The following is a 54,529-nucleotide window of genomic DNA, read 5'->3' as shown; positions in this document are numbered from 1 at the left end:
GTGTGGGAGAGTAGGACACCGCCGGACCACCATTCACGGAAGGGCCCGCCCACCAGGGCGGGCCCTTCCGCATGTCCGCGGCCGGGCCGCCCGCGCGGACCTGCAAGAATGATGCCCCAGGCTGCAGACGAGAGGACACCCGTGAACCAGGAACGCCCGGCCTCCGGCCCGCGCCCCGAGGGGCGCGAGCGACGCGACGACGGTCGCGGGCGCCGGGGAGAGCGGCGTGGTCGCGACGGCGGCGCCCGCGAGCAGCAGGGCCGGGGAGGTCCACGGGGCGGGCCCGGGGCCGGACGTCCGTCGCACGCGGACTCCGCGGACCGGTCGGACGTGCGCCGGCCGCCCAGGATCCCCGAGCCCCCGCTGCCTGAGGACGCCGACGCCGGTGGGCTGGACCGCTCGCTGCGCAGCGAGCTGCGGACGCTGAGCAAGGAGAATGCCGAGGGCGTGGGGGGCCACCTCGTGATGGTCGGGCGGCTGCTGGACGCCGAGGACTACGAGCTGGCCCTGGCCCACGCGGAGGCGGCCGCCCGTCGCGCCGGGCGCGTCGCCGGGGTCCGGGAGACCTTGGGGGTCGTCTACTACCGCCGCGGTGAGTGGGCCAAGGCCCTGGCCGAGTTCCGCACGGCTCGCCGGCTCAGCGGTTCCCAGCACCTCCTGCCCCTGATGGCCGATGTCGAGCGTGGTCTCGGACGCCCGGAGCGCGCTGTGGAGCTGGCGGCCTCGCCCGAGGCGGCCCGTCTCGCGGCGGCGGAGCAGGTCGAGCTGGCGATCGTCGTGACCGGCGCACGGGCCGATCTCGGGCAGCACGCCGCTGCCGTCCAGCACATCGAGCGGCTGGCCCGGGCGAGCACGGCGCGGCAACCGTGGGCGGCCCGCGTGCGGTATGCCTATGCGTCGGCGCTGGAGGGTGCGGGCCGGGTCGACGAGGCGCAGGAGTGGTACGCCTCGGCGGCGGAGGTGGACGTCAACGGCGAGACCGACGCCGCGGAGCGTCTCGGCACCAGTGACGAGGCCTGGGTGGTCGACCTCGGTGACGACGACCCGGTCGAGGGCACGGACCGGTCCGGTGCGGACGTGCCGTCCCGCCCGGCCGGCGAGGGGCGCGGCCGCCCGGAGGCCCGGTCGTGATCTCCGGCCTCCTCTGCGACCTGGACGGCGTGGTCTACCGGGGCGACCAGGTCTGCGAGGGAGCCGTCGACGGGCTGCAGAGCGCCAGGGACGCGGGCGTGGACGTGCTCTTCATGACCAACAACGCCTCGAGGACGCCCGAGATGGTGGCGCGTCACCTGACCGAGCTGGGGGTCCGCGCCGCGGAGGAGGAGATCCTCACTGCCTCTCAGGTGGCTGCGGAGGTGCTCGGGGAGGAGCACCCGGAGCTGCTGGGCTCCGCCCCGGTCCTCGCCGTGGGCGGGGAGGGCGTGGCTCGGGCGCTGCGCGACGCCGGCTTCGCAGTGATCTCCCCCGAGGAGGTGGCGGCGGCTGTCGAGCAGGACGCTGCGCCTGAGGTGGGCGCGGTGGTCCAGGGCTACGGACCCCGACTGGGGGTCACCGACCTCACCGAGGCCGCCTACGCGGTCCGCGCCGGCGTCCCGTGGATCGCCACCAACGACGACGCGACCCTGCCCACCGCGCGCGGCCTGGCGCCGGGCAACGGCTCGCTCGTGGCCGCGGTGGCCCACGCCACCGGTCGTCGCCCGAGGGTGGTGGGGAAGCCGCACCGTCCCGCCTACGTCGTGGGCCTGCGCCGGCTCGGCCATCCGCGCGAGCAGACCCTCATGGTGGGGGACCGGCTGGAGACCGACATCGCCGGAGCCCGGGCGGCCGGGCTGCCGAGCGCCCTGGTGCTGACCGGGGTCTCCGAGAGGGCCGAGGCGGAGGCGGCGCCCGACGACCAGCGTCCCGACCACGTCGCGAGCACCCTCCTCGACCTGGCCGGGCTGTGGGGTGCCACGTGAGCGGCGGACCAGGACCAGGTGCCCAGCCGCAGGAGGGGTCTGACGGGCCTAACGCCCCGACCGACCTCGAGGCGACCGGGGCTCCGCCCGCCACGGGTGACGACGAGGTCGACGCGACCCTGAGGACCCTGCGGCGTGGACTCGACGAGGGGGACCCGGCCTCGGTGGCCGACGCCCTCGCCACGGCCCACCGGTCGCTGCAGGCCCGGCTGACGAGCCCGGATACCGACCAGCCCGGCTCGGCAGGGGCCAGGCCGCGACCCCGGTGAGCGTCCGGCTGGACCGGGCGCTCGTCGCCCGGGGTCTGGCCTCGAGCCGCACGCAGGCACAGCTGCTGATCCGGGACGGCCTCGTGCAGGTGGGTGGACAGACGGTGCGGCGGGCCGCGCATCCGGTCGCTGCGGACGAGGACGTGAGGGTCGAGGGGTCGGGAGCCGGCACCGAGTCCGCCTGGGTGCGCCGCGGCTGGGTCGGGCGTGGCGCGGTCAAGCTCGCGCACGCGCTGGAGGCGTGGCCGGAGGTGGGCGAGCGGATCCCCGGCCGCGAGGCCCTGGACGTGGGGGCGTCCACCGGCGGCTTCACGCAGGTGCTGCTCGAGCGCGGGGCGGCTCGGGTGGTCGCTCTGGACGTGGGGCACGGACAGCTGTCCCCGGTGCTGCACGAGGACCCGCGGGTGGAGGACCGACCGGGGCTCTCGGTCAGGGACGCGACCCCCGCGTCCCTCGGAGGTCCCTTCGAGGTGGTGGTCGCCGACCTGTCCTTCATCTCGTTGTCGGTCGTGCTGGGGCACCTCGCCGAGCTCGCCGCTCCCGGCGCCGACCTCGTGCTGCTCGTCAAGCCGCAGTTCGAGGTCGGCGCGGGCGCCCTCGGGCGCGGCGGGGTCGTGCGGTCCCCGGCTCACCGCGAGCGCGTGCTCCAGGAGCTCGACGCCCAGGCCCGCGAGCACGGCCTGTCGCCGCAGGACCTGCTCCTCTCCCCGCTGCGCGGGGCCAGCGGCAACGTGGAGTACCTCTGGTGGCTGCGCCGGTGCGCCCACCCGGGCCCCTGCCGGGACGGGGAGGGCATGATGGGCTGTGCACCCGGGCGGACCGGTATGGCCGCCCTGATCAGGGCCCGAGCACAGGAGGACGGATGAGCCGGCGGATCATGCTCGTGACCCACCCGACGCGGTCCGACGTCCCGCACCTGGCGAGCGAGTTCGCCGAGCGGCTGGGGCAGCACGGTATCGAGGTCGAGGTCGTCCCCGAGGCGGACCCCACCCACCAGGTGGTCGGCGACAGCGAGGTGGTCGCCCTGAAGAGCCCGGTGCCCGGGCACGTCGACGCCTCGGGCTGCGAGCTGGTCGTCGTCTTCGGGGGCGACGGCACCATCCTGCGGGGGGCGGAGATCGCCCGACCGGCCGGGACGCCGCTGCTGGGGGTGAACCTCGGTCGGGTCGGCTTCCTGGCCGAGGCGGAGAAGGACGACATCGAGGTCATCGTCGCCCGCATCGTCGACCGGGACTACCACGTCGAGCGGCGGATGACGCTGGAGGTCGACGTCGTGCACGACGGCCGGGTGGTCTGCCACAACTGGGCCCTCAACGAGGCGAGCGTCGAGAAGTCCGCCCGGGAGCGCATGCTGGAGCTGGCGGTCGAGGTCGACGGACGACCGCTGTCCACCTGGGGCTGCGACGGCGTCGTCATGTCCACCCCCACGGGCTCGACCGCCTACGCGTTCTCCGGTGGCGGGCCGATCATCTGGCCCGACGTGGAGGCGCTGCTCGTCGTCCCCATCTCCGCGCACGCCCTCTTCGCGCGTCCCGTGGTCCTCGGGCCGGACGCGCACCTGGCCGTCGAGGTGGTCCCGCACAGCCACGTCACCGGCGTGATGTGGTGCGACGGCCGCCGCACCGTCGAGCTGCCGCCGGGCGCGCGCATCGAGGTGCGCCGGTCCACGACGCCGGTCCTGCTGGCGCGGCTCGGGACCGGTGCCTTCACCGACCGTCTCGTCGCCAAGTTCGCCCTCCCCGTCTCCGGGTGGCGCGGTCCCGCCGGCGGTCCGCCCGAGGTCACGGCGTGACGCTGCGGCGCATCCGGCTCCAGCAGCTCGGGGTCATCGAGGAGGCCGAGCTCGACCTGGCCCCCGGCCTCAACGTCATCACCGGCGAGACGGGGGCCGGCAAGACGATGGTGGTCAGCGGCCTGGGGCTGCTCCTGGGGGAGCGCGCCGACGCCGGCCTGGTGCGCGCGGGGGCCTCCCGGGCCGTGGTGGAGGGTGAGGTCGACGTGCCCCGCGAGCACCCCGCCGCCCGGCGGGTGGAGGAGGCCGGGGGCGACGCCACGGACGGGCTCATCCTGGTGCGCACGGTGGCCGCCGAGGGCCGGTCCCGCGCCAGCGTCGGGGGACGCAGCGCTCCCGTCTCGGTCCTGGGGGAGGTCGGCGAGCACCTCGTGGCGGTCCACGGCCAGGCGGACCAGTGGCGGCTACGGGACACCGAGCAGCACCGCGTCCTGCTGGACGCCGCCGGCGGTCCCGACCTCGCGGCGGCCGCCGAGGCGTATGCCGTGGCCTGGCAGGCCTGGCAGCAGGCCCAGGAGCGGTGGGCCGAGCTGACGAGGACGACCGCCGAGCGTTCGCTGCGGGTGTCCGCCCTGCGCACCGCCGTGGAGGAGATCGAGCAGGTCGACCCGGTGCCGGGGGAGGAGTCAGACCTGCGTGCGGAGGCGGACCGCCTGACGTACGCCGAGGAGCTGCGGCAGGCGGCGCACACCGCCCACGACGCGCTCGTGGGGGGCGACCCGGCCACCGGAGCGGCGGACGGCCCGTCGGTCTCCGGGCTGCTGGGAACCGCGGTCGCAGCCCTCGGGCCGGCGGCCGAGCACGACGAGGAGCTGGCCGGGCTGCAGCGCCGCGTGCAGGACCTGCTCTATCTCGCGAGCGACCTCGGGCCAGAGCTGGCGGGCTACGCCGCCGGGGTCGACGTCGACCCGGAGCGACTGGAGTCCGTCCACGCGCGGCGCTCCGAGATCGGTGCGCTCCTGCGGCGGTACGGCTCGAGCACCGAGGAGGTGCTGGCCTTCGCCCGACGGGCGGCGCAGGAGCTGCACGACATCGACGTCTCCGACGAGGACCTCGCCGCGCTGGCCTCGGAGGTGGCCCGGTTGCGGGACGAGACGGCGCGCTGCGGCGCCGAGCTCGGCGCGGTCCGCCGACGGACCGCCGAGCGGGTCGGGGCGACCGTCACCGAGGAGCTCGCGCACCTGGCCATGGGCTCGGCGACGGTGAGCATCGAGGTGGCCCACCGCCGGCCCGAGCGACCGGCGGGCGCGGACGGCCCGCAGGACGGCCCCGGGGAGCCGGTCGTGCGGCTGTCCGACGGGTCGCTGGTGCGGGCCGGACGCTCCGGCCTCGACACCGTCGAGATCCGCCTGGCCGCCAACCCGGGAGCCCCCGCGCGATCGGTCACCAGGGCGGCCTCCGGCGGTGAGCTGTCCCGGGTCATGCTCGCCCTGGAGCTGGTCTGCGGCGACGGGTCCGTCCCCACCTACGTCTTCGACGAGGTCGACGCCGGCGTCGGTGGCGCGGCGGCGCTGGACCTGGGGGCGCGCCTGGCGCGGCTGGCGACCACCTCGCAGGTCGTCGTCGTCACCCACCTGGGGCAGGTCGCCGCACACGCCGACCGCCACCTCGTGGTGCGCAAGAGCACCGACGGCCAGGTCACGAGCAGCGACGTGAGCGTCGTGGAGGGGGCCGAGCGCGAGGCGGAGCTGGCGCGCATGCTGGGTGGGGTCGCCGACTCCGACGCGGCGCTGGAACACGCACGGGAGCTGCTCTCCCGTCGTGCGACCATTGACGCCGGATGAGCACGAGGCGCCGAGCGAGCACCCGCCACGCCGGTCCCGTGGTGGGCCCGGCGCGGGTCGACGCGCGCACCAAACGGCTGACGGCACGGCTGCAGCCCGGGGACGTCGCGGTCATCGACCACGCCGACCTCGATCAGGTCAGCGCCGCCGCCCTCGTCGCCTGCGCACCGGTCGCGGTCGTCAACGCCGCGTCGTCCACGACCGGCGCCTACCCCAACATGGGTCCCCAGATCCTCATGGAGGCGGGCATACCGCTGATCGACGCCGCCGGGAGCGAGGTGATGGCCCTGCCCGAGGGGGTGACCGTGACCGTGACCGGCGAGCAGGTCCGGGTCGACGGGGCCGTCGTCGCCGAGGGGGTCCGGATGACGCCGGAGCTGGTGCGCCAGCAGCAGGAGGACGCCCGCGGCAACCTCTCCGAGCAGATCGAGGCGTTCTCCCACAACACCATGGAGTACGTCCGGGCGGAGCGCGAGCTGCTGCTGGACGGCATCGGGGTCCCGGAGCTGCGCACGAGCTTCGCCGGACGCTACGCCCTGGTGGTCGTGCGCGGCTACCACTACAAGGAGGACCTGCAGACCCTGCGTCCGTTCCTCCGCGAGGCCCGGCCCGTCCTCATCGGCGTCGACGGCGGGGCGGACGCGCTGCTGGAGATGGGGCACACCCCCGACCTCGTCGTCGGCGACATGGACTCGGTGTCCGACGCCGCCCTGACCAGCGGCGCCGAGCTGGTCGTGCACGCCTACCGCGACGGCCGCGCCCCCGGTCTGGAACGGGTGCAGGCCCTGGGGGTCACCGATGCCGTCGTGCTGCCGGCGCCGGGGACGAGCGAGGACATCGCCATGCTGCTGGCCGACGAGCTCGGGGCCGAGCTCATCGTGGCGGTCGGCACGCACGCGACCCTGGTGGAGTTCCTCGACAAAGGCAGGCAGGGGATGGCGAGCACCTTCCTCACCCGGCTGCGGGTCGGGAGCAAGCTGGTGGACGCCAAGGGGGTGAGCCTCCTGTACCGGTCTCGGATCCCCACCGTGTCGCTGGTCTGGCTGGTGCTGGCCGGGTTGCTGGCCCTGCTCGTTGCCCTGGCGGTCACCCCTGGTGGCAGGGCCCTGCTGGGCGTGCTGGCCGTACGATGGGACGACGTCTGGGCCTGGATGGAGGGGTTGTTCTCACCGTGATCGACTTCCGCTACCACCTCGTGTCGCTGGTCGCGGTCTTCATCGCCCTGGCGGTCGGGATCGTGCTCGGCGCCGGCCCGCTGCGCGAGGGCATCTCGGACACCATCGACGAGGAGGTCGGCCAGCTGCGGACGGAGCGGACCGAGCTGCGCAGCGAGCTGGACGTGCGGGCACGGCAGGCCGAGGCCAAGGACGAGGCCGTCGACCTGCTCAGCCCGCGCGGGGTGGCCGGCACCCTCAACGGCACCCGCGTGGCCCTGGTGGTCCTGCCCGGGGCCGACCGCAACCACGTGGCGCTGCTGGAGGACCGCCTCGGCGAGGCCGGCGGCGCGCTGGTGCTGGAGGTCGAGGTCGACGACTCCCTCGACGCCGGGCAGGTCGACGAGGGGGTGGTCGAGCGGCTCGCGAGCACGCTGGAGATCCCCGAGGCCAGGGGTCTGGAGGAGGCGGGCCCCGGTGCGCTGCTCGGGACCATCCTGGCGGGGGCGGACCCGGACGGCGACGTGGGAGCCTGGCTGGCGGCCGCCGAGCGGTTGGAGGAGGAGGGGCTGCTCGACCTGCGCTGGCAGGGGCAGGCTGCCCAGGTCACCGACCGTCGCCCCCCCGACGCCATGGTCATCGTCGGCGGCGGACTGCCGGAGGGGGACGACGACGCGGGCCCGGAGGCCGAGGACCGGCTGCGCACCCGGCTGGACCTCGTCCGCACGCTGGCCGCGCTGGAGCAGCCGCTGGTGGTTGGGGCGGCGGGCACCGAGACCGAGGCCCTGGCCGAGGGGGGCGGCGAGGACGCCCTCGTCCAGGCCATCCGTGACGAGGGCGGCCTCCGGGACGACGTCTCGACCGTCGACGACCTGGAGAGCGCCAGCGGCCGGGCGGCGGCGGTGCTCGGGCTGGCCTGGGAGCTGCAGGACGAGGCCGGGCACTACGGGCTCGGCCGCCAGGCGGAGGCGCCGGTGCCGGCGCCGCCGCCGCTGCGGCTCGGCGCCACGACCGGCGCCGACGGGCAGGCTCCGGCGAGCGAGCCGGTGCCCGACGACACCGAGACCACGTCGGCCCCGTGACGCAGGCCGGCCCCTCCGTCGGCCCCCTGGCGCAGGCCGGCCCCTCCGTCGGCCCCCTGGCGCCGGCCGGCCCCTCCGTCGGCCCCGTGACCCCGGCCGGCCCCTCCGTCGGTGCCGGCACGCCTGCCTTCCCGCGCCCCGTGGCTGTGACCGGCGCAGCCGTCGTGCTCACCTGGGGGGTGCGTCTGCTGGACCGACGAGACGCCCTGCCCGGTGGTGGCCGTCGCTGGGTCCGGGTGAACCACCGCGGCGACGAGGTGACGCTGGTGGAGGGGGTGGCCCTGGCGATCGGCACGGCGGCGCCGCTGGCCCTGGTCGAACCCGCCTCGGCCGCGGCGGTGCTGCTCGCCGCGGGCGGGGGTGCCGTCGACGACCTGGCGGGCGACACCGGCGTCAAGGGGCTGCGGGGGCACCTCGGCGCCCTGCGGCGGGGCCGGGTGACCACCGGCGCGCTCAAGGTCGCGGTGCTCGTGACGGCCGGCGCGCTGGCCGCGTTTGAGGCCGACCGCTGCCGGGGGCGGGGGGCCTCCACCCTGGCTGCCGCCGGCGTCGTCGCCGGTGCCGCGAACCTCGCCAACCTGCTGGACCTGCGCCCCGGGAGGACGCTCAAGGTCGGACTCCTCGTCGGCCTGCCGCTGGCGCGCACGCAGCCGGCGGCGGCGGCCTGCTCGGGCGCCGCTCTCGCTGCCCTGCCCGACGACCTGGGCAGCCGGAGCATGCTCGGGGACACCGGGGCCAACGCCGTGGGTGCGGCCCTCGGCGTGGCGGCCGTCCGCGAGCTGTCGCCACGGGCCCGCTGGACCTGCCTCGCCGCCCTGGCCGGCCTGACCCTGCTCAGCGAGCGGGTGAGCTTCTCCCGGGTCATCGACGCGACCCCCGTCCTGCGTCAGCTGGACCGCTGGGGCCGCCGATGAGCTCGTCGGGACCGGGAGCACGCCCGGGAACGGGGCCAGGGCCGGGACCGGGGCCGAGCCGCCGGATCGTCGGGCAGGGACTGCTCGCCGCGGCGGGCGTCGTCGCGGCCACCACCCTGCTCGCCCGGGTGGCCGGGGTCGCCCGCTGGGTGGTCTTCTCGGAGGCGGTGGGGACGACCTGTCTGGGGCAGGTCTACACCACCGTCAACCTCATCCCCAACGTCGTGTTCGAGATCGCGGCCGGCGGGGCGCTCGCCGCGGTGGCTGTCCCGCTGGTGGCACGTCACCTGCAGGACGGTGACGAGGACCGCGCGGACCGCACCGCCTCGGCGCTGCTGGGCTGGGCACTGCTCGTCCTCGTGCCGCTCGGGCTCCTGGCAGCGCTGCTCGCGGGGCCGATCACCTCCGCGCTGCTCGGCGCCGGCGACCCCGACGGCTGCGACCCGGCGGCGGCGCAGCAGGTCGGGCGCCTCATGCTCCTGCTCTTCGCGCCCCAGGTGGTGCTCTACGGCATCGGCATCGTGCTCACCGGGGTGCTGCAGGCCCACCGACGCTTCCTCGCCGCCGCGCTCGCCCCGCTGCTGTCCAGCCTCGTGGTCATCGCCGTCTACCTGCTCGTCGGCGCCACCGTCGACGCCGACGTCCCGCTGGGCGAGGTGCCGGACCGCGCCCTGCTCCTGCTGGCCGGTGGCACCACCGTCGGGGTGGCCGCCCTCAGCCTGCCGCTGCTGCTTCCCGTCGCCCGCGCCGGGGTGCGGTGGCGTCCCACCCTGCGCTTCCCGGCGGGCTCGGGACGCCTCGCGGGCGGGCTGGCGCTCGCCGGGCTGGTGACCGTGGGGACCCAGCAGGTCTTCACGGTGGTGGTGATCCTCGTGGCCAACAGCACCGGTGTCGGGGGGATCACGGTCTGGACGTACGCGCAGACCGTCTACCTGCTGCCCTACGCCGTGCTGGTGGTCCCGCTGGCCACGGCGGCCTTCCCCCGTCTCGTGGGCGACGCGGCGCGGACCCGCGCGGTGCTGCGTCGGACGGCGACCGCGGTGGTCGCGGCCTCGGTCGCCGGCGCCGCCGCCCTGGCCGCCGCCAGCGGGGAGGTGGGGGCGGCCTTCCTGGCCCTCGACGCCGGCGCCGGGGGAGCAGGGCGGGAGGCGCTGGGAGCCCTGCCCGCCGCGCTGGCCGTCCTCGCGCCGGGTCTCGTCGGCTTCGGCCTCGTCGCGCTGCTCACCCGCGCGCTCTACGTCGCCGACCGGCCCCGCGCGGCGGCGGCCGGAGCCGCCTCCGGCTGGCTCCTGGCGGCACTCGTGGGCCTCGTGGGGGCGGGGGCGGCCGCCGCGGACGGCGTGGCCGGGGTGCTGGTCCTGCTGGCCGGAGCCTCGTCGGTGGGGATGGTGGTCTCGGCCGGCGTCCTCGCCTGGTGGACCCGGGTGGCCTGGGGTCCGGGAGCGCTCACGGGGCTTCCCCGCGCGCTGGCGGTGTCCCTGGCCGGTGCGCTGGTGGGGGTGCTGGTCGCGGCCCAGCTGCCGGGTGCCTCCGACCCGTCGGGTGAACCGGCGACGCTGGCCGTGGCGGTGGCGCTGGGCCTCCTGCGTGGCGGGGTTGCCGCCGCGGTGGTGCTCGGCCTCGTCCTGCTGCTGGACCGGGAGGCGGCCGCCCCCCTCCGTGAACGGCTGCGGATGCGGGGTCGACGACGGGAGAGCGACCGGTGAGGGTGCTGCTGGTCGTCGGGCTCGTCGGCGGCGGCGTCGGTCGACACGTGCGCCAGCTCGCCGTGGACCTCGTGGGCGCCGGTCACGTCGTGGTGGTGGCCTGCCCGCGGACGGTGACGGACCGGTTCGACCTGCAGGCCACCGGGGCCCGGGTCGAGCCGGTGGAGGTCGGCGTGGGCTCACCGGGCGCCCTCGCGAGCACCCACGCCCGGCTGCGGCTCCTGGCCCGGGGCGCGCAGGTGGTGCACGCGCACGGCGTCCGCGCCGGTGCCGCCGCGGCCCTGGCCGTCGGCGGGGGGCGGTCCCGGCGGGTCCCCCTGGTCGTCACCAGCCACAACGGTCCTCCGGAGGGGCGTGCGGCGTCGTGGACGTATGCGTCGCTCGAGGCCCTCGTCTGCCGACGGGCGGACCTCGTGCTGGGGGTGTCGTCGGACCTGGTGGAGCGGGCCCGCCGGCGCGGTGCCCGCGGGGCGCGCCTCGCGGTGGTCCCCTCCTCGGCGGCCGTTCCGGCCACCTGCGCGCAGCGCGAGCAGGCCGCGCGGGAGCTGCGCGCCGAGCTGGGCGTCCCGGACGGAGCGGGGCTGGTCCTCACGGCGGGTCGGCTGGCCCGCCAGAAGCGGGTCGACCTGCTCCTGGACGCCTACCGCCGCCTGCGCGACGACGCCCGGTTCGGTTCCCCCCCGGTCCTGGCGGTGGTCGGTGAGGGACCCCTCGCCGGGGCCCTGCGCGAGCAGGCCGAGCGCGGTGGGGGAGACGTGCACTTCCTGGGCCACCGGCAGGACGTCCCGAGGCTGCTCGCCGGCGCGGACGTCGTCGTGTCGTCCGCGGACTGGGAGGGGCAGCCGCTGGTCCTGCAGGAGGCGCTCGCCGCCGGTGCCCCGGTCGTCGCCACCGACGTGGGGGGCACGTCGGACCTCCTCGGTGGTGCGGGGGTGCTCGTGCCCCCGGGCTCGTCCGCCGCGCTGGCCGACGCGGTCGCCGGTCTCCTGCTCGACCCCGGGGCCCGGGCCGACCTCGCCCGGCGGGCCCGCGACCGGGCGAGCCGTCTGCCGACCAGGCGGGACGCGCTCGAGGCGGTGCTCACGGCATACCGTGGAGTCCTGCCCGACCCGGCCGTCGATCCGACCCTGCGCGCCGCCGCGCTGAGGACGCCGCGCGTCAACCTCGAGAGCCGGGCCGCGCTCCTCCTGGCGCGGTCGGTGACCGCCCTCGTGCCCGGCCGACGGGTCGCGTCGGTCAGGCGCCACACGCTCCGGCACCAGGGCGTAAGGCTGCGGGTCTACATCCCTTCTAACCCCTCCGGCGCCGGGCTGTTGTGGATCCACGGCGGAGGACTGGTCCTGGGGTCGGCCGCCATGGACGACAGGCACTGCGGGCAGACGGCGCGCGACACCGGGGTCACGGTCGTCTCGGTGGACTACCGGCTGGCCCCGCGGCACCCCTTCCCGGCGGCGCTGGACGACTGCCTCACGGGGTGGCGGTGGCTACGCGCCCACGCCACGGACCTCGGCCTCGATCCCGAGCGTTTGGCGATCGGCGGGCAGAGCGCCGGGGGCGGGCTCGCCGCGAGCCTCGTCCACCGGGTCGTCGACGGGGGAGACCCCGTGGCGGCGCAGTGGCTCTTCTGCCCGATGCTCGACGACCGCACGGCCGCGGACCGCGACCGGGACGCCACCGGCCACCTCGTCTGGGACAACCGGGCGAACCTCGCCGGTTGGTCGGCCTACCTCGGCGGGGACGTCGGAGCCGAGACGCTGCCGCCGTACGCCGCTCCGGCCCGTCGGGAGGACCTGAGCGGGCTGCCCCCGACCTGGATCTCCACCTCCGACATCGAGCTGTTCTTCGCCGAGGACACCGACTACGCGGACCGTCTCCGCGCGGCGGGCGCCGACGTCACCCTGGAGGTGGTGGCCGGGGCGCCGCACGGCTTCGAGGCGTGGGCGCCCCGCCACCCGCTGGCGCTCCAGCTCCTGGCCACCGCCCGCTCCTGGCTCGCCGACCGTCTCGGGCCCGGGACTCCCTGACCGCGCACGGCGCCCCCGCGGGGAGCGCCTCGCGACGCGCCCGGTGACGACCCCTGTCCCGGACCGCGCGGACGTCCCGTAGGATGCAAGCCCGTGGCGGAGACGACGACGAAGCACATCTTTGTGACCGGAGGCGTCGCCTCCTCTCTCGGGAAGGGACTGACGGCCTCGAGCCTCGGGTTCCTGCTCCGGAGCAGGGGGCTGCGGGTGACGATGCAGAAGCTCGACCCCTACATCAATGTCGACCCCGGCACGATGAACCCCTTCCAGCACGGCGAGGTGTTCGTCACCGAGGACGGCGCCGAGTGCGACCTCGACATCGGGCACTACGAGCGCTTCCTCAACACCGACCTGTGGGGCCGGTCCAACGTCACCACCGGGCAGATCTACAACGACGTGATCGCCAAGGAGCGGCGCGGCGACTACCTCGGCGACACCGTCCAGGTCATCCCGCATATCACCAACGAGATCAAGGCGCGCATGCGGGCGGCCGCGGACCGGCCGCCGGGGGAGCGACCGGACATCATCATCACCGAGGTCGGGGGGACGGTCGGCGACATCGAGTCGCTGCCCTTCCTCGAGGCGGCCCGCCAGGTGCGCCACGACATCGGGCGTGCCCACTCCTTCTTCCTGCACGTGTCCCTGGTGCCCTACCTCGCGCCCAGCGGGGAGCTCAAGACCAAGCCGACGCAGCACTCGGTGGCGGCGCTGCGGCAGGTGGGCATCACCCCCGACGCCCTGGTGCTGCGCGCCGACCGGGAGATCCCCGAGGGCATCAAGCGCAAGATCTCGATGATGTGCGACGTCGACTCCGACGCGGTGGCCGCGGCCGTGGACGCCCCCTCGATCTACGACATCCCCAAGGTCCTGCACACCGAGATGCTGGACGCGTATGTCGTGCGGCACCTCGGGATGCCGTTCCGGGACGTCGACTGGTCGGCCTGGGACGCGCTGCTCGAGCGGGTGCACGAGCCCGAGCACCGCGTCGAGATCGCCCTGGTCGGCAAGTACGTCGACCTGCCGGACGCCTACCTGTCGGTGACCGAGGCCATGCGCGCCGGTGGGTTCAAGCACGACGCGAAGGTCGACATCCGCTGGGTGGCCTCCGACGAGTGCCGCACCGAGGCGGGGGCGGCCCGGGCGCTCGGCGGGGTCGACGCCATCCTCGTGCCCGGCGGGTTCGGCGTGCGCGGCATCGAGGGGAAGATCGGGGCGCTGCGCTGGGCGCGGGAGCGCCAGGTGCCGACGTTGGGGATCTGCCTGGGACTGCAGGCGATGGTCATCGAGCACGCGCGTCACGTCGCCGGTATCGAGGGCGCGAGCTCCACGGAGTTCGACCCGGACACCCCCGCGCCGGTCATCGCCACGATGGAGGAGCAGAAGTCCTTCGTGGAGGGTGCCGGTGACCTCGGCGGCACCATGCGGCTGGGGTCCTACCCGGCCGTGCTCACCGAGGGGTCGGTCGTGGCCGCCGCCTACGGGACGACCGAGGTGACCGAGCGGCACCGGCACCGCTACGAGGTCAACAACGGGTTCCGCGACCAGCTGGGTGCCTCCGGGCTCGTGGTGAGCGGTCAGTCCCCGGACGGGGGGCTCGTCGAGTTCGTCGAGCTGCCGCGCGAGGTGCATCCCTACTACGTCGCGACCCAGGCCCACCCCGAGTTCAAGTCCCGGCCCGACCACGCCCATCCGCTGTTCGCCGGACTGGTGGCGGCGGCGCTGGACGCCCAGCGCAGCCAGCGGCTCGTCGAGGTGGAGCGTCAGCATCACCACGAGCTGCCCGACTGATGACCCTCTCCGCGCCCCGGCTGGGGCTGCCCGAGCTCGTCGACCTGCCCGGGTCCCGCCCCGTGCGCAGCACCGAGGTGGCGATGCGGGGTGCCGTCTGGGACGTGCACCGCGACGAGGTCGAGCTGGACGACGGCCCGGCCAGCAGGGAGTACGTGCACCACACCGGCGCGGTCGCCGTCCTCGCGGTGCGCGAGGACCGGGGCGAGCCGGAGATCTTCGTCATCCGGCAGTACCGCCACCCCATCGGCGCCGAGGACTGGGAGATCCCGGCGGGGCTGCTCGACGTCGAGGGGGAGCCGCCGGTGGAGGCCGCGCGCCGCGAGCTGGCCGAGGAGGCCGACCTGCGGGCCGAGCACTGGGAGCCCCTGGTGTCGTTCACGCCCTCCCCGGGCGGGCTCGACGAGACCATCCACGTCTTCGTCGCCACCGGTCTCGCGGACGTCCCCGAGGCGCAGCGGCACGCCCGGGAGGGTGAGGAGGCCGGTATGCCCTCCGGCTGGGTCGGCGTGCGCGACGCGGTGGCCGCCGTGCTGGGTGGGCAGGTGCACAACGGCCCGCTCATGCTGGCGGTGCTGGCGCTGCACACCCGGGCAGGCTTCCGCGGCTGACCCCGCCCCCGGCGCGCCCCGTGTGCCCGCCGCCGCGGCGTGTGTCAGGGTGACGTGGCGTCATACCGGGTGACGCTCGTCGTCGGCAAAGGAGCGGACATGCAGCCACTGGTGCTACGAAGTGCCATCATCGCGGCCCTGGGGGGTCTGCTCTTCGGGTTCGACACGGCGGTGATCTCGGGGACCACCTCGGACCTGACGGAGGTGTTCGGGCTGTCCGGGTTCGCGCTCGGCTTCACCGTCGCCACCGCGCTCATCGGCACCGTCGTCGGCGCCGCCTACGCCGGGCTCGGCAAGCCTGCCGACCGGTTCGGGCGCAAGCCGGTGCTCATCGTCATCGGAGTCCTCTACGTCGTCTCCGCGCTCGGGAGCGCCCTGGCGACCGACTGGGTCGTCTTCATGATCTTCCGCTTCGTCGGCGGTCTCGGGGTCGGTGCCGCCACCTCGGTGGCACCGATCTACAACGCCGAGGTCGCGCCGCCGCGGCACCGCGGTCGGTTGGTCGGGCTGTTCCAGTTCAACATCACGGTCGGCATCCTGCTGGCCTACCTCTCCAACTTCGCCATCCTGAGCCTCTTCCCGGAGGACACCGCCTGGCGCTGGATGTTCGGCGTCGAGGCGATCCCGGCCTTGGCCTTCGCGCTGCTGGTGCTGCTCGTGCCGGAGAGCCCCCGCTGGCTGATGGCCGTCGGCCGGCACGAGGAGGCCCGGGAGGTCATCGACCGGCTCACCGGGGACGCCGAGGAGGCGCGGGTGCAGCGCGAGGAGATCCAGGAGGCGCTGGAGGTGGAAGGGGACAGCGCCAAGGTGCCGTTCTTCACCCAGGGCCACCGCAAGGTCATCCTGCTCGCCTTCGCGATCGCGGCCTTCAACCAGCTGGGCGGCATCAACGCGGTGCTGTACTACGCCCCCACCATCTTCGAGAGCGCCGGGCTGGGCGAGAGCGCCGCCTTCCTCAACAGCGCCGGCGTGGGGCTCGTCAACCTGCTCGCGACGATCCTCGCCCTGACGCTCATCGACCGGGTGGGCCGGCGCTTCCTCATGCTCGTCTGCTCGGCCGGGTACGTCCTCACCCTCGGCCTGCTCACCGTGCTGTTCTTCGTCTACGAGGGCAACTTCACCGGGGTCACCAGCGGCCTCGTCGTCGCCAGCATCATGCTCTTCGTGGGGGTGCACGCCTTCGGGCAGGGAGCCGTCATCTGGGTCTTCATCGCCGAGATCTTCCCCAACGCCATCCGGGCCCGGGGCCAGTCCTTCGGGGCGCTGACCCACTGGACCTTCGCGGCGGCGATCTCCTGGTCGTTCCCCGCGATCGCCGGGAACCTGGGCGGCGGTGTCGCCTTCCTCATCTTCCTCCTCGGTGGGGTGGCCATGACGTTCTGGACGATCAAGGTCATGCCGGAGACCAAGGGCATCCCGCTGGAGGAGATGGAGGAGACCCTCGACCTGGCCGGCAGCGCCGCGATGAAGGCGCGGTAGGGAGCAGCTCGCCGGGGCGTCGGCGCGGGTGGGCCCCTGCTGGCCCGGACGACGCCGCGGTGGGCTCCTGCTCAGAGGGGGATGACGGTGACCCCGAGCAGCCAGGTGAGCAGCTGGCTGCCGGCCGTGAGGACGAACGACCCGAGCAGCAGGATGGCGAAGCCGTAGCCACCCGAGGACCGCTGCTGCGGTGCCGGCGCGCGGTGGTCGCGCCACCCGCCCTCCTCCCAGATCGCGTAGGCCAGCACCCCCAGGCCCGCGGGCAGGCCGATGAGCCAGAACCAGAACCACCGGGTGCCGTGCACCGGCGCGCGCCCGAACACGACGTGCACCAGCATGCTGACGGCCAGCACCAGGCCGAGCAGACCGTGCGCCTGCCCGACCCGTCCCGGGACCACCGAGGCGACCGTGGACGGCAGCCCGCTGGTCACGAGATCCTCCTGGATCCAGTCCACCTCGGCCTCCGTCCAGGACCCCCAGCTGTTCGTGCTCGGGACGATGCGGTCCGGCACCACCAGGCGCGGGCGCGAGCCGGCCACGGTGTAGACCACGGCGGGCGTGCCGGTCTGGAGCTCGTCGACGGAGGCCGGTCGGAGGTCCTGCCCCGTCCACCACCAGGTCGACGAGCTCGCTTGCCCGGGTCGCTCCTCCACCAGCGCGTAGCTGGTCATCCTCCCGGACGACAGGTCCTCCACGGCCTGGCTGTGGTTGACCATCTGGAGGCCACCCACGAGCGAGAGCAGCGCGTGGGCCGCCCACAGCACGATGACCACGACGCCGGCGACCCGGCGGGCCCACCGCGCGAACCGCGCGTCACGGCCGACAGGGTCTGTCTGACCACCCGGCTTCACCGGGGAGTCGACGAGCGGGGCACGGCCCCGTGCCTGCCCGTCCTCGTCCGGACCGCGTCGCACGTCTCGCTCCCACCCCATGCCTCAGGGTGGCACGGCGTCCCGCCCGCAGCAGGTCGACGCGGCCCCGCTCGCGTGTCGGGCGCCTGGCCGGGACCCGTAGACTGATGTCGTTCCCGGGGCGGAGTGACGACCCGCCGGGGTGGACGAGGACCGAGGCTCAGGCATACCTCGTGACCGTGACACCCGCCCGGGGCCGCGCGTCCGGCGACACCGACGAGAGGCCGAGGTCCCCTCGGCGAAGGTGTGGTGGCACCGCGACCTGGCCCCCGCCCACACCTCCCGGGCTGCCTTGGCGGGCCCGGGTCGTCGCATCGACAGACCCTCCGGCGCGCCGCACCGAGAGGAGAGATCATGCTTCGCACCCACGAGTCGGGCACCCTGCGGCCTGAGCACGTCGGCCAGACCGTCACCCTCACCGGCTGGGTGGCCCGACGCCGCGACCACGGCGGCGTCGCCTTCATCGACCTGCGGGACGCCAGCGGCGTCGTCCAGGTCGTCGCCCGTGACGAGGTGCTCACCGGCACCGCGCACGACCTGCGCAGCGAGTACTGCGTCAAGGTCGTCGGCGAGGTCACCGCCCGCGCGGAGAAGGACGTCAACCCCGAGCTCCCGACCGGCGGTATCGACGTCGTCGCCACCGAGATCGAGGTGCTCAGCGCCTCGGCCCCGCTGCCGTTCCAGATCGACGAGCGGGTCAGCGTCGGCGAGGAGGCGCGCCTGCGCCACCGCTACCTGGACCTGCGACGTCCCGGAGCCGGCGCGGCGGGGCAGAACCTGCGGCTGCGCTCGCGGGTCAACGCGGCCGCCCGCACCGTGCTCGCCGAGCGCGACTTCGTCGAGGTCGAGACCCCGACCCTCACGCGGTCGACCCCGGAGGGCGCCCGCGACTTCCTCGTGCCGGCCCGCCTGCAGCCGGGCAGCTGGTACGCCCTGCCGCAGAGCCCGCAGCTGTTCAAGCAGCTGCTCATGGTCGCCGGGATGGAGCGCTACTACCAGATCGCCCGCTGCTACCGCGACGAGGACTTCCGCGCCGACCGGCAGCCGGAGTTCACCCAGCTCGACATCGAGATGAGCTTCGTGGAGCAGGACGACGTCATCGAGCTCGGCGAGGCGGTCGCGGCGGAGGTGTGGCGCACCATCGGCGTCGAGCTCACCACGCCGTTCCCGCGGATGACGTATGCCGAGGCGATGCGGAGGTACGGCTCGGACAAGCCGGACCTCCGCTTCGGCGTGGAGCTGGTCGAGTGCACCGACTACTTCGCGGACACCCCCTTCCGGGTGTTCCAGGCGGAGTACGTCGGGGCGGTGGTGATGCCCGGCGGCGGCAGCCAGCCTCGTCGTCAGTTCGACGCCTGGCAGGAGTGGGCCAAGCAGCGGGGGGCCAAGGGTCTGGCCTACGTCACCGTCACTGACGACGGGACGTTGGGTGGACCGGTGGCCAAGAACCTCTCGGACGCGGAGCGCGAGGGACTCGCGGCGCACGTGGGTGCCGAGCCGGGTGACTGCGTCTTCTTCGCGGCCGGTGCGACCAGGCCCTCGCGTGCCCTGCTGGGCGCGGCCCGGCAGGAGATCGCCGAACGCGTGGGTCTGGTGGACGAGGACGCCTGGAGCTTCCTGTGGGTCGTCGACGCGCCGCTGTTCGAGCCGGCCGGTGACGCCGTCGCGGCGGGGGACGTGGCGGTGGGTGCCGGGGCCTGGACCGCCGTGCACCACGCCTTCACCTCACCCAAGGCGGAGTTCCTGGACTCCCTCGAGGAGGACCCGGGCGCGGCGCTGGCGTACGCCTACGACCTGGTGTGCAACGGCAACGAGATCGGGGGTGGGTCCATCCGTATCCACCGGCGCGACGTCCAGGAGCGGGTCTTCGCGATCATGGGCCTGTCTCCGGAGGAGGCGCAGGAGAAGTTCGGCTTCCTGCTCGAGGCGTTCAAGTTCGGGGCACCGCCGCACGGCGGGATCGCCTTCGGATGGGACCGCATCGTCGCCCTCCTGGCCGGCACCGACTCGATCCGCGACGTCATCGCCTTCCCGAAGTCCGGTGGCGGCTTCGACCCGCTGACCGCTGCTCCGGCTCCCATCACGCCCGAGCAGCGCAGGGAGGCGGGAGTGGACGCCGAGCCCGAGGCGGAGGAGAGCGCCACGGCCTGAGGACTGAGCGGCACTGCTCGGCGACCGCCCGGCGACTGCTCGGCGACTGCCCGGCGACTGCTCGGCGACTGCCCGGTCGGCCGGTCGCGTCGCGGCCGGACGCGGGCACGCGCGTGGAGCAGGTCAGGGAGGCGCTGGACCTCGGGTCCGGGCTGCCGGCCTCGGGTGCCGGCCCTTGGTGGTGGCTGTCGGCCGGCGGCCCTCGGCGGCGGCTGTGGGGAGGCGGCCCTCGGCGGCTGTCGGGTGCCGGCCCTCGGCGGCGGCCGGTGAGGTCCTCGGCAGCACCGCACCCGGGCGGAGATAGAGAGTCGGCGGCACGGCGGCCTGCCGCGGTCGCTCCCGTCCCTGGTTGCACCGCTGGCACAGCCCCTGGCCGTTGTGGATGGACGTCGAACCGCCGTCGCGGTGCCGCACCCGGTGGTCGATGTGCCGGATGGGCGCCCCGCACCACGGCGTCCGGCAGTAGCGGTCCCGGCTGACGATCAGCGCCCGTTGGGCCTCGCTGAAGAGTCGGCGCCGGGTGTCCCGGGCGAAGACCTCCCCGGTCAACGGGTCGGCGTAGAGCCGGCGGACGAAGACCCGCGCCGCAGCCACGTCGGCGGCGTCGGGGCCGGCAGGCGGGTGCACGCCCAGGTCGGCGCCCCGTGCAGTCGGCGAGGCACCTCTGTCCGGCGACGCGCCTTCCGAGCCCGTGGCGCCGTGGGGCAGCGGGCACGACCAGGCGGGGCAGCGCGACCCCTCCGGGCAGACGTCGCCGCCAGCCTGGCGGTGGGTCGTCGGCTCCGGCGCGCCAGCGGTGTCGGCAGGCGCCGTCGCAGGCGGCGGGTCGGCGGCCCGCCCCGGCGAGGGGGTCAGCAGGTCGCGTGCCGTCTGCGCGGGGAGCGGGCCGTAGCCGTCGAGATGGGCCGCCACGGTGTCCCCCGCCATGAGCGAGGCGTCGGTCATGACGAGGCTGAGGTCGATGTCCGGCAGTGCCACGGGGTCACGCCCGGTGACGTTGGCATAGAGCGTGTCGGCCATGATCCTGCCCTGGGTGCGCTCGTCCCCCGAGGCGCGGACCAGCTCGGCGTGGCGCTTGAGCGCGGCGTAGACCGCCACCCCCTGGGCCGCCGGCAGCATCGCGGAGATGACGCACATGACGTCCGGTGCGGGGCGCACCGACACGTAGGCGTCCTCGGCCGCCCTGGCTGCCCGCCGCACGTGGGCCTGGGGGTCCAGCTCGTAGACGAGCGCGGTCACCGTGGCGCGCAGCTGTCTCGTGGACAGGCCGGCGAGCTGACCGACGAGCTGCTCGTCGACGAGCCGACGGTCCGCAGGCGACAGGCAGGTCGTGGCCCGGGTGACGACCTCGGCCTGATGGGCGTCGATCACGCCCTCCGCCAGGGCGGCCAGGGTGCGGGGCATCTCCCGGGCCAGGGCCCGGGAGCAGGCCAGGCGGTTCGAGGACCGGGCAGGGGAGACCTTGCCCGCCAGGGCGAGGTCGTCCGCGACTCCCGATCCGACGTTGGCGGCAGCGACCCCGTCGGCCTCCTGTTGCTGCCGCTGGGACCGGTCGAACTCGTCCGAGAGCACCGCGTGCGCGGCGGCGGACGCGCGGTTGAGGTCCTCCAGCGCGCGGATGAGCTCGAGGCGCTCGGCGTCCGACGCGTCCGGGCGAGGGAGCGCGAGGCGACCCGCCAGTGCGCGGATCTCGGCACGACCCGCCGGCCCGTCTCCCTCCACCGGCCGCTTCGTCGATGTTACCGATGTCGCCATGTCCCCCACCCCCTCGATGGTTGCTTCGTCCATCATATCGAACATCTGTTCGATTGTCAAGCCCCGCGGAGAAGCAAGGGCTGTGATGTCTCAGGACATCGGTGACAGTTCTGCATCAGGACTTGGGTGACGGTTGGTGTGTCAGCAGGACATCACACGGAGAAGCAGGGGCAGGTGCCGAAAGGTCACGAGGGGGCTGGGAGGCGCGGGCTCGGCGGGCACGGCTGGCCGGCACGGTGGGCAGCGCAGCGCGCGCGACCTCGGCGCCGCGGGTCGGCATCCGGGAGGGTCGGACGTATGCGACCTGGGCGCCTCAGACCAACATCCGGGAGTGCCAGGCGCGGGCGGTGCCGAAGCCGAGGCGCGCATACACCCTCCGAGCCGCGGTGTTGTCGCTGAACATGCCGAGGGTGCAGGCCCCGTGGCCGGCCAGCGCCCACCGGGTCAGCGCCGCGCTGACGACCGTGGCGAGCCCGGCGCCACGGTGCGGAGCGGCGGTGACGATGCCGGCCAGGTGCGGCACCCCCGTCGCCTCCCGCTCGGCCCCGCCGACCGCGACCAGGCCTCCGTCGGGGCCCCGGACGCCGACCCAGTGGTGCACGCGGCCGGTGCCGATCTCGGTCCACACGCGTGGGTTGTGCTCCCGGGTGAAGTGCTCGAGCTCGGCGGCGTCGCGCCGGTCGTCCAGAGGTATGACGTCACGCTCGCGCGCGTCGACGGCCGGCTGCGAGGTGGTCCACATCCAGTCCCAGTCGCCTCCGTCGCCCAGGTCCAGGACGGCGTGCGCGACCTCGGCGTGCTCCTGGGGGACGGACACCGCCCGGGCCCCGAGCCGCTGCAGGTGACCGCCCTGCCGCAGCTGGGTCAGCGCCGTGCGCACCCGCCCTGACTCCGTGGTCGTGCCCCGTCCTCGCAGCGGCGCCACCCAGAACCCCGGCCGAGGACCGAGCCGCTGCACGAGCGCCACCCCGTCGTGCACCCATACCTCGCCCTGCAACGGGTCGGGGAGCGCCCACCGCACCCAGGGGTCGTCCCCGGACAGCGACAGCAGCTCGGCGTGCGAGGTGAGTCGGTCCACGGCGTTAGCCTGACATGCGTGTCCGACCTCTTCACCTCCGCCGCGGACCCCGCCGTCGGTGCGGCCGGCGGCGCGGGCGACGCCAGCGGTGCGCTGCTGGCCCCGCTCGCGCTCCGCATGCGCCCGCGCTCGCTGGAGGAGGTCGTCGGCCAGCGCGAGGCGCTGCGCCCCGGCTCACCGCTGCGGCGGCTCATCGAGGGGTCCGGTGGCGCCGCCGGACCGCTGTCGGCGATCCTCTGGGGTCCGCCGGGCACCGGCAAGACGACGCTGGCGCACCTGGTCGCCCAGGCTGCCGAGCGCACCTTCGTGGAGCTCTCCGCCGTCACCGCCGGCGTCAAGGACGTCCGGGCGGTGATGGACCGCGCGGTGCAGGAGCGCTCCCTGCACGGCCGGCAGACGGTGCTCTTCCTCGACGAGATCCACCGCTTCACCAAGGCGCAGCAGGACGCCCTCCTCCCGGGCGTGGAGAACCGCACCGTCATCCTCGTGGCCGCGACCACCGAGAACCCGTCCTTCTCCATCATCGCCCCGCTGCTCTCGCGATCGGTCCTGGTCACGCTGACCTCGCTCGACGACGCGGACGTGCGCGGGGTCCTCGCCCGCGCGCTCGTCGACGAGCGCGGGCTGGGCGGGGCGTTCACCCTGGGGGACGAGGCCACCGAGCACGTCGTCCGGATGGCCGGGGGAGACGCCCGCCGGGCGCTCACGACCCTGGAGGCGGCTGCCGGGGTGGCCGCCGACGACCGCCCGGCGGGCCGCGAGGACGACGTCGTCGAGATCGCCCTCGCGCAGGTCGAGCAGGCGATGGCCCAGGCGGCCGTGCGCTACGACCGCGCGGGTGACCAGCACTACGACGTCGCCAGCGCCTTCATCAAGTCCATGCGCGGCTCCGACGTCGACGCGGCCCTGCACTACCTCGCGCGGCAGCTGGAGGCGGGGGAGGACCCACGCTTCATCGCCCGGCGCATCGTCATCGCGGCCAGCGAGGACGTCGGTCTGGGCGACCCGACGGCGCTGCAGACCGCGGTGGCGGCGATGCACGCCGTGGCGCAGATCGGGATGCCCGAGGCGCGGATCATCCTCGCCCAGGCCGTGGTGCACAACGCGTTGGCGCCCAAGTCCAACGCGGCCTACGCGGCCGTCAACGCCGCGATCGCCGACGTGCGGGCCGGCAGGGGCGGCCCGGTCCCGCCGCACCTGCGGGGCACCGGGTATGCCGGTGCCACCCGCCTCGGTCACGGCGAGGGTTACCGCTACACCCACGACGAGCCCGCCGGGGTGGGCGAGCAGCAGTTCCTCCCGGAGGACCTGGCCGACGCCGACTACTACCAGCCCAGCACGCGCGGCTGGGAGGAACGCCTCGGCCCTCGCTGGCGCGAGCTGCGGCGGATCATCCGCGGGGGCTGAGGCGGCCGTGGCCGGTGGGGCCGGAGTTCGGCCCGTGCCGGTGGGGTCGTCTAGAGTGGATGAGCCCATCGCACCGCCGGCGCCCCCTGTCGCCGGGCCTACGAGGAGATCATGGAAACCGCCGAGATCCGCCGCCGCTGGCTGTCCTTCTTCCAGGACAAGGGCCATGCCGTGGTGCCGAGCGCCTCCCTGGTCAGCCAGGACCCGACGCTGCTGTTCACCGTCGCCGGCATGGTGCCCTTCATCCCCTACCTCACCGGCCAGCAGACCCCTCCCTGGAAGCGGGCCACGAGCGTGCAGAAGTGCGTGCGGACCCTCGACATCGAGGAGGTCGGCAAGACCACCCGGCACGGCACCTTCTTCCAGATGAACGGCAACTTCTCCTTCGGTGACTACTTCAAGGAAGAGGCCATCGCCTACGCCTGGGAGTTCGTCACCGGCTCGCAGGACCAGGGTTGCCTGGGCTTCGACCCGGAGAGCATCTGGGTGACCGTCCTCAAGGGGGACGACGAGGCCGCCGAGATCTGGGGACGGGTCGCCGGGCTCACCCCGGAGCGCATCCAGGAACGCGGCCTGGAGGACAACTACTGGCACACCGGTGTGCCCGGACCGGGCGGCCCCTGCAGCGAGATCTACGTCGACCGCGGCCCGGAGTTCGGCCCGGACGGCGGGCCCGTCGTCGACGAGGACCGCTTCCTGGAGATCTGGAACCTGGTCTTCATGCAGGAGGAGCTCACCGAGGTCCGGTCCAAGATCGACTTCGACGTGGCCGGGGAGCTGCCCAGCAAGAACATCGACACCGGGATGGGCCTGGAGCGGGTGGCCTACCTCCTCCAGGGCGTGGACAACCTGTACGAGATCGACGAGGTCTATCCCGTCATCGAGCGTGCCGAGGAGCTCAGCGGGCGCGCCTACGGCGCCGACGACGAGGACGACGTCCGCTTCCGGGTCGTCGCCGACCACGTCCGGTCCGGCCTCATGCTGCTGGGCGACGGCGTGGTGCCCGGCAACGAGGGGCGTGGCTACGTCCTGCGGCGGCTGCTGCGGCGCGCGGTGCGCTCGATGCGGCTGCTGGGGGTGGAGCAGCCCTCGCTCACCGAGCTGCTCACGGTGAGCAAGGACGTCATGAAGACCTCCTATCCCGAGCTGCAGGAGCAGTGGGAGCGGATCAGCGAGGTCGCCGCGGCCGAGGAGGAGGCGTTCCGGCGCACCTTGGCCAGCGGGACGAGCATCCTCGACGACGCCGTCGCCCGGGCCCGGTCCGCCGGAGCGACCCGGCTCGGCGGCGCCGAGGCCTTCGCGCTGCACGACACCTACGGCTTCCCCATCGACCTGACCCTCGAGATGGCCTCCGAGCAGGGGCTGTCCGTCGACGAGGACGGCTTCCGCGCGCTCATGAGCGAGCAGCGCGAGCGGGCCCAGGCCGACGCCAGGGCCAAGAAGACCGGGCGTGGCGGCGCCGGGGCCTACCGCGGCCTGGCCGACCGGCTGGGGACCCAGACGGCCTTCACCGGCTACGAGCAGATGAGCGGGCAGGACCGTGTGGTCGGCCTGCTGTCCGAGGGGCGCGAGGTCGACCGCTACCGGCGCGACGGAGGTGCCGGTGAGGGCGCCGACGGGGAGCTCGAGCTGGTGCTCGCCAGCACCCCGTTCTACGCCGAAGCGGGCGGCCAGCTCGCCGACCACGGCACCATCCGGCTCGGCAGCGGCGGACTCTTCGAGGTGACCGACGTGCAGCGTCCGGTGCCCGGGCTCGTCGTCCATCGCGGCCGCCTGGTCGAGGGCGAGGTGGCGGTCGGCGAGGACGCCCACAGCGAGGTCGACGTCGCCCGTCGCGCGTCGGTGTCCCGCGCGCACACCGCGACCCACATCGTGCACAAGGTCCTGCGGGAGACGCTCGGGGAGAGCGCCACGCAGGCCGGGTCCGAGAACGCCCCCGGGCGGCTGCGCTTCGACTTCCGCGCGACCCGCGGTCTCGACGCCGCCGAGCTCGCCGCGGTCGAGACCCGCATCAACGAGCGCCTCATGGCCGACCTGCAGGTCAGCGCCGCCGAGATGACCTTCGAGCAGGCCCGGGAGATGGGGGCCATGGCCCTCTTCGGTGAGCGCTACCCGGATGTCGTCCGGGTCGTCTCGGTGGGTGGTCCGTGGAGCCTGGAGCTGTGCGGTGGCACCCACGTGCTCAACAGCGCCCAGCTCTCGCTGGTCAAGATCATGGGCGAGTCCTCGATCGGGTCGGGCGTGCGCCGGGTCGAGGCTCTGGTGGGGGCGGACGCCTACGCCCACCTGGCGCGCGAGAACGTCATCGTCAACCAGCTCACCGACACCCTCCGGGTGCGCCCGGACGAGCTGTCCGACCGGGTGGCCCAGCTCGTCGCCCGGCTCAGGGACGCCGAGAAGGAGATCGCGCAGGCCAAGGCGACCCAGGTGCTGTCCGCGGCCTCCGGGCTCGTGGACCAGGCGAGGGACGTCGCCGGCACGACCTACCTCGGACACGACCTGGGCGAGGGCGCGGGAGGGGACGACCTGCGCCGGCTCGTCACCGACCTGCGGGGCCGGCTGGGCAACGAGCGGCCTGTCGTCGTGGCGCTGACGGGGACCGCCGGTGGGCGCCCGTCCGTCGTCGTCGCCACCAACGAGGCGGCGCGCGAGCGCGGCACCCGGGCCGGGGCCCTGGTCCGGGTCGCGGCCCAGGCCCTCGGCGGGGGAGGCGGCGGCAAGGACGACCTGGCCCAGGGCGGTGGGCAGGACCCGGGCGCCACGGGCGCCGCTCTCACCGCGGTCGAGGAGGCCCTGCGGGCATGAGCTCGGTGGCGGAGGACCGACCGGGCGTCGCGCCCGGCGTGCTGCTCGGCGTCGACGTCGGCGAGGTCCGCGTCGGCCTCGCCGCCTCCGACCCCCTCGGTATGCTCGCCCACCCGGTCGCCACCCTGCGCCGGGACCACGAGGGGTCCGCAGACCTGGAGGAGATCGCCGACGAGGCGCGACGTCGCGGCGCCGTCCTCGTGGTCGTGGGGATGCCGCGCTCGCTCGACGGGACCGAGCGAGTGGCGGCACAGCGTGCTCGCCGGTACGCTGAGCGGCTGCAACGGTGCCTGGAGGTGCCGGTACGGCTCTGGGACGAGCGCATGTCCACGGTCGACGCCCACCGGGCGCTGCACGGCAGCGGTGTCCCGGGGCGCGAGCAGCGTGGCGTCGTGGACCAGGTCGCCGCCGTGCTCATCCTCCAGGCCGCCCTGGACTCACGCCGAGCCGGCCGTCCCGCCGGCGCCCCCCTGACGGCGCGCAAGAAGCCCCGGGCACGACGGTCTCGCGACCCTGACGCGAAGGACGCCACATGAGCCAGCCGCCCGAGGAAGACTGGGACGAGCACGACGCCCGAGGTGTCGGTGCCCGCTTCGACGACGACGTGCTCAGGTTGCGCGGTGACCGGCACCACGACGAGTCGTTGGCCGACCACGTGCTCGACCCGGGCGAGCCCGAGCCCCACGAGTACCACGACGACCACCACCACGACCACCCGCGTCGCCGGCACCGGCGCAACCCCTGGCTCGTGATTCTCGCCCTGGGCCTGGCCGGCGTGGTCGTCCTCGTGGCCGCGGTCTACTCCTTCGGCTCGGTGCGCTCGCTGGTGCCCGACCTCGCGGCCGGCGACGACGTCTCCACCGCCGACTACGAGGGCGAGGGCAGCGGTGAGGTCCTGGTGGAGATCCCCCGTGGTGCGGCCGGTGCCGACATCGCCCAGATCCTCGTCGAGGAGGACGTCGTCGGGTCGGTCTCGGCCTTCTCCGCGGCCCTGCAGGCCGACCCGGACTCGGCGGCCATCCAGCCGGGCACCTACCGCATGGCCAACCAGATGAGCTCGGAGGCGGCCCTGGGGCGCCTGCTGGACCCGGAGTACCGGGAGTTCAGCGGGGTCACGGTGCGCGAGGGACTCTGGGTCGACGAGACCTTCACCGTGCTGGCCGAGGGCACCGGCCACGAGGTCGCCGACTACGAGGCGGTCGACCCCGCCGACCTGGAGCTGCCGGCCGCGGCCGAGGGTGAGCTCGAGGGGTTCCTCTACCCCAGCACCTACGACTTCGCCCCGGACAGCACCCCCGCCGAGCAGCTGCAGGCCATGGTCGACCAGGGCGTCCGGGTCTACGACGAGCTCGGCATCCCCGACGAGGACCTGCGCGAGGTGGTCATCAAGGCCAGCATCGTGCAGGGCGAGGGTCAGTTCGCCGAGGACCTGCCCCGGATCGCGCGGGTCATGGAGAACCGCATCGAGGGCAACTCGGAGACCAACGGCTTCATGCAGATGGATTCCACCGTCCACTTCATCTACCAGGAGCGAGGTCGCGCGGGGACCACCGAGGAGCAACGCTCCAACGACAGCCCCTACAACACCTACGTCCACCCCGGGCTCCCCCCCGGCCCGATCAACAGCCCCGGCGAGGACGCCCTGCGGGCCGCGCTGGAGCCCGAGCCCGGGGACTGGGTCTACTTCGTCACCGTCGACCCCTCCACCGGGGAGACGAAGTTCGCCGAGACCTACGAGGAGCACCTCGTCAACCAGGAGGAGTTCCTCCAGTGGTGCGAGGACAACCCGGACCAGTGCTGACCCGCGCGGGCGTCGTCGGCTCGCCCGTGGCCCACTCGTTGTCGCCGGTCCTGCACCACGCGGCCTACGCCGCGCTCGGTCTGGGCGACTGGTCCTACGACCGGACCGAGGTCCCCGCCGGGGGGCTGGGCCGGTTCGTGGAGAGCCTCGGCCCGGAGTGGGTGGGTCTCTCGGTCACCATGCCCGGCAAGGAGGAGGCGCTGGCGCTGGCGCAGGCGGCCGGCGGCTCGGCCACCGCCGTGGGTGCCGCCAACACCCTCGTCCGCCGGCCCGAGGGGTGGTATGCCGACAACACCGACGTCGACGGTCTGCGCGCCGCCCTCCTCGAGGCGGGTCTGGAGGATGCGCGCCGGGCGGTCGTGCTCGGCGGGGGAGCCACCGCCCGCTCGGCCTTCGTGGCGCTGCAGGGGCTCGGCGTGCGCGTCGTGGAGGTGCTCGTCCGCGACCGGCTGCGGCCGCAGACCGCGCAGCTGCTGGAGTCCCTCGGGCTGGACACCCACGTGCGGCGCCTGGCCGACGGCATACCCCTCGACGCGGCCGAGGTGGTCCTCAGCACGCTGCCCGGCGGCACGCCGGCACCACCCGTCCGCGACGGCGGCGCGCACCGGCCGGTCGCCATGGACGTCGGCTACGCGCCCTGGCCGAGCCCCTTCGCCGACGCGGTGGCCGAGGCCACGCAGGGTAGGGTCCGGGTCGTGAGGGGAACGCGGATGCTGCTGCACCAGGCGGCCCGGCAGGTGGAGCTGATGACCGGGCGGGAGGCCCCCACGCCGGCGATGGACCTGGCCCTGCGGCGCGCGCTCGAGGGGCGGGCGCCGCGGTGAGCCACCTCGTCCTGCCGGCGCTGGTCGCGGTCGTCGTGGCGCTCCTCGGCATCCCCGTCGCCCGGTGGCTGGAGCAGACGACCTACCGCAAGCCGGACGAGGTTGACGAGCCCTACCCGGGACGGCGGTGGTGGGTTCCGGTGGCCCTGGCGCTGTCGGCGGCGGCCGTGATGCACCGCGTGTGGCAGGTCCCCGATGACGCGGTGCCCGGGTGGCCGGTCGCGGCCGTCCTCACCCCGACCCTGCTCCTCGTCACGCTGGCGTGCGTCTGCCTCGCGGCCATGGACCTCGACGTGCATCGGCTGCCGGACCGCATCATGTGGCCGACCATGGGCACCCTCCTGGTGGGGCTGCCGATCGCGGCGCTGGTCGGCGGGGGTCTCGAGCCGCTCCTGCGGGCGCTCCTGGCCGGGCTGGCCGCCGGGGGTTTCTACCTGCTCATCGCGCTGCTCTCGCTGGCCCGCGGCTCGCTCGCGCTCGGCCTCGGCGACGTCAAGCTGGCGGCCGTCCTGGGCACCGGGCTCGGGTGGTTCGGCTGGGCCGAGATGATGCTCGGGATCTACGCCGGCTTCATCGTCGGTGGCCTCTTCGCCGTCGGCCTGCTGCTCACCCGCCGGGTGAGCTGGAAGGGGGACTTCGCCTACGGCCCGGCGATGATGGTCGGGGCCCTGGTCGGACTGCTGCTGGGGGGTCCCGCGCTGGCCGGGCTGGCCTGAGCCGGTCCCGTCCGGGGCGTGCCGGGTGGTCCCGGCCCGCGTGGGAAGATGGCGGCCATGCTGCGTTGGTTGACCGCCGGTGAGTCGCACGGCCCCGCCCTGACCGCCGTCCTGGAGGGGCTGCCCGCCGGGGTGCGGGTCGCCCGGGCCGACGTCGAGGGGGCGCTGGCCCGCCGCCGCCTGGGCTACGGACGCGGGGCGCGCATGAGCTTCGAGGCCGACCGGCTGCACTTCCTCGGCGGGCTGCGGCACGGCGTCTCGCTCGGCTCGCCGCTCGCGCTGCAGATCGAGAACTCGGAGTGGCACAAGTGGCAGGCGGTCATGGGGCCCGAGCCGGTGGAGGACACGGACCTGCAGGGCGCCGACGACGTCGGGGCGCCGCAGGAGCTCGCCCGCAACCGTCCGCTGACCCGCCCCCGGCCGGGGCACGCCGACCTCGTCGGGATGACGAAGTACGGGTTCGAGGAGGCCCGGCCGGTGCTGGAGCGGGCCTCGGCCCGCGAGACGGCGGCACGGGTCGCGCTCGGGGCCGTGGCGGCCGCCTTCCTCGACCAGACCGTGGGCGTCCGCCTGGTCTCCCACACCGTCAGCATCGGTCGGGCCGGGGTGCCCGGCATCGACGACGACGCGCCGGACCCGGGGTCGCTGCCCCGCCCGGAGGACGTGGAGCGGGTCGACGCCGACCCGGTGCGCACCCTCGACGCCCAGCGCTCCGCTGCGATGGTCGCCGAGGTGGACGCCGCGAGGAAGGCCGGTGACACGCTGGGCGGGGTGGTCGAGGTGCTGGCCTACGGCCTGCCCCCCGGCCTGGGCTCGCACGTGCACTGGGACCGCCGGCTCGACGCCCGCCTGGCCGCGGCGCTCCTGGGCATCCAGGCGATCAAGGGGATGGAGGTGGGGGAGGGCTTCCGCACCGCGGCCCGCCGCGGGAGCGAGGCCCACGACGAGATCGACCGGGACGACGCGGGCCTCATCCGCCGGGCCACCCTGCGCAGCGGCGGCACCGAGGGCGGCATGAGCACCGGCGAGGTGCTGCGGGTGCGCGCCGCGATGAAGCCGATCTCCACCGTCCCCCGGGCCCTGCGGACGGTCGACACGGCCACCGGGGAGGCCGGGACCGCCATCCACCAGCGCTCGGACGTGTGCGCCGTCCCCGCCGCCGGCGTGGTGGCCGAGGCCATGGTCGCGCTCGTCCTCGCCGACGCGGTGCTGGAGAAGTTCGGCGGCGACTCGGTGCCGGAGGTGGCCCGCAACCACGCGGCCTACCTGGCTTCCGTGGCCGAGCACCAGCGCACCCCGGCCACGGAGCAGGGCCGGTGAGCGGGCCGCGCGTGGTCCTCGTCGGTCCCCCCGGGTCCGGCAAGTCGACCGTCGGGGCGGTGCTGGCCGAGCGGCTCGGGGTCCCGCTGCACGACACGGACGCGGCGGTCGAGGCCGCGCAGGGGCGCTCGATCAGCGACATCTTCGTGGAGGAGGGCGAGGCCGCCTTCCGCACCCTGGAGCGCGAGGAGGTGCTCCGCGCCCTGCGCGAGGAGACGGGGGTGGTCGCGCTCGGCGGCGGCGCCGTGATGCAGGAGCCGGTGGCGCAGGCGCTCGCCGACGGGCACCGGGTCGTCTTCCTGGACGTCACCATCGCCGCCGCCGCCACCCGGGTCGGCTTCGACGCCTCGCGACCGCTGCTGCTGGTCAACCCCCGCGCCTCGTGGACCCGGCTCATGAACACCCGGCGGCCGACCTACGAGGCCGTGAGCGGGACGCGCGTGGACACCGCTGGCCGCACGCCCGAGCAGGTCGCCGACGAGGTGGTCTCGTGGCTGACGGACTGAGCCGCACGATCCAGGTCGGGGGAGCGGCGCCGTATGCCGTGCACCTCGGCCCGGACGCGCTGGCGCGGCTGGGTCGGCACGCGGCGCCGGGGCGGCGGGTGCTCGTCGTGCACCAGACCGGGCGCGAGGCGCTGGCGCGGGACGCCGCGGACGTCCTGGCGCAGGCGGGGGCCGCCCCCGTGCTCGCGCCCGTCCCGGACGCCGAGTCCGCGAAGACGGTGCCGGTCCTGGCCGGGCTGTGGACCCTCCTGGGGCAGCAGGGCTTCACCCGCTCCGACCTCGTGGTCGGCATCGGCGGTGGGGCCACGACCGACCTCGCCGGGTTCGCCGCGGCGAGCTGGCTGCGCGGGGTGGAGGTCGTCCAGCTGCCCACCTCCCTCCTGGGTGTGGTGGACGCCGCGGTCGGCGGCAAGACCGGCATCAACACCGCGGAGGGCAAGAACCTCGTCGGCGCGTTCCACCCCCCGGTCGAGGTCCTCTGCGACCCCGGCTGGACGGCCACGCAGCCGCGCGCGGACTACGTGTCCGGCCTGGCCGAGGTCATCAAGTGCGGGTTCGTGGCCGACCCCACCATCCTCGAGCTCGTCGAGCACGACCCCGCTGCCGCCACCGACCCGCGCCGCGACCCGGAGCTCGCCCTCGACCTCGTCGCCCGTGCGGTGCAGGTGAAGGCCGACGTCGTGGCGGCCGACCTCACCGAGTCCTCGCTGCGGGAGATCCTCAACTACGGGCACACCTTCGCGCACGCGGTCGAGCAGGTCGAGGGCTACACCTGGCGGCACGGTGACGCGGTGGCGGTGGGTCTGGTCTACGTCGCCGAGCTCGCCCACCGGGCCGGCCTGGTGGACGCCGCCCTGAGGGACCGGCACCGACAGGTGCTGGACGCGGTCAGCCTCCCGACGGCATACCGGCCCGGACGCTGGGAGGAGCTGCGCACCGCCATGGGCCGGGACAAGAAGACCCGGGGGTCGACCCTGCGCTTCGTCGTGCTGGAGGGCCTGGCCCGGCCGGCCCGGCTGGAGGGGCCCTCGGAGGAGGACCTGCGGGCGGCCTACGCCGCCGTGGCACCCGGGTAGACTGGTCCGTCGATCCCCTGAACGCGCCGACCGGCATACCGAAGGAAGACACGCGACGTGGCAAGCACGAACGACCTGAAGAACGGCATGGTCCTCGACATGGACAACGGGCTGTGGCAGGTGCTGGAGTTCCAGCACGTCAAGCCCGGCAAGGGACCGGCCTTCGTCCGCACCAAGCTGAAGAACGTCCTGACCAACAAGATCGTGGACAAGACCTTCAACGCCGGTACCAAGGTGGAGACGGCCACGGTCGATCGCTCCGACTACCAGTACCTCTACAACGACGGCACCGACTACATCTTCATGGACGAGAAGACCTACGAGCAGGTGCCGGTCACCGCCGAGGCCATGGGGGACACCGCGAAGTACCTCCTGGAGAACAACCGGGCGATGATCGCCCAGCACGAGGGCCGGGTCCTCTACGTCGAGCTGCCCCCGTCGGTCGTCCTGGAGATCACCCACACCGACCCCGGCCTGCAGGGGGACCGCTCCACCGGCGGCACCAAGCCGGCCACCCTCGAGACCGGCGCGGAGATCCAGGTGCCGCTGTTCCTCGAGACCGGCACCAAGGTCAAGGTGGACACCCGCGACGGGTCCTACCTCGGCCGCGTGAACTGACCCGTGGCCGCACGCACCCGGGCCCGCAAGCGGGCCCTGGAGCTGCTCTTCGAGGCCGAGCAGCGCGGGATCAACGTCGGGGAGCTGCTGGAGTCGCGCATCGAGACCCCGACCACGCAGCACGCGCTGCCGGACTACGCCGTCGAGATCGTCCGCGGGGTCATCGCGCACTGGGGGCAGATCGAGGAGATCCTCGCCACCTGGTCGCAGGGGTGGAGCCTGGAGCGCATGGCGGCCGTCGACCGGGCGGCGCTGCGCGTGGGGGCCTGGGAGATCCTCTGGAACGACGAGGTGCCGGACATGGTCGCCGTCGCGGAGGCGGTCGAGCTGGTCGGACGCATGAGCACCGACGAGTCCCCGGGCTTCGTCAACGGGCTGCTGGCCCGCATCGCCGAGGTCAAGCACACCCTCGTCTGAGCGCGCCCGCGGAGCGGGTAGGCTGGGCGCCGCACCATCACGTCCTTTAACCACCGTCCAGTGAGGCGGGGAAGGAGAGTGGGCCCATGAGCCCTGCCCGTGAGCGAGAGGTCGCCCCCCCGACGGGCCCTGCTCGACCCCCCGGAGGACGTGAGGTCCTCACCGGTGACGAGATCCAGCGGGCGCTCAAGCGCATCGCGCACGAGATCCTCGAGGGCAACAAGGGGCCCCACGACCTCGTGCTGCTGGGGATCCCCACCCGTGGCGTGCCGCTGGCGCACCGGCTCGCCGCCGCCGTCGCCGGTGTCGAGGGCGCCGAGGTGCCCACCGGCTCGCTGGACATCACGATGTACCGCGACGACCTGCGCAGCCAGCCGACCCGGGCCCCGGAGCCCATGAAGGTCCCCGCGGGCGGCGTCGACGGCAAGGTCGTCGTGCTCGTCGACGACGTGCTCTACTCCGGCCGCACCGTGCGTGCCGCGCTGGACAGCCTCGCCGACCTGGGGCGGCCGGCCAGCGTCCGGCTGGCGGTGCTCGTCGACCGGGGCCACCGCGAGCTGCCGATCCGCGCCGACTACGTCGGCAAGAACCTCCCCACCTCCCGCACCGAGCGGGTCATGGTGCGGCTGCACGAGGCGGACGGTGCCGAGGGGGTGTGGATCGCGTGAAGCACCTGCTCTCGATCGCTGACCTCAGCGCCGAGGAGATCACCCAGATCCTCGACACCGCCGTGTCCATGCACGAGGTGCAGGACCGCCAGGTCAAGAAGCTGCCCACCCTGCGCGGCCGGACCATCATCAACTTCTTCTTCGAGGACTCCACCCGCACGCGTGCGTCCTTCGAGATCGCCGGCAAGTGGATGAGCGCCGACACCATCAACCTCACCGGCAAGGGCACCTCGGTCTCCAAGGGCGAGTCGCTGCGCGACACGGTCCTGACGATCGACGCCATGGGTGTGGACATGATGATCATCCGGCACCCGGCCAGCGGTGCCCCGGCGCAGATCGCGGACTGGACGGACTGCTCCATCGTCAACGCCGGGGACGGCACCCACGAGCACCCCAGCCAGGCGCTGCTCGACGCCTACACCCTGCGCCGCGCGCTCGGCGACCTGCGCGGACGCCACGTGGCGATCGTCGGCGACCTCACCCACTCGCGGGTGCTGCGCTCCAACCTGCTGTGCCTGCGGGCGCTGGGGGCGCAGGTGACCCTGGTGGCGCCCCCGACGCTCATGCCGAGCGGGGTGGCCGCGTGGTCCGCCGCCGACGGCTTCGAGACGTCCTACGACCTCGACGCCGTCCTGCCGACCGTCGACGCGGTGATGATGCTGCGGGTGCAGCGCGAGCGGATGAGCGGGGGCTACTTCCCGACCGCCCGCGAGTATGCCGTGACCTACGGCCTCACCGCCCGTCGTCTCGGCCTGCTGCAGGACCACGCCGTCATCGCCCACCCCGGGCCGATGAACCGCGGCCTGGAGATCTCCGCGGACGCCGCGGACGCGGCCCGGTCGCTGGTGCTGGACCAGGTGAGCGCCGGTGTCGCGGTCCGGATGTCCATCCTCTACCACCTCCTCGCCGGGGAAGGAGACGCACAGTGAGCCGCACGCCCGCCCTGCTCGTCCGGGGTGCCGACCTCGCGGGGGGTGGCGCCGGCGACGTGCTCGTCGTGGACGGCACCATCCGCGCGGTCGGGACCGACGCCGCCGCCGACGCGCCCGAGGGGGTGCAGCGCCTGGACGCCGACGGGCTGGTGCTGCTGCCGGGCCTCGTCGACCTGCACACCCACCTGCGCGAGCCCGGGCGGGAGGACGCCGAGACCATCGAGACCGGCTCGCAGGCGGCCGCGGTCGGTGGCTTCACGGCCGTCCTGGCCATGGCCAACACCACCCCGGTCACCGACTCCGCCGAGGTCGCCGAGACCGTGCTCGACCTCGGGCGCCGAGCGGGCTACGTCGACGTCCACCCGGTCGGCGCCGTCACCAAGGGTCTGGCCGGCCAGGAGCTGGCCGAGCTCGGGCTGATGGCCCGCTCCCGGGCCCGGGTCCGGGTCTTCTCCGACGACGGCCGGTGCGTCGACGACGCCCGCCTCATGCGCCGGGCGCTGGAGTACGTCAAGGGCTTCGGCGGCGTGGTGTCGCAGCACGCGCAGGACCCGCGCCTGGCCGACGGCACGGCGTGCTGCCACGAGGGAGAGCTCTCCGGGCGCCTCGGGCTGCCCGGGTGGCCGGCCGTCGCCGAGGAGACGATCGTGGCGCGGGACGTCATGCTGGCCCGGCACACCGGCTCCCGCGTCCACGTCGCGCACGTCTCGACGGCCGGGAGCGTCGAGGTGCTCCGGTGGGCCAAGGCGCAGGGGATCGCGGTGACCGCCGAGGTCACCCCGCACCACCTCATGCTCACCGAGGGCGAGCTCGCCGGCTACGACCCGACCTTCAAGGTCAACCCGCCGCTGCGGCCGGCTGAGGACACCCGGGCCCTCCGGGAGGCGCTCGCCGACGGCACCATCGACGCGGTCGCCACCGACCACGCTCCGCACGTGCGCCAGGACAAGGAGCACGCCTTCGCCGACGCGGCCTTCGGCATGCTCGGTCTGGAGACCGCGCTCCCCGTCGTCTCGACGGTCATGGTGGCCGAGGGTCTCATGACGTGGGCCGACGTGGCGCGCACCATGTCGAGCGCTCCCGCCCGGATCGCCGGGCTGAGCGACCAGGGCCGCGGCCTCACCACCGGCGCGCCGGCCAACCTCACCCTGGTCGACCCCACCCGCAGCCACACCGTGGACCGGGCGCTGTCGCGCTCCCTGTCCCGCAACAACCCCTGGCACGGCCGCCGGCTCACCGGCGCCGTGCACCTGACGATGCTCCGAGGCCAGGTCACCGCCCGCGAGGGCCTGGTGTGGGGAGCCACCGCATGACCGACCCGACGAAAGAGGCACCGGTGACCCCAGCCCAGCCCGAGCCGGCCCTCCTCGTGCTCGAGGACGGCCGCACCTTCCGCGGAGAGGCCTACGGTGCGCGGGGGCGCACCGTCGGCGAGGCGGTCTTCTGCACCGGGATGACCGGCTACCAGGAGACGCTCACCGACCCGTCCTACCACCGCCAGGTGGTCGTCATGACGGCGCCGCACATCGGCAACACCGGCGTCAACACGACGGACATGGAGAGCCGGCGCATCTGGGTCGCCGGCTTCGTGGTGCGCGACCCCGCGATCCGGCCCTCGAGCTGGCGCTCGCAGGGCGACCTCGGCCAGGCTCTGGCGCAGGCCGGCGTCGTCGGTATCAGCGGCATCGACACCCGCGCGCTGACCCGGCACCTGCGGGACCGCGGCGCCATGCGGGTCGGGGTCTTCTCCGGTGAGGCGGCCGCCGCCGCCCCGCAGGAGCTGCTGCGCCAGGTCACCGACGCACCGCTCATGGCCGGGTCCGCCCTGGCGGCGGAGGTCTCGACCCCCGAGCCCTACGTCGTGTCCCCGCCGGAGGGCGTGCCGACCCGCTTCCGCGTCGCCGCCCTCGACCTCGGCATCAAGGGGATGACCCCGGCGCAGCTGGCGCGGCGGGGGATCGAGGTCCACGTCCTGCCCAGCCGGACCAGCGCGGAGGAGCTCCTGGGGCTGGACCCCGACGGCGTCTTCTTCTCCAACGGGCCGGGCGACCCGGCGACCGCGGAGCACGAGGTCGCGCTGCTGCGGGAGGTCCTCGACCGGCGCATCCCGTTCTTCGGGATCTGCTTCGGCAACCAGCTGCTCGGTCGGGCGCTCGGGCTGGGCACCTACAAGCTGGCCTTCGGGCACCGCGGGATCAACCAGCCCGTGCTCGACCGCACCACCGGCAAGGTGGAGGTGACCAGCCACAACCACGGCTTCGCCATCGCCTGGCCGGACGGCATACCGACCGACCAGCCGGCGGACACCCCCTACGGCCCGGTCCGCTGCGACCACGTAGCCCTCAACGACGACGTCGTGGAGGGGCTCTCCTGCGTGGACGTGCCGGCCTTCAGCGTGCAGTACCACCCGGAGGCCGCGGCCGGCCCGCACGACGCGGAGTACCTCTTCGACCGCTTCGTGGACCTGCTCGAGCGGCGCCCCTCCACCACCTCCCCGACCTCCCAGGAGTCCTGAGCGTGCCCAAGCGTGACGACATCAGCAGCGTGCTGGTGATCGGGTCCGGCCCGATCGTCATCGGCCAGGCGGCCGAGTTCGACTACTCCGGCACCCAGGCCTGCCGGGTGCTGCGCGAGGAGGGGGTGCGGGTCGTCCTGGTGAACTCCAACCCGGCGACCATCATGACCGACCCGGGCGTGGCCGACGCGACCTACGTCGAGCCCATCACGCCGGAGATCGTGGAGTCCATCATCGAGCGGGAGCGCCCGGACGCCGTGCTGGCCACCCTCGGCGGGCAGACGGCGCTCAACACCGCCATCGCCCTGCACGAGTCCGGCGCGCTGGAGCGCCTGGGTGCCCCGCTCATCGGTGCCAACGTCGAGGCGATCCAGCTGGGGGAGGACCGCCAGGCGTTCAAGGGGGTCGTCGAGCGCTGCGGCGCCGAGTCGGCCCGGTCGGCGATCTGCCACACCATGGACGAGGTGATCGCCGCGGCGGAGGACCTGGGCTACCCCGTCGTGGTGCGTCCCTCCTTCACCATGGGCGGCCTGGGCTCGGGCTTCGCCTACGACGAACCGAGCCTGCGGCGCATCGCCGGGGCTGGCCTGCAGGACAGCCCCACCACCGAGGTGCTGCTCGAGGAGTCCATCCTGGGCTGGAAGGAGTACGAGCTCGAGGTCATGCGCGACCGCGCCGACAACGTCGTCGTCGTCTGCTCCATCGAGAACCTCGACCCCATGGGCGTGCACACCGGCGACTCGATCACGGTGGCCCCGGCGATGACCCTGACCGACCGGGAGTACCAGCGGCTGCGCGACATCGGCATCGCGGTGATCCGGGAGGTCGGCGTCGACACCGGCGGGTGCAACATCCAGTTCGCCGTCAACCCGCAGGACGGGCGCATCATCGTCATCGAGATGAACCCGCGCGTGTCCCGCTCCTCGGCGCTCGCCTCCAAGGCCACCGGCTTCCCCATCGCCAAGATCGCGGCGAAGATGGCGCTGGGCTACACCCTGGACGAGGTCCCCAACGACATCACTCAGAAGACCCCGGCGAGCTTCGAGCCCAGCCTCGACTACGTCGTCGTCAAGGTGCCGCGGTTCGCGTTCGAGAAGTTCCCGCTGGCCGACCCCACGCTCACGACGACGATGAAGTCGGTCGGCGAGGCGATGGCCCTGGGTCGCAGCTTCACCGAGGCGCTGCAGAAGGCGCTGCGCTCCACCGAGGCCCGGCACACCAGCTTCCACTGGCGCGAGGACGAGACGCCCACCCGGGAGATGGCGCTGGCGCTGCTGCGGCAGGCGGCCACCCCGACGGACGGCCGGCTCGTGCTGGTGCAGCAGGCGCTGCGCGGCGGCGCCACCGTCGAGGAGGCGCACGAGGCGACCCGCATCGACCCCTGGTTCCTCGACCAGATCGCGGCCATCAACGACATCGCCGAGCGCGTCCGGACGCAGGCGCGGTCGGCCTCCGGGGGGCAGCTGACCCCGGAGCTGCTGCGGCTGGCCAAGCGGCACGGGTTCTCCGACGCCCAGCTCGCCCAGCTGGCCGGGCTGCGCGAGGACGTGGTGCGCGGGGTGCGTCAGGCCCTGGGGGTGCGGCCGGTCTACAAGACCGTGGACACGTGCGCCGGGGAGTTCGAGGCGACCACGCCCTACCACTACTCCTCCTACGACGAGGAGACCGAGGTCGCGCCGCGCGAGCGGCCGGCGGTCATCATCCTCGGCTCGGGACCGAACCGCATCGGGCAGGGCATCGAGTTCGACTACTCCTGCGTGCACGCCTCGCTCACCCTCCAGGAGCACGGCTTCGACACGGTCATGGTCAACTGCAACCCCGAGACGGTGTCGACGGACTACGACACCTCCAGCCGGCTCTACTTCGAGCCGCTCACCCTCGAGGACGTCCTCGAGGTCGTCCATGCGGAGCGGCAGGCGGGCCCCGTGGCCGGCGTCGTGGTGCAGCTGGGCGGCCAGACCCCCCTGGGGCTGGCCGCCGCCCTCAAGGCCGAGGGGGTGCCCATCGTCGGCACCTCGCCGGAGGCGATCCACCTCGCCGAGGACCGCGGCGCCTTCGGCCGGGTGCTCGCGCAGACCGGGCTGACCGCGCCGCGCCACGGCACGGCATACTCCGTCGACGACGCGCTGGAGGTCGCCCGGGAGATCGGTTTCCCGGTGCTCGTGCGCCCCTCCTACGTCCTCGGTGGTCGGGGTATGCAGATCGTCTACGACGAGGAGTCGCTCGCCGGCTACGTCGCCCGGGCCACGGCGGTCACCGGCGAGGAGGTGGCCCACCCCGTGCTCATCGACCGTTTCCTCGACACCGCCGTCGAGATCGACGTGGACGCGCTCTACGACGGGGTCGACCTCTACGTCGGCGGGATCATGGAGCACATCGAGGAGGCCGGCATCCACTCCGGCGACTCCGCCTGCGTGCTGCCGCCGTTCACCCTCGGTCGTTCCGAGCTGGAGGCCGTCCGGGTCGCCACCCGGGCGCTGGCCGAGGCGATCGGCGTGCGCGGCCTCATCAACGTGCAGTTCGCGCTCAGCCAGGACGTCCTCTACGTGCTGGAGGCCAACCCCCGGGCCAGCCGCACGGTGCCCTTCGTCGCCAAGGCCACGGGGGTGCCGCTCGCCCAGGCCGCGGCCCGGGTCATGCTGGGGACGACGATCGAGGAGCTGCGGACCGAGGGGGTGCTGCCGACCGGGGTCGACGGCGGGTCGCTGCCGGGGCACGCGCCGTTCTCGGTCAAGGAGGCGATCCTGCCCTTCCGCCGCTTCCGCACCCAGACGGGGGAGGCCATCGACTCCATCCTCGGCCCGGAGATGCGCTCCACCGGGGAGGTGATGGGCATCGACGCGTCCTTCGGCTCGGCGTTCGCCAAGAGCCAGCTGCGGGCCGGCTCGAGCCTGCCCACCGGCGGCACGGTCTTCGTCTCGGTCGCCGACCGGGACAAGCGCTCGATGATCTTCCCGGTGAAGCGTCTGGTCGACCTCGGCTTCTCGGTGCTGGCCACGGAGGGGACGGCCGACGTGCTGCGGCGCAACGGCATACCGGCAGAGGTCGTGCACAAGCACAGCGAGGCGCGCCAGGACGGCTCGGTGCGCACCATCGTGGACCGGATCGGCGCCGGCGAGGTGGACATGGTCATCAACACGCCGTCGGGGCGGGATGCGCGTGCGGACGGGTATGCCATCCGCGCCGCCACCACCTCGCTGGACAAGCCGATCATCACCACCGTCCAGCAGCTCGCTGTCGCGGTGCTCGGCATCGAGGCGATGCGGGCCGGGCCGCTGTCGGTGGCGCCGCTGCAGGAGCACGCGGCGCAGCTGGACCTCTTCGGCCCCGCGGCGAAGCGGTGAGCGGGCGCCGATGATCGGCGGTGCGCCCGCCGGTCCGGTCCGCACGGGTGTGGTCACCCTGGCCCGGCCGGCGGGGGCCTTCGACGTCCTGAGCCTGGCGGTCCCCGCCGGGCCGGACTGGGCGGCGGCGCGGCCGGGGCAGTTCCTCGTGGTGCCCGGGAACCCCGGCCGCGGGGACGCGCTGCCCGGCCTGCACTGGCTGGCCGACGTCTCGGTCGATCCCGTCCACGGGACCGCGGTCGAGGTCGCGGTGCCAGCGGGTGGCGGCTGGGACGTCGGCCACCACCTGCGCCTCATCGGTCCGCTCGGCCGGGGGTTCGGCGTGCCGACCGACGCCGTCACGGCGCTGGTCGTGGGGCACGGAGGGTCGACGGTGCCGCTGCGCTGGCTGGTGGCACGGCTGCGGGCCAGGGGGTGCGCGGTGCACGTCGTGCTGTCCGCGGACGACCCGGACGACCACTTCGAGGTGGCCTCGCTGCGCCGGCAGGCCGCCACCGTCCGGCTGACCGCGGAGCCCGACCTCGGGCGGGTGGCGACGCAGGTGATGGAGCAGGAGCCGGGGATCGGCGTGGTCTACGCCGCCGGGCCGCGCACCACGGTCCGGCGGGTGGCGCAGGCCGCGGTGGCTGCCGGCCGACCCGTGCGGGTGAGCGCGCTCGACCTCGCCGAGCCGCTGCTGTGCGGCACCGGGCTGTGCGGCCAGTGCGACCTCGAGACCTCCGGCAGCGCCGGGGGACGGTCGCTGCGACCGTGCCTGGAGGGACCCGTGGTGCCGGGGGAGCAGGTGCTCGATGCGCCGCGGTGACCGGCTGCCCGGCGTGTGGATCGCGCCGGGAGCGGTGGACGACCCCCGGGGGCTGCTGCGCTTCGGGCCTCTCGGCGGAGTGGCCGTGCCCGTCGGCCCGGTCGTCGGGGGGCGTGGCGGACGAGGCGCCGCCGCCGTGCACGGCACCGGCCCCGGTGGTGTCGAGCACGACGAGGCGCCCGGCCTCGACCTGGTGGAGGCCGTCGACCGGCTGCGGTGGTGCGCCACCCGGGACCTGCGCGCGCTGGTGGCGGTGCGTGGCACCACCCCGGGGGAACCCGCCACGCTGGCCGGACGTCTGTGCCGAGGGCTGGAGGGCGACGCGGTCGCCGCCGTCGAGGTCGACCTCCGGGGTGCCGACGACCAGCACTGCCTCCGGGTCCTGGCCCGTGTCCGCGAGGAGACGCCGCGCGACCTGCTGCTGCTGGCCCGGCTGTCGGCGTTGCACCCCGACCTCGTGGGCTGCGCCCGCGCGGCGGTCGCCGGGGGAGCGGGTGCCGTGGTGGTGTGCGGGGCGGTCCCGCTGGGCCCGGGGCGGTGGTGGTCCGGGGCATCGACGGCCGCGCTCTGCCGCTCGGGCGTCCGGACGCTGGCGCTGGCCGCTGTCGAGCAGCGCTGGCCGGCGGTGCCGGTCGTCGCCGCCGGCGGGGTCCACGACGTCTCCTCGGCGCGTGCCGCCCTCCGCGAGGGGGCGCAGGCCGTCCAGCTGGGGTCCGCCCTGTGGGCGGACCCGACCGTGCTCTGGGCCGTGCTCGACGGCCTGGACCCCGCCACCGGCACCGACACGCAGACCGGCAGCCATGGGCATACCGGCGGCGGCAGGCATACCGGCGGCGGCAGGCATACCGGCGGCGGCAGGCATACCGGCGGCGGCAGGCATACCGGCAGCGACACCGACACCCACCCCGAGGAGAGCTGATGACCCACGTCGACGAGGGCGGACACCCCCCGACCGGGACCCCGCAGAGGTTCGGCCTGCGACTGCACCGGGCCCTGACCGAGCACGGCCCCCTGTGCGTGGGGATCGACCCCCACCGCGAGCTGCTGCACAGCTGGGGGCTGCCCGACTCTCCGGACGGCCTGCGCGAGTTCTGCGCGGTCGTCCTGGACGCGGCCACCGGCCGGTGCGCCGCGGTGAAGCCGCAGTCCGCCTTCTTCGAGCGACACGGGTCGGCAGGTGTCGCGGTCCTGGAGGAGGTCCTGGGGCAGGCCCGTCACCGGGGTCTGCTCACCGTGCTCGACGCCAAGCGGGGTGACATCGGCAGCACCATGCAGGGCTACGCACAGGCCTACCTCGGTCCCGACGCGCCGCTCGCCGCGGACGCGCTGACCCTCAGCCCCTACCTCGGCTACGAGGCCCTGCGCCCGGCGCTGGACCTGGCCCGCGAGTCCGGCCGCGGGGCCTTCGTGCTGGTGCGGACGTCCAACCCGGAGGCGGCGCAGGTCCAGTCCGTGGGGAGGCCCACCGTCGCCAGCCGCGTCCTCGCCGGCGTCGGCCACGACAACCGCGGTCAGGAGCCGTGCGGCGACATCGGTGTCGTCATCGGCGCGACGGTCGACCTCGCGCACGAGCAGCTGGGCCTGGCCGAGGCGCTCGCGCCCGTCCTCGCCCCGGGCGTGGGGGCCCAGGGGGCGGACGAGCACGACGTCGCCCGGTCCTTCGCCGCCGTCCGGGGACGGGTGCTGGTCCCCGTGTCGCGGGCGGTGCTGGGCGCAGGCCCGGCAGGCATGGAGGCCGAGGTCGGGCGCTGGGCCGAGCGGTTGGCCACGGCCGTGGGTCGCGGCTGAGGGTCGCGGCCGACCGCATCGGCCCCCGGTGACCCGCTGGGGCGCCCGCGCCGGGTGCTGCGGGTTGGCACGGTGGGCGGAGGGTCGCTATGTTCGTCGGCACCAGGGTTCCCTGGCACTGGATGACAAGGAGTAGGACCGTGGCCCTTCCCGAGCTGACGCCGGAGCAACGCGCCGACGCGCTGGCCAAGGCTGCTGCCGCCCGTCGTGAGCGTGCAGCCGTCAAGAACCGCCTGAAGAACTCCCAGGGCTCCCTCAAGGACGTCATCGCCGAGGGCAAGGAGAACGACGTCATCGGCAAGATGAAGGTCTCGGCCCTGCTGGAGTCCATGCCCGGCGTCGGCCGCGTGCGCGCCCGGCAGCTCATGGAGGAGATCGGCATCTCCGAGAGCCGACGCGTCCGAGGGCTGGGCGCCAACCAGGTGCACCACCTGCTCGACCACTTCAGCGGCCGCTGAGCGCCGCGGCCGAGCCCGGTGCGAACCCGGGCGCGCAGCGACGGCTGGTGGTGCTGGCCGGCCCCACGGCGGTCGGCAAGGGCACGGTGGCCAGTTATGTCCGGGAGCACCACCCTGCGGTGTGGCTCTCGGTGTCGGCGACCACCCGCCCGCCCCGCCCCGGCGAGGTCGAGGGTTGGCACTACTTCTTCGTCGACGACCGCGAGTTCGACCGGCTGGAGGCCGACGGGCAGCTCCTGGAGTCGGCCACGGTGCACGGCCGGGCCCGCTACGGCACCCCACGGGGGCCCGTGGACCAGGCGCTCGCCCAGGGCCGGCCGGCACTGCTGGAGATCGACCTGCAGGGTGCGCGGCAGGTGCGGGAGGCCATGCCGGAGGCACTGTTCGTCTTCCTCGCCCCGCCGAGCTGGGACGAGCTGGTCCAGCGGCTCGTGGGCCGGGGGACCGAGACGGAGGCCGAACGCACGGCCCGGCTGAGCACCGCGCAGACCGAGCTGGCGGCCGCCCAGGAGTTCGACGTGACCATCGTCAACGACGATGTCGCCCGAGCCGCCGAGGAACTCGTATCATTGATGGTTGACCCCCGAGCTAAGGACTGAGACGCACGTGAGTGGAACCGGCACCATCGCCCACCCGGACGGCATCACCAACCCGCCCATCGACAGCCTGCTGCAGCGCGCCGACAGCAAGTACGCCCTCGTCATCTACGCCGCGAAGCGCGCCCGGCAGATCAACGCCTACTACTCCCAGCTGAGCGAGGGCCTGCTGGAGTACGTCGGCCCCCTCGTCGAGGCCGAGGCCACCGACAAGCCGCTGTCGATCGCGCTGCACGAGATCGACCAGGGCAAGCTGCACACCAGCTCCCCCGAGAGCTGAGCAGGACCCGGCGAGCGACGAGCGACGGCACCGGTATGCGTGTGGTCCTGGGCGTCGCGGGGGGCATCGCCGCCTACAAGGCGTGCTCGGTCCTGCGGCTGCTGGCCGAGGCCGGGCACGAGGTCACCGTCGTGCCGACCGCCTCGGCGCTGCGCTTCGTCGGGGCTCCCACCTGGGAGGCCCTGAGCGGACGGCCCGTGTCCAGCGAGGTCTGGGACGACGTGCCGCAGGTGCCGCACGTGCGGCTCGGCCAGCAGGCCGACCTGGTGCTCGTGGCGCCCGCGACCGCCGACCTGCTGGCGCGGGCCGCCCACGGGCTGGCCGACGACCTGCTCACCTCGACCCTGCTCACCGCACGCTGCCCCGTCGTGCTGGCCCCGGCCATGCACACCGAGATGTGGCTGCACCCCGCCACGGCGACCAACGTCGAGATGCTGCGGTCGCGCGGGGTGCGGGTCGTCGAGCCCGCGTCCGGCCGGCTGACGGGCGCGGACACCGGGCCTGGACGGCTCCCGGAGCCGGAAGACATCGTCGCCGCCGCGTTCGCCGCGGTGCGGGAGTCGGGCCGCGACGGCGGGCAACCCGGTGACCTCGAGGGCCGGCACGTCGTCGTCACCGCCGGGGGGACCCGGGAGCCGCTGGACCCCGTGCGATTCCTCGGCAACCGGTCCTCGGGCAAGCAGGGCTACGCGGTCGCGGCCGAGGCCGCGGCCAGGGGAGCACGCGTCAGCCTGGTCAGCGCCAACGTCTCGCTCGCGGTCCCCGCCGGCTGTGACCTCCTCGAGGTGGGCACCGCCCTGGAGCTGCAGGAAGGGGTCGCGTCCGTCCTCGAGGCCGGGGACGTGGACGCCGTCGTCATGGCGGCCGCCGTCGCGGACTTCCGACCCGCCGCCTACGCCGAGGCCAAGATCAAGAAGACGCACGGCCCGGACGACGAGGGGGCGCCGACCATCGAGCTGGTCCGTAACCCCGACGTCCTCGCCGACCTGGTGAGCGCCCGCGGGGACGACCGCCGCCCCTACCTCATCGGGTTCGCCGCCGAGACCGGTGACGCCACCGGCGACGTGCTTGCCCTGGCGCGGGCCAAGCTGGAGCGCAAGGGCTGCGACCTGCTGGTCGCCAACGAGGTGGGGGCGGACAAGACCTTCGGTCGGGACGACACGACCGTGCACCTGCTCCACCCCGGCGAGTCCCAGGCGGACACCGTCGGACCGACCACCAAGGCGCAGGTCGCCCGGGCCATCTGGGACCACGTCGCACCGGCACTGGGCTGAGCGGGGCCCCGCCGGGCCGAGCACCCTCGCGGACCCGCCGCACGCGGGAGGCCCGGGCCCCTGGCCGTCGAACGCGCCGTCACCGTGGTGCCGGGCGACGATAGGGACATGAGCGACGTCGAGGACACCGGACCGCCCCTCGGGCGTCGCACCGACCTGTCCGGCTTCCTCTTCGGCTGCGGGGTCGCAGCATCGGTGATCGACCTGTTCGTCTTCCACCTGGCGCTGCAGTGGCACCACTTCTACGACCTGTCGACCACGCGGGTGGCACTGACCGCCGACGGGTTCTTCCACGCCTTCGGGTGGTTCATCACCGTCTGGGGCCTGTTCCTGCTCGCCGACGTGCGCCGACGCACGCAGGTGGTGTGGACCCGGTGGGCGGGGGCGGTGGTGACCGGGGTGGGCTTCTTCCAGCTCGTCGACGGGGTGGTCAGCCACAAGCTGCTGGGCATCCACCAGATCCGGTACGGCGTGGACCTCCTGCCCTACGACATGACGTGGATCGGGTCCGCGGTGCTGCTCCTGGTCGTGGGCCTGCTGGTCCGTCGCCGGGCCGCACCCGCGCGCGCCTCCTCCTGAGGATCCGTGGTGCACCGCGGCCACGACCACGGCGACGGCCACGGTCCGGCGTCCCAGGTCCCGGTCGACAGCTGGGCGGACCGTGTGCTGGTCCGCCGGGGTCGTCTGTGCCGGTGCCGGACTCGTCGGCCCGGTCGCCACGGCTGCCCACACCAGCTTCACCGCGCACATGACGGCACACCTGCTGCTCGGGATGCTCGCGCCGCTGCTGCTCGTGCTCGGTGCACCGGTGACCCTGGCGCTGCGCGCCCTCCCGGTCACCTGGGGGAAGCGCCTGACGCGCCTGCTGCGCACCGCGCCCGTGCGCGCCGCCACGCACCCCGTGGTGGCCGGCCTGATGAACGCGGGAGGCCTGTGGGTGCTCTACACCACCAGCGTGTACCCGCTCATGCACAGCTCCGTCCTGGTGCACGCGTTGGTGCACGCCCACGTCCTGGTGTGGGGCTACGTCCTCACCGCGTCCCTCGTCGGGGTGGACCCGGACCCGCACCGGTCCCCGGTCCTCATCCGCTCGGGCGTGCTGGTCGTCGTCGTCGCGGCGCACTCGATCCTGTCCAGGTGGCTCTACGCCCACCCGCCGACCGGGGTCAGCACCGCCGACGGCCGGTCGGGCGCCCAGCTGATGTACTACGGCGGGGACGTGGTGGACGTCGTCCTCATGGTGCGCCTCCTCCACGGCTGGTACACCTCCGGTCGGCAGCGCACCACGCCCCGGCCCCTCCCCGCCCCTGCCGCGCCGCACCGTCCCGGGACTGTCCGAGGCGACCCGTAGACTCACCGGCGTCAGTCAGCAGCCGCTGCCCCAAGGAGCCGTGCATGATCCGCCTGTTCACCTCGGAGTCCGTCACCGAGGGCCACCCCGACAAGATCTGCGACCAGATCAGCGACGCGATCCTCGACGACCTGCTGGGCCAGGACCCGCAGTCGCGGGTGGCGGTGGAGACCATGGTGACGACGGGGCTGGTGCACGTGGCGGGGGAGGTACGGACCCAGGGTTACGCCAACATCGCCCAGCTCGTGCGGCAGACCATCCTGGACATCGGCTACGACAACTCCCACAAGGGCTTCGACGGCCGGACCTGCGGGGTGGAGATCTCCATCGGGGACCAGTCCATCGACATCGCCACCGGGGTCGACGACGCGGTGCTCAGCCGCGGGTCGGCCGACGCCGACCCCTACGACCAGCAGGGTGCGGGGGACCAGGGCCTGATGTTCGGCTACGCCTGCGACGACACCCCCGAGCTGATGCCACTCCCGGCCTTCCTCGCCCACCGGCTGGCCGAGCAGCTCGCCGCCGTCCGCAAGAACGGCGAGCTGGACTACCTGCGGCCGGACGGCAAGACCCAGGTCACCATCGCCTACGACGGTGACACCGCCCTGCGTCTGGACACCGTGGTGCTCTCCACCCAGCACGCCGCGGGGATCGACCTCGCCGACCAGCTCACCCCGGACATCCGCGAGCGCGTCATCACCCCGGTGCTGGAGCAGGCTCACGAGGCGGGGGTGGAGCTCAAGACCGACGGCTACCGCATGCTCGTCAACCCCACCGGCGTCTTCACCATCGGTGGCCCCATGGGCGACGCCGGGCTGACGGGGCGCAAGGTGATCGTCGACACCTACGGCGGGATGGCCCGGCACGGGGGTGGGGCCTTCTCCGGCAAGGACCCGTCCAAGGTCGACCGCAGCGCCGCCTACGCGATGCGCTGGGTGGCCAAGAACGTCGTGGCCGCCGGCCTGGCCCGGCGGTGCGAGATCCAGGTGGCCTATGCCATCGGCTACCCCCACCCGGTCGGCCTCTACGTCGAGACCTTCGGCACGGAGACCGTCCCCGTGGAGTCGATCCAGCAGGCGGTCACGCAGGTCTTCGACCTGCGTCCCGCGGCGCTGGTCGACCAGCTCGACCTGCTGCGCCCCATCTACCGTCCCACCGCGGCCTACGGCCACTTCGGCCGGACGCAGGCGCCAGGGCTCACCGACGGCTTCACCTGGGAGCGACTGGACCGGGTGGACGCGCTGCGCTCCGCGGTCTGAGCCACGGGAGGGGGCGATGAGCGAGCAGCTCGAGCTGGTCCCCGCGCCGGCCGCCCCACGCCGCCGGGCGCGCACGCCGGCGTCCGACGTGCCGCTGGCGGCGGACGAGCCGGTGGCCACCGTGCTCGTCGACACCCCGCTGGCCCACCTCGACCGGCCGTTCGAGTATGCCGTCCCCGCCGACCTGGCGCAGAGCGCGCGCCCGGGGGTCCGGGTGCGGGTGCGCTTCGCCGGGCGGGACCACGACGGCTACCTCCTCGCGCGGACCTCCACGGCCGAGCACTCCGGCCGCCTCGCCCCGCTCCGGACGGTCGTCAGCCCCGAGCCGGTCCTCACCCCTGAGGTGCTCGCCGCGGCCCGCGCGGTGGCCGATCACTACGGCGGCACCCTGGCGGACACCGTGCGCCTCGCGGTCCCGCCTCGGCACGCGCGGGCCGAGCGGTCCGTCCCCGCCGAGGCGGAGCCCGGCGGGCGCCCCCTCGACCCCGCCCCGGCGGACCCGTCGCCGGAGCAGGTGTGGGCGGCCTACCCCGCCGGCCCGGCGCTGCTGCGCCGCCTGCGCGCGGGGGAGGCGCCCGCGGCGTCCTGGCTGGCGCTGCCGGGGGAGCCGCCCGGACACGACTGGCCCCAGGCGGTCGCGTCCGCCCTGCGCGAGACCGTCCTGGGCGGCCGGGGGGCCCTCGTCGTCGTCCCGGACCGGCGCGACGTCGACCGCGTGCTGGGGACGGTCGGGAAGGCCGTGGGCGAGGACGAGGTCGTGCGGCTCACGGCGGACCTCGGCCCGGAGGCGAGGTACGCCGCCTTCCTCCGGGTGCTGCGCGGGCACGCGAGCGTGGTCGTCGGGACCCGCGCCAGCGCCTTCGCCCCGGTGCGCCGGCTGGGGCTGGTCGTGTGCTGGGACGAGGCCGACGACCTGCACCAGGAGCCCCGTGCGCCCTACCCGCACACCCGCGAGGTCCTGCGGCTGCGGGCCCGTTCCGAGGGGGCAGGTCTCCTGCTGGGTGGGTTCACCCGCAGCGTCGCCGTGCAACGGTGGGTCCAGGAGGAGGTGCTCGCCCCGGTGAGCGGCGGACACGCCGCGCTGCGGGAGCGGGCACCGCGGGTGGTGGTGGCCGGTGAGGGGCATCAGGAGGAGCGGGACGCCGCCGCTCGCACGGCACGGCTGCCCGGTGTGGCGGTGCGCGCGCTGCGCACCGGGCTCGAGCACGGCCCGGTCCTCGTGCAGGTGCCCCGGCAGGGGTATGTCCTCGGGCTGGCCTGCCAGGACTGCCGGACGAGGCTGCGCTGCGGGGTCTGCCACGGTCCGGTGGGGGCCGGGGACCGACGCGCGGCCGCGTCCTGCCGGTGGTGCGGGAGCGAGCTGGCCCCGGAGCACCCGTGCGAGGAGTGCGGTTCGCTGCGCCGGCGGACCACCGGGGTGGGGGACCGGCGCACGGCCGAGGAGCTGGGGCGCGCCTTCCCGGGCACCCGCGTGGTGTCCTCGGGAGGGGACCACGTCGTGGACGAGGTCGGCGACGCCCCGGCCCTGGTCGTGGCCACCCCCGGGGCCGAGCCGTGGTGCGCCGGTGGCTACGCCGCCGTGGTGCTCCTGGACGGGTGGCGGCTGCTGGAGCGCGCCTCCCTCGACGCCGCCCAGGAGGCCTTGCGCCGCTGGTGCGGTGCGGCGGCCCTGGCCCGGCCGGTGGGCGGCTCGCCGGGCCGGCGCCGGGAGGTCGGTGTCGTCCTGTGCGGCGTGCCACCGCACGGCTCGGTCCCGGCCGTCGAGGCGCTGGTGCGCTGGGACCCGGCCTGGCTGGCGGCCCGGGAGCTCTCCGACCGTGCCGAGCTGGGGCTCCCCCCGCTCGTGCGGCACGTGGAGGTCACCGGACCGGCCGGCGCCGTCGACCAGGCGGGCCGGGCGCTCGTTGCGGCCGGGATGCACCTGCTCGGGACCCTGCCCACGGCCGACACCGCGCCCGCGGGTCCGGGTGCAGGCCCGGACCCGCAGGTCAGGGCCACGCTCAGCCAGGGTGAGGGGCAGGCGCCCGAGGCCGTGCGGGCGGTGCGGGCCGACCGCAGCGCCCGCAAGACGCAGGACGTCGTCCGCATCCGGATCGACGCGGACTCCGGGGCCTGATCCCGGTGCGGCACGGCCTCTCCAGGCAGCCGCGTGACCACCCGGAACGGGCTCGCCCGCTTGACGTCGCGTCATTCCTACGGAAGTCTCAAAAGGGTAACGATCGCGTCACCGTGTGGGCACGGTAGTGGCGTCGGGCGTGGACGCGTGCCTAAGTTGCATCTGCAACCCCCCGGTGCGTCATCAGAGCATGCGGTGGACCACCACGGTCCGCTTCCGCGAGACGCCCATTCACTAGGAGGAACATTGAAGATCAGGCGCGCGACCATGGCCGTCGTGGCCGCCGGTGCCCTGGCGCTGGCCGGCTGCACGTCCGACTCCGGGTCGGACGACAACGACACCGCGGCCGAGGGCGGCGGCTCGGAGGACATGTCCGAGGAGAGCGGTGACTCCGAAGAGGGTTCCGAGGACTCCGAGGACATGGGCGGCGAGGAGGGCGACACCGCCCGCGCCGACCTGGGTGACGTCACCCCCAACGACGACTCGGTGTCCTTCTCCAGCGGTGCTGAGGAGTACAACGCCTACAACGGCGACACCGCGGCGACGAACTCCACCTACAACGCGGTCGTCAACAACCAGCTGCAGTCCGGCTTCTGGTACTGGGGCACCGACGGCACGATCTACCCCAACGAGTGGTTCGGCTCCTACGAGCAGACCTCGGACGACCCGCTGACCGTCGAGTACACCATCTCCGACGACGCGGTGTGGTCCGACGGCACGCCGATCACCTCCAACGACTTCCTGCTCTCCTGGGCGTCGACGAACCCCGAGTCCATGGGTGGCGCGGAGGAGCTCGGCTTCGACCCGGTCTCGACCTGGTCGACCTACGCCACCGAGGGCCTGGAGACCGAGGTCGGCTCCAAGGAGTTCACGGTCGTCTACCCCGAGCCCTACCCGGACTGGGAGATCGCCGTGTCCGCGGCGCTGCCGGCACACGTCGCGGCGGAGCAGGGCGGTCTGGAGCCGGACGAGCTCGCGCAGGCCATCCTCGACGGTGACGCCGAGACCGTGTCCCAGGTGTCCGAGTTCTGGAACACCGGCTGGCTGTTCCCGAACTACCAGGTCGAGGACGAGGCGCTGGTGCCCTCCTCGGGCCCCTACACCCTCGAGGGTGCGGCCTGGGAGAGCGGCAACCAGCTCGCGCTGGTCCCCAACGAGAACTTCTTCGGCCCGGCGCCGGCGACCGGCAACCTGGTCTTCAAGTTCGCCGCCCCGGAGACCCACGTCCAGGCCCTGCAGAACGGTGACATCAACGTCATCGAGCCGCAGGCCACGGTCGACACCCGCCAGCAGCTCGAGGGCATGGGCGACATGGTCGCGGTCGAGGACAACCAGCAGATGACCTGGGAGCACCTGGACTTCAACTTCGCCGAGAGCTCGGCCTTCAGCGACGAGAACGGTGGCCTGGCGGCCCGTGAGGCGTTCGCCATGTGCGTCCCGCGGCAGAACATCATCGACAACCTCATCGCCCCGATCGCCGAGGACGCCCAGGTGCTCAACGCCCGTGAGCGCTTCCCGTTCATGGAGGACTACCAGGAGCTCGTGGACGCGGCCTACGACGGCCGCTACGACGAGGTCGACATCGAGGGTGCGTCGGCCAAGCTCGAGGAGGCCGGCCTGGACAACCCGGAGATCCGCATCGGTTACTCGGCGCCCAACCAGCGCCGCACCGAGCAGGTCGCCCAGATCAAGTCCTCCTGCGACGAGGCCGGCTTCAACATCGTCGACGCCGGCAACCCGGACTTCTTCGAGGCCGGCGGCACGCTGGAGTCGGGTGACTGGGAGGTCGCGCTGTTCGCCTGGGCCGGCTCGGGCCAGATCGCCTCGGGCGAGCCGATCTACTCCACCGGCGGGTCGCAGAACTTCGGCGGCTTCTCCAACGAGGAGGTCGACGCCGCCTGGGACACCCTGGCCAGCTCGGTCGACCCCGAGGTCCACATGGAGCAGCTGAAGGTCATCGAGAAGGCCCTGTGGGACAACCTGTACGGCATCCCGCTGTTCACCCACCCGGGGATCGTCGGCTACGACAGCACGCTGGAGAACGTCCGGCCGACCTCGGTCCAGACCGGTGTCTCCTGGAACGCCGACCAGTGGGTCCGCGCCAGCTGACGCGTCTGAGGTCACGGTGAGCATCCCAGCGCACCGGCGACCGCCACGTTGACGGGGCGGGAGGGTTTCGTGCCCTCCCGCCCCTGTCATGTCCCCGCCCTGCTCCCCACCCGCCCGGCGCGCGGGCCCGACAGACCACGCCCGACACGCCCCACGGGTTGCCGTAGCCCCCGATCAGCGTCAGGGGTTAGAGTCTGCGGGCAGTCAGTCACACCGCCGTGGACCCTCACCGCAAAGGTTCGAACCCGTGCTCCAATTCATCCTCCGCAGGATCGCGATCTCCGCGCTGATCATGTTCCTGGGCTCCATATTGTTGTACGTCTTGATGATCAACTCCGGCGACCCGCTCGCCGACCTGCGTGAGTCCCGGGCCGAGAACCGCGAGCAGCTCATGCAGGCCCGCATCGACAACATGGGCCTCGACGAGCCGTGGTGGCAACGCTATCTCGGGTGGCTGACCGGAGTCAGCCGGTGCTTCGTGCTGCAGTGCGACCTCGGCACCACCAGGGATGGTGCCAGCGTCAACGCGCTCCTGCTGGCCTCGGCCGGGGCCAGCCTGCGCCTGGTCACCGTCGCGACCTTCCTCGCCATCTTCATCGGCGTCACGCTGGGCGTCCTCTCCGCGATTCGGCAGTACTCCGGCTTCGACTACGCCATCACCTTCGGCGCCTTCCTCTTCTTCTCCCTGCCGGTCTTCTGGGCGGCCGTGCTGCTCAAGGACTTCGGGGCCATCCGGTTCAACAACTGGATGGCCGACCCGGCTGTCTCCACCACAGCGACCGCCGTGGTGGCCCTGGTGTTCGCCCTGGCAGTGGCCTCCCTCCTCGGGGGGAGCCTGCGTCGACAGCTGGTGACCGGGCTGGTCACGTTCGCGGTCGTGTTCGGTGTCGTCTTCGCCTTCGACCAGGTGACCTGGTGGGTGCAGCCCGCGCTCGGCCTCCCGCTCATCCTGATCGGCGCGTTGGGTGCGCTCGGCTTCATGCTGGTGATGACCGTGGGCCTGGCCAACCGCAGGATCCTGTATGCCGGGCTCGTCACCATCGGCCTGGGCCTGGTGTCCTACTTCGTCACCGGGCCGCTCCTCGAGG

At 74.1% G+C, this 54,529-nt stretch carries 46 protein-coding genes and 1 pseudogene (1 of these 47 running past the window's edge); 44 read left to right on the top strand and 3 right to left on the bottom strand.

The features are described from left to right. The first annotated feature begins 141 nt into the window (after positions 1-141). The 14 genes from Q0795_RS03665 (at position 142) to Q0795_RS03600 (ending at position 16,561) form a co-directional block, all read left to right on the top strand. The gene (locus Q0795_RS03665; protein ID WP_298886593.1) at positions 142-1,131 is read left to right on the top strand and encodes a hypothetical protein; all 990 of its coding nucleotides are present in this window, start codon (positions 142-144) and stop codon (positions 1,129-1,131) included. After that, the gene (locus tag Q0795_RS03660; RefSeq protein ID WP_298886591.1) at positions 1,128-1,958 is read left to right on the top strand and encodes an HAD-IIA family hydrolase; all 831 of its coding nucleotides are present in this window, start codon (positions 1,128-1,130) and stop codon (positions 1,956-1,958) included. The genes Q0795_RS03665 and Q0795_RS03660 overlap by 4 nt, the downstream gene beginning before the upstream one ends. Beyond that, complete coding sequence (locus tag Q0795_RS03655) at positions 1,955-2,227, top strand: hypothetical protein (RefSeq protein ID WP_298886588.1); 273 nt, start codon at positions 1,955-1,957, stop codon at positions 2,225-2,227. Before Q0795_RS03660 ends, Q0795_RS03655 begins: the two co-directional genes overlap by 4 nt. Then, a complete protein-coding gene (locus tag Q0795_RS03650) occupies positions 2,224-3,093 on the top strand; it encodes a TlyA family RNA methyltransferase (protein WP_298886585.1) in 870 nt (289 codons plus the stop codon). Before Q0795_RS03655 ends, Q0795_RS03650 begins: the two co-directional genes overlap by 4 nt. Further along, positions 3,090-4,019 carry an NAD kinase gene (locus Q0795_RS03645; RefSeq protein WP_298886584.1) on the top strand — a complete coding sequence of 310 codons (930 nt, stop codon included), beginning with the start codon at positions 3,090-3,092 and terminating at the stop codon, positions 4,017-4,019. The genes Q0795_RS03650 and Q0795_RS03645 overlap by 4 nt, the downstream gene beginning before the upstream one ends. Further along, on the top strand, positions 4,016-5,803 hold the full coding sequence (recN, locus tag Q0795_RS03640; protein ID WP_298886581.1) for a DNA repair protein RecN: 1,788 nt from the start codon (positions 4,016-4,018) through the stop codon (positions 5,801-5,803). Before Q0795_RS03645 ends, recN begins: the two co-directional genes overlap by 4 nt. Beyond that, on the top strand, positions 5,800-6,978 hold the full coding sequence (gene steA, locus Q0795_RS03635; protein WP_298886578.1) for a putative cytokinetic ring protein SteA: 1,179 nt from the start codon (positions 5,800-5,802) through the stop codon (positions 6,976-6,978). The genes recN and steA overlap by 4 nt, the downstream gene beginning before the upstream one ends. Next, positions 6,975-8,039 (top strand): copper transporter, encoded by a 1,065-nt coding sequence (locus Q0795_RS03630; RefSeq protein WP_298886574.1) that lies wholly within the window; start codon positions 6,975-6,977, stop codon positions 8,037-8,039. The genes steA and Q0795_RS03630 overlap by 4 nt, the downstream gene beginning before the upstream one ends. Next, complete coding sequence (locus Q0795_RS03625; protein ID WP_298886572.1) at positions 8,036-8,953, top strand: hypothetical protein; 918 nt, start codon at positions 8,036-8,038, stop codon at positions 8,951-8,953. Before Q0795_RS03630 ends, Q0795_RS03625 begins: the two co-directional genes overlap by 4 nt. Beyond that, the gene (locus Q0795_RS03620) at positions 8,950-10,659 is read left to right on the top strand and encodes a lipid II flippase MurJ (protein WP_298886570.1); all 1,710 of its coding nucleotides are present in this window, start codon (positions 8,950-8,952) and stop codon (positions 10,657-10,659) included. The genes Q0795_RS03625 and Q0795_RS03620 overlap by 4 nt, the downstream gene beginning before the upstream one ends. Next, positions 10,656-12,683: an alpha/beta hydrolase fold domain-containing protein gene (locus Q0795_RS03615; RefSeq protein ID WP_298886567.1), complete on the top strand. Its 2,028-nt coding sequence runs from the start codon at positions 10,656-10,658 to the stop codon at positions 12,681-12,683. Before Q0795_RS03620 ends, Q0795_RS03615 begins: the two co-directional genes overlap by 4 nt. A 93-nt stretch (positions 12,684-12,776) precedes the next feature. Then, positions 12,777-14,471, top strand: coding sequence for a CTP synthase (locus Q0795_RS03610; RefSeq protein ID WP_298886564.1), 1,695 nt, complete (start codon positions 12,777-12,779; stop codon positions 14,469-14,471). Then, entirely contained in the window at positions 14,471-15,082 is a 612-nt protein-coding gene (locus tag Q0795_RS03605; RefSeq protein ID WP_298886561.1) for an NUDIX hydrolase, read from the top strand. Before Q0795_RS03610 ends, Q0795_RS03605 begins: the two co-directional genes overlap by 1 nt. A gap of 39 nt (positions 15,083-15,121) precedes the next feature. Then, positions 15,122-16,561 carry a sugar porter family MFS transporter gene (locus Q0795_RS03600; protein WP_366942447.1) on the top strand — a complete coding sequence of 480 codons (1,440 nt, stop codon included), beginning with the start codon at positions 15,122-15,124 and terminating at the stop codon, positions 16,559-16,561. A 71-nt stretch (positions 16,562-16,632) separates the two neighbouring features. On the opposite strand, the gene Q0795_RS03595 is transcribed toward Q0795_RS03600, so the two are convergent. Further along, positions 16,633-17,475, bottom strand: a complete 843-nt coding sequence (locus Q0795_RS03595; RefSeq protein ID WP_298886558.1) for a hypothetical protein — start codon at positions 17,473-17,475, stop codon at positions 16,633-16,635. Positions 17,476-17,826: 351 nt separating this feature from the next. On the opposite strand from Q0795_RS03595, the gene aspS reads away from it, so the two are divergent. Continuing rightward, entirely contained in the window at positions 17,827-19,623 is a 1,797-nt protein-coding gene (gene aspS, locus Q0795_RS03590; protein ID WP_298886555.1) for an aspartate--tRNA ligase, read from the top strand. 123 nt (positions 19,624-19,746) lie between these two features. On the opposite strand, the gene Q0795_RS03585 is transcribed toward aspS, so the two are convergent. After that, positions 19,747-21,423, bottom strand: coding sequence for an HNH endonuclease signature motif containing protein (locus tag Q0795_RS03585; protein ID WP_298886550.1), 1,677 nt, complete (start codon positions 21,421-21,423; stop codon positions 19,747-19,749). A gap of 268 nt (positions 21,424-21,691) precedes the next feature. Beyond that, entirely contained in the window at positions 21,692-22,456 is a 765-nt protein-coding gene (locus Q0795_RS03580; RefSeq protein ID WP_298886547.1) for a GNAT family N-acetyltransferase, read from the bottom strand. Positions 22,457-22,474: 18 nt separating this feature from the next. Between Q0795_RS03580 and Q0795_RS03575 the strand changes: the two genes are divergently transcribed. The 29 genes and pseudogenes from Q0795_RS03575 to Q0795_RS03435 all read left to right on the top strand — a co-directional run. After that, positions 22,475-23,863, top strand: a complete 1,389-nt coding sequence (locus tag Q0795_RS03575) for a replication-associated recombination protein A (protein ID WP_298886544.1) — start codon at positions 22,475-22,477, stop codon at positions 23,861-23,863. A gap of 111 nt (positions 23,864-23,974) precedes the next feature. Next, entirely contained in the window at positions 23,975-26,668 is a 2,694-nt protein-coding gene (gene alaS, locus Q0795_RS03570) for an alanine--tRNA ligase (RefSeq protein WP_298886540.1), read from the top strand. Further along, positions 26,665-27,204: a Holliday junction resolvase RuvX gene (gene ruvX, locus Q0795_RS03565; RefSeq protein WP_298886537.1), complete on the top strand. Its 540-nt coding sequence runs from the start codon at positions 26,665-26,667 to the stop codon at positions 27,202-27,204. The genes alaS and ruvX overlap by 4 nt, the downstream gene beginning before the upstream one ends. Further along, on the top strand, positions 27,201-28,469 hold the full coding sequence (mltG, locus tag Q0795_RS03560; protein ID WP_298886534.1) for an endolytic transglycosylase MltG: 1,269 nt from the start codon (positions 27,201-27,203) through the stop codon (positions 28,467-28,469). The genes ruvX and mltG overlap by 4 nt, the downstream gene beginning before the upstream one ends. Next, on the top strand, positions 28,463-29,293 hold the full coding sequence (locus tag Q0795_RS03555) for a shikimate dehydrogenase (RefSeq protein WP_298886531.1): 831 nt from the start codon (positions 28,463-28,465) through the stop codon (positions 29,291-29,293). The genes mltG and Q0795_RS03555 overlap by 7 nt, the downstream gene beginning before the upstream one ends. Further along, positions 29,290-30,009 carry an A24 family peptidase gene (locus Q0795_RS03550; RefSeq protein WP_298886528.1) on the top strand — a complete coding sequence of 240 codons (720 nt, stop codon included), beginning with the start codon at positions 29,290-29,292 and terminating at the stop codon, positions 30,007-30,009. The genes Q0795_RS03555 and Q0795_RS03550 overlap by 4 nt, the downstream gene beginning before the upstream one ends. A 57-nt stretch (positions 30,010-30,066) precedes the next feature. Continuing rightward, positions 30,067-31,329 (top strand): chorismate synthase, encoded by a 1,263-nt coding sequence (gene aroC, locus Q0795_RS03545; RefSeq protein ID WP_298886525.1) that lies wholly within the window; start codon positions 30,067-30,069, stop codon positions 31,327-31,329. Next, on the top strand, positions 31,326-31,835 hold the full coding sequence (locus Q0795_RS03540; protein ID WP_298886522.1) for a shikimate kinase: 510 nt from the start codon (positions 31,326-31,328) through the stop codon (positions 31,833-31,835). The genes aroC and Q0795_RS03540 overlap by 4 nt, the downstream gene beginning before the upstream one ends. Beyond that, the gene (gene aroB, locus Q0795_RS03535; protein WP_298886519.1) at positions 31,820-32,911 is read left to right on the top strand and encodes a 3-dehydroquinate synthase; all 1,092 of its coding nucleotides are present in this window, start codon (positions 31,820-31,822) and stop codon (positions 32,909-32,911) included. The genes Q0795_RS03540 and aroB overlap by 16 nt, the downstream gene beginning before the upstream one ends. A 57-nt stretch (positions 32,912-32,968) precedes the next feature. Further along, positions 32,969-33,529, top strand: coding sequence for an elongation factor P (gene efp / locus Q0795_RS03530; RefSeq protein ID WP_298886516.1), 561 nt, complete (start codon positions 32,969-32,971; stop codon positions 33,527-33,529). Positions 33,530-33,532: 3 nt separating this feature from the next. Further along, positions 33,533-33,946 (top strand): transcription antitermination factor NusB, encoded by a 414-nt coding sequence (nusB, locus tag Q0795_RS03525; RefSeq protein WP_298886514.1) that lies wholly within the window; start codon positions 33,533-33,535, stop codon positions 33,944-33,946. A gap of 86 nt (positions 33,947-34,032) precedes the next feature. Further along, entirely contained in the window at positions 34,033-34,614 is a 582-nt protein-coding gene (pyrR, locus tag Q0795_RS03520; RefSeq protein WP_298886511.1) for a bifunctional pyr operon transcriptional regulator/uracil phosphoribosyltransferase PyrR, read from the top strand. Next, entirely contained in the window at positions 34,611-35,543 is a 933-nt protein-coding gene (locus Q0795_RS03515; protein WP_298886633.1) for an aspartate carbamoyltransferase catalytic subunit, read from the top strand. Before pyrR ends, Q0795_RS03515 begins: the two co-directional genes overlap by 4 nt. Then, complete coding sequence (locus Q0795_RS03510; RefSeq protein WP_298886508.1) at positions 35,540-36,859, top strand: dihydroorotase; 1,320 nt, start codon at positions 35,540-35,542, stop codon at positions 36,857-36,859. Before Q0795_RS03515 ends, Q0795_RS03510 begins: the two co-directional genes overlap by 4 nt. Further along, positions 36,856-38,061, top strand: coding sequence for a glutamine-hydrolyzing carbamoyl-phosphate synthase small subunit (gene carA / locus Q0795_RS03505; protein ID WP_298886505.1), 1,206 nt, complete (start codon positions 36,856-36,858; stop codon positions 38,059-38,061). The genes Q0795_RS03510 and carA overlap by 4 nt, the downstream gene beginning before the upstream one ends. Positions 38,062-38,063: 2 nt before the next feature. Continuing rightward, a complete protein-coding gene (gene carB / locus Q0795_RS03500; RefSeq protein ID WP_298886503.1) occupies positions 38,064-41,405 on the top strand; it encodes a carbamoyl-phosphate synthase large subunit in 3,342 nt (1,113 codons plus the stop codon). A gap of 10 nt (positions 41,406-41,415) precedes the next feature. Next, positions 41,416-42,210 (top strand): hypothetical protein, encoded by a 795-nt coding sequence (locus tag Q0795_RS03495; RefSeq protein WP_298886501.1) that lies wholly within the window; start codon positions 41,416-41,418, stop codon positions 42,208-42,210. After that, positions 42,197-43,129, top strand: a complete 933-nt coding sequence (locus Q0795_RS03490) for a hypothetical protein (RefSeq protein ID WP_298886498.1) — start codon at positions 42,197-42,199, stop codon at positions 43,127-43,129. Before Q0795_RS03495 ends, Q0795_RS03490 begins: the two co-directional genes overlap by 14 nt. After that, a complete protein-coding gene (gene pyrF, locus Q0795_RS03485; protein WP_298886496.1) occupies positions 43,129-43,998 on the top strand; it encodes an orotidine-5'-phosphate decarboxylase in 870 nt (289 codons plus the stop codon). The genes Q0795_RS03490 and pyrF overlap by 1 nt, the downstream gene beginning before the upstream one ends. Positions 43,999-44,138: 140 nt before the next feature. Then, entirely contained in the window at positions 44,139-44,456 is a 318-nt protein-coding gene (mihF, locus tag Q0795_RS03480; protein WP_058890996.1) for an integration host factor, actinobacterial type, read from the top strand. A gap of 47 nt (positions 44,457-44,503) precedes the next feature. Beyond that, on the top strand, positions 44,504-45,055 hold the full coding sequence (gmk, locus tag Q0795_RS03475; RefSeq protein WP_366942446.1) for a guanylate kinase: 552 nt from the start codon (positions 44,504-44,506) through the stop codon (positions 45,053-45,055). A 7-nt stretch (positions 45,056-45,062) separates the two neighbouring features. Then, the gene (rpoZ, locus tag Q0795_RS03470) at positions 45,063-45,332 is read left to right on the top strand and encodes a DNA-directed RNA polymerase subunit omega (protein WP_058890998.1); all 270 of its coding nucleotides are present in this window, start codon (positions 45,063-45,065) and stop codon (positions 45,330-45,332) included. Between the two features lie 35 nt (positions 45,333-45,367). After that, the gene (coaBC, locus tag Q0795_RS03465) at positions 45,368-46,606 is read left to right on the top strand and encodes a bifunctional phosphopantothenoylcysteine decarboxylase/phosphopantothenate--cysteine ligase CoaBC (protein WP_298886494.1); all 1,239 of its coding nucleotides are present in this window, start codon (positions 45,368-45,370) and stop codon (positions 46,604-46,606) included. Between the two features lie 108 nt (positions 46,607-46,714). Next, positions 46,715-47,185, top strand: coding sequence for a DUF2243 domain-containing protein (locus Q0795_RS03460; protein ID WP_298886492.1), 471 nt, complete (start codon positions 46,715-46,717; stop codon positions 47,183-47,185). Positions 47,186-47,234: 49 nt separating this feature from the next. Continuing rightward, a pseudogene (locus tag Q0795_RS03455) lies at positions 47,235-47,957 on the top strand (cytochrome c oxidase assembly protein); the annotation flags it as partial. 44 nt (positions 47,958-48,001) lie between these two features. After that, on the top strand, positions 48,002-49,216 hold the full coding sequence (metK, locus tag Q0795_RS03450; RefSeq protein ID WP_298886490.1) for a methionine adenosyltransferase: 1,215 nt from the start codon (positions 48,002-48,004) through the stop codon (positions 49,214-49,216). Positions 49,217-49,232: 16 nt separating this feature from the next. Then, positions 49,233-51,332 (top strand): primosome assembly protein PriA, encoded by a 2,100-nt coding sequence (locus Q0795_RS03445; protein ID WP_298886488.1) that lies wholly within the window; start codon positions 49,233-49,235, stop codon positions 51,330-51,332. A 246-nt stretch (positions 51,333-51,578) separates the two neighbouring features. Continuing rightward, positions 51,579-53,441: an ABC transporter substrate-binding protein gene (locus Q0795_RS03440; RefSeq protein ID WP_298886486.1), complete on the top strand. Its 1,863-nt coding sequence runs from the start codon at positions 51,579-51,581 to the stop codon at positions 53,439-53,441. A gap of 247 nt (positions 53,442-53,688) precedes the next feature. Further along, positions 53,689-54,529, top strand: the 5' portion of a protein-coding gene (locus tag Q0795_RS03435; RefSeq protein WP_298886483.1) for an ABC transporter permease. 695 nt of this gene lie beyond the right edge of the window; only the first 841 of its 1,536 coding nucleotides appear in the window; its start codon is at positions 53,689-53,691; its stop codon lies beyond the right edge, outside the window.

Origin of the sequence: uncultured Serinicoccus sp. (assembly GCF_947487915.1) — a bacterium.
Taxonomy (GTDB): Bacteria; Actinomycetota; Actinomycetes; order Actinomycetales; family Dermatophilaceae; genus Ornithinicoccus.
This window is presented reverse-complemented; position numbering and strand designations above follow the sequence as displayed.

Excerpts from the sequence above, each read along its gene's own strand:
- coaBC (WP_298886494.1), top strand. The coding sequence starts at position 45,368 with ATGCGTGTGGTCCTGGGCGTCGCGGGGGGCATCGCCGCCTACAAGGCG.
- Q0795_RS03620 (WP_298886570.1), top strand. The coding sequence starts at position 8,950 with ATGAGCTCGTCGGGACCGGGAGCACGCCCGGGAACGGGGCCAGGGCCG.
- metK (WP_298886490.1), top strand. The coding sequence starts at position 48,002 with ATGATCCGCCTGTTCACCTCGGAGTCCGTCACCGAGGGCCACCCCGAC.
- Q0795_RS03445 (WP_298886488.1), top strand. The coding sequence starts at position 49,233 with ATGAGCGAGCAGCTCGAGCTGGTCCCCGCGCCGGCCGCCCCACGCCGC.
- pyrF (WP_298886496.1), top strand. The coding sequence starts at position 43,129 with ATGACCCACGTCGACGAGGGCGGACACCCCCCGACCGGGACCCCGCAG.
- pyrR (WP_298886511.1), top strand. The coding sequence starts at position 34,033 with ATGAGCCCTGCCCGTGAGCGAGAGGTCGCCCCCCCGACGGGCCCTGCT.
- aroC (WP_298886525.1), top strand. The coding sequence starts at position 30,067 with ATGCTGCGTTGGTTGACCGCCGGTGAGTCGCACGGCCCCGCCCTGACC.
- carA (WP_298886505.1), top strand. The coding sequence starts at position 36,856 with ATGACCGACCCGACGAAAGAGGCACCGGTGACCCCAGCCCAGCCCGAG.
- Q0795_RS03585 (WP_298886550.1), bottom strand. The coding sequence starts at position 21,423 with ATGTTCGATATGATGGACGAAGCAACCATCGAGGGGGTGGGGGACATG.
- alaS (WP_298886540.1), top strand. The coding sequence starts at position 23,975 with ATGGAAACCGCCGAGATCCGCCGCCGCTGGCTGTCCTTCTTCCAGGAC.
- mltG (WP_298886534.1), top strand. The coding sequence starts at position 27,201 with ATGAGCCAGCCGCCCGAGGAAGACTGGGACGAGCACGACGCCCGAGGT.
- Q0795_RS03460 (WP_298886492.1), top strand. The coding sequence starts at position 46,715 with ATGAGCGACGTCGAGGACACCGGACCGCCCCTCGGGCGTCGCACCGAC.
- aspS (WP_298886555.1), top strand. The coding sequence starts at position 17,827 with ATGCTTCGCACCCACGAGTCGGGCACCCTGCGGCCTGAGCACGTCGGC.
- ruvX (WP_298886537.1), top strand. The coding sequence starts at position 26,665 with ATGAGCTCGGTGGCGGAGGACCGACCGGGCGTCGCGCCCGGCGTGCTG.
- Q0795_RS03605 (WP_298886561.1), top strand. The coding sequence starts at position 14,471 with ATGACCCTCTCCGCGCCCCGGCTGGGGCTGCCCGAGCTCGTCGACCTG.
- Q0795_RS03645 (WP_298886584.1), top strand. The coding sequence starts at position 3,090 with ATGAGCCGGCGGATCATGCTCGTGACCCACCCGACGCGGTCCGACGTC.
- Q0795_RS03490 (WP_298886498.1), top strand. The coding sequence starts at position 42,197 with ATGCGCCGCGGTGACCGGCTGCCCGGCGTGTGGATCGCGCCGGGAGCG.
- Q0795_RS03495 (WP_298886501.1), top strand. The coding sequence starts at position 41,416 with ATGATCGGCGGTGCGCCCGCCGGTCCGGTCCGCACGGGTGTGGTCACC.
- steA (WP_298886578.1), top strand. The coding sequence starts at position 5,800 with ATGAGCACGAGGCGCCGAGCGAGCACCCGCCACGCCGGTCCCGTGGTG.